We start from the raw sequence: 57,671 nt of genomic DNA, 5'->3' as shown, positions 1-57,671 counted from the left end.
CTTTTTGGCCGATACGCACAATCGGATGATCGTCAGCAATTATTACGCGAAGCATGAGACCCACCATGATGGCAACTTGACCTACGCAAAATAGCGCCGGATGTGGCCGGCAACAACCGCCAAGAAAAGCAGCCAGGGCAGCCCGTGCAGCATTCTTGGCTACCGAGATTTATACCTACAAAACAAACAGAGCAGGCCGTCAGAAAGGAGCTACAGCTCAGGGCGAAATCTTCCTTCACCCCAGATGAAAGCCTGCGTCTTCACAGTGCCGACAAGTACGCCAGGTAACGCATCAGGTCCTGGCGCAACCGGATCAAGTCGCGCGCATGCGTGGCTACGCCGTCGCCACTTACCCGTGTCATCAGTTGCAGGCCGCGTTTTTCCAGCGAGGTGACGCCCAGAAATGCCACGCTGCCAATCAACCGGTGCAGGTGTTGAACGGTGTCGGCGCCATCGAGGCGCACCACCGCGCCCGAGAGCGCGCGCAGGTCTTGGCGGGCTTCATGGATCAGGCTGCCAAGCATGCTGTCCACCACTTCGCTGCGGCCAAACATCTGCACCAGCGTCGTGCGGGTTGGCCAGCCTTTTTGCCCGACCAATGCCTGTGCCTTTGTGCCCTGCTCGAATGCGCCCACGTGGGCTTGGTCCAGCCAATAAACCAGGACGTGGTGCAGCTGCAAAAAAGTCAGCGGTTTGATCAGCCACGCGTCCATGCCGGCTTCCAGGCATAGGCGGACTTCGTCAGGGCCCAGGTTTGAGGTCAGGCCGATGATGGGCAATCGCGTCGACAGCGCCTCACGTTCGCGGCGGCGGATTTCGCGCGTCATGGCATAGCCGTCCATGAGCGGCATCTGGCAGTCGGTCAGGATCAGATCAAAGTGCTGCACGTCCATCGCAGCCAGTGCGGCACGCCCATCCCTGCACGCTTTGTGGCCCAGGCCGAGGCGGTCGAGAATTCCGCTCATCAGCAGGCAGTAGGCCGGATGGTCGTCAACCACCAACACCTTGAGCCGTTGCCAGCAGGCAGGCGCGGAAGTCAACGCCCGCGGCTCATCCCCACCCATGCTGCCTGGGGGAGTGCCTGATGACATGACTACCTCAACTTACCGTATCGACGGACGATGATGGCACGCCATGCGTGCAGGAAACGGCCGCGCTCTGGCCGATCGGGCGCGGCATTCTGAAGCATCTTTTTGATGTTTTTATGACGGTTCAGCGGCGCAAAACGTATTCGAATGACTGCGCCTGGACGATACAAAAACTACGAAACTTCACAATTCCTACGTAAACAAAAGCCGGTTCTGACATGAGCGAATACTCCTTTGCCCTATCCGCTTACTCTCGTATTTGTTGTATTTCCCCGACTCGCCCCCCTCTATAAATTCGCCGCACCCCAACAAGGGGCGCGGCCTGTCCTCCATGGGTCGCAACACACATGGCTGTTTGCCCCAAGGCACAGTCAGCAATCCTTGCACCGGAACCTCACGACATGAATAAGTCCCTAGCAGCACTCGCCCTCTTTTTAGTGGCCGCTCATCAAGGCCAGGCTGTTGCCGCAAGCTCGGTGGAGTTGATCGTCAAAGGCCTGATCACCCCGAGTGCCTGCACACCGACCTTGTCCGCCAACGGCATCGTCGATCACGGCAAGCTTTCCGCCAAGGACCTCAATCAAGGCACCCCCACTGATCTGCCAGCCGTGACCTTGCAGATGAATGTGAACTGCGATGCCCAGACCTTGTTTGGCTTGAACGGCAACGACAACCGGGCGTCCTCAGCCATCGTCGCGACGGGCTATGGGCTGGGCTTGATCGATAACACGCAGAAAATCGGCACCTACCACCTTGAGCTTGTGAACCCGGTTGCGGACAACGTCGCCGTCATACCCCTGGAGTCCAACAACGGCGGGCAAACCTGGAGCGCGATTGATGGTGAATATTGGTACAGCGGCAACCTGGCCGGTTTCGGCGGTGTTTCCGGTGGCCTGTATGTACCCGTGCCGATTCAGGACCTGACCACTGACTTGGCCGTGATGACCCAGATCGCGCCCGCGCAAGACTTGAACCTGAGCAATGAAGTGTCCCTCGACGGCTCCGCCACGATCGAAGTGAAGTACCTGTAAACAAGGCTCGCTGACCCGGTGCCACGACGCATCGGATCAGCCTCGCGCGTATCGCCCTACTTGGAGGTTTTACATGATCCATCGCACCCTCGCCCCAGTGTTCATGGCGCTGATGGCCGTCATTCCCCAGGCATTTGCCTCCAGCGCCACTGACCTTAGGATCACCGGCCTGATCACGCCCAGCGCCTGCATGCCCAACCTGTCCAGTGGCGGTGTGGTCGATCATGGCAAGTTGACGGTGAAGGACCTCGATCCCCAACTGCCTACTCGCCTGGAGACCGTCAACCTGCAATTGGAGGTCACCTGCGAGGCAGAAACCCTGTTCACCCTGACCACCGTCGACAACCGCTCCGGCACCTCGGCCATCCACCCGGCGAGCCATGGCCTGGGCCGGGTCAATGACGACCAGATGCTGGGCAGCGTGGCGTTCAACGTACTGGATGCGGTTGCCGACAATGTGCCGGTGCGCACCCTCTTATCCAGCAACGGCGGTGCCGACTGGCGTCCTTCGACGTACCTGGGCCATGCCGGGCTGACCGCTTTCGCCGCCGCCGACAACCTCAACGTCCCGATTGCGGTGAAGGTGTTGACCGCCCGACTCAGCGCCTTCACCACCCTGGTAAAAGCCACCGACCTGACCCTGGTGGACGAAATGCCCATCGATGGTCATGCCACGCTGCAAGTGAAGTACTGGTAAGCCCGACCTTGCTCTTTTACCTGCCAAATCAGGAGTGGCCCGCACGATGAACAGCCTGCGCAATGCCCTTGCTATCGCCCTGCTGCTGGGCACCAGCACCAGTACCTTCGCCGCCTCCACAATCGACCTGACGGTCAAGGGCCTGATCACCCCCAGCGCCTGCACACCCGCTCTGTCGGCCGGAGGAACCGTCGATTACGGAAAACTCTCGGTCAACGATCTGCACCCGACCTACAGCACTGACCTGCCGCAGGTCACCCTCAACCTGCAGATTGCCTGCGAAGCCACCACGCCAATGGCCTTCAAACTCATCGATAACCGCCCTGGCACCCATACCATCGGCGCCAACATGGGGCTTGGCCTGACGGACGCGGGGGAAAAGATCGGCTCTGCCTGGCTTTACTTCCAGAACCCGGTGGCCGACGGCACCCCCGCCGACGTGAGCGTTTCGCTCACCAATGGCAGCAGCTGGATCAGGGCCATCAACCTGGATACGCGTGGCCTGTATGCCCCCAGCGCTGCCGCCGATTTCAGCGTGCCGATCGCCATCAAGCACTTCGCCACTGAACTGCAAGTGGGCGGCGTCATTGCGCCCACCAGCAGCATGACGTTAACCCGCGAAGTGGTCATCGATGGCAATGCCACCGTTGAAGTGCTGTACCTGTAACTGGCGCCACCCAACCCCCACGGTGATAACGACGCAATGAACCCATCGACCATCACCCGGGCGCTCACGCTGTTCGCCTTGCACCTGACGCCGGCCTTCGCCGCGTCAACCGTGGACCTGAGCGTTACCGGCCGGATCACGCCCCAGGCCTGCACTGTGTCGCTGTCCGACAGCGGCCTGATCGATTACGGCAAGATCCCGGCGCGCACCTTGAGACCGAGTGAGTTCACGCCACTGCCCAGCCGGCAAATGGGCCTGGGCATCAACTGTGAAGGGCCGACGCTGTTTGCACTGGTGGGTATCGACAATCAGCCGGATTCCTCTGTGAACCCCGAGGTTCTGTACGGCTTGGGCATGAACATTCACGCGCCGAGCGAACGCCTGGGCTCGGTAGGTTTGTCATTGCGCGGGCCGGTGGGCGACGGCAGCGCCCTGCAGGTGATCAGTTCCGCGGACGGCGGAAGCACCTGGCACCCAGAGCCCAATGCACATCCCAGGCACTACATGGGTTTCGCCCGCCTCGACACGCTGGTGCCCATTCCCATCAGACAACTGGTCGCCAGCCTGCGGGTGGACACCGCCATCAGCCCGGCCAATAGCCTGACGCTGAAACAAGAAGTGCCTTTGCAAGGTTCGATCACCCTGGACCTCAAGTACCTGTAACCCTTAGTGAATGAGTCCTCAGATGACGATGCATGTTTCCTGGATACGCGCCGGTTGTGCCGGCCTCGCTGTATGGTGCTCCGCCGCGGCGCTGGCCGATGGAATGGTGCCAGACACCTCGGTGGTGATCGTGCACGAGGCGGACGGCGAAGCGGCCGTGTCTGTGACCAATACCGACAGCAAGCTGGCCCTGTTGCACGTGACCCTCGAAGACGTCCCCGAAGACCGGGCCACCTTGCTGTTCGTCACTCCGCCGCTGTCACGGGTGGAGCCCGGCAAGCGTCAGCTGGTGCGGTTCATCCTGCAATCGGACGAGCCGCTTAAAACCCAACGGCTCAAACGGGTGGTCTTCGAAGGCATGCCCCAGCAACGCACCGGCGCCGAAGCCGGGCGTGCCCAAGTGGGCGTCACGGTGCGCCAGAACCTGCCGGTGATCCTGCACCCCAAGGGTCTGGCACCCAACCGTGAGCCGTGGCTGGGCCTGACCTGGCACCTGGACGGCGACCGGCTCAGCGTGCGCAACCCCACACCGTACGTGGTGCGCCTTGCGCAGGCGTTGCGGCTGTTGCCCGGCAACGGCTCGACCTTGCTGCCGCGCACGTATGTGTTGCCGGGAGAAACCCTGACGGTCGCGGCCCAGGGGACGGGGGCGACGTCAGTGCGCCTGCAGCCGGCCACGGTGTATGGCTTTGCTGTCGCGCCCTACGAGGCCCCCATCACGCCTTGATCCAACCGCGTCGAACCCTGCCGACGCCTCTATAAAACGAAGTGACCCCTGCGAAGGTCACCGGGAAGGCCGCCTGGCGCGTCCGCAAACCTTGCCTCGGGCTTCCCTCAAAAGAGTGTAATTGTGTGAACACAGTCATGAATTACCGTGACGGCGAAGCCCTGTCCGGCGTTATGCCGCGCCCGTCACTCGTGCAACTGGGCGGCATCGCCTGGGCGCTCAGCCATCTGCTGCTGGCCGAAAAGGCCTGGGCAGACGACGCGCCGTCAACCGGTTCGTTCGACCACCAGACCCTGCACCAGCGTGGCATCGACCCGCAACTGGCCAGCCTGCTGCTGGAAACGCCACGCTTTACCCGCGGCCGCCACGCCGTCAACCTGGAGGTCAATGGCCAACGGCGCGGTCGGGTCGACGTCAGCTTCGATGACCACGGCGCGGTGTGCTTTGACGCTGCTTTATTGCAAGCCGGTCAGCTGGTCGCACCGCCACGCCGCGTCGACGCCTGCCACGCCTTTGTCGAGCACTACCCGCAAACGGTGATCGAACCCGACCCGGCCAGCCTGGCCCTGTCACTGGTAGTGCCTACGCAGGCGTTGCGCATTGCGCCGCAGGACGTTTCCGGCTACAGCACCGGCGGTTTCGCAGCCTTGCTCAACTACGATGTGACCGGCCTGCACAACGAATACGGCGACAGCAGCAGTCGGTTCGGCTCGGCCAACACCGAAGTCGGCTTTAACGCCGGCGACTGGATCGTGCGCAGCCGCCAGGTACAGACCTGGCAGGACGGCGTCTCGCGCAGCAACCACCTGGATGCCTACGCCCAACGGACCTTTGCCAGCCAGCAGGCGGTGTTGCAGGCCGGGCAGATCAACCTCTACAACCCGGTGCTGGCGGGAGCCCCGATCACCGGCGTGCAAGTGCTCACCGAGCAGGCTCTGCAAGACCAGGATCAGGGCGCGACGATCGATGGCATCGCCAACGGCCCGGCCCAGGTGGAGGTGCGGCAAAACGGTGCGTTGGTTCACTCCACAGTGGTCCCCGCGGGGCCGTTTTCCCTCAGCCAAGTGCCGCGCTTGAACGGGCGCTCCGATGTCGAAGTGACGGTCAAGGAAGCGTCCGGCGAAGAACGGCGCTTCAGCGTGCCGGCGGCGATGCTGGGGCTGGGTCTGCCGGCGCCGGGTTACGCCGTGGCCGCCGGCACAGTGCGCAACATCGGCGACAGCAATGGCGCCGACCCCTGGGTGGTCAGCGCCGGGTGGACGGCTGCAGTCCACCCACTGATCACGCTGGGCAGCGGCCTGCTGATGGCCCAAGACTATCGCTCGGCCGGGGCCAACCTGGGTGTGCTGCCCTGGCAGGACAGCCAGTTGCAATGGGCGGTGGTCGCCGCCGAGGCAACTCGCCAGGCGCAAGCGCGCGGCGTGCAGGTGGACCTCTCGTGGTCCCAGCAAATAGGTGAACGCTGGGCCATCAGCGCCGCCAACACATGGCGCAGCGAAGGCTATCGCGACCTCACCGAATCGACCTACGCCGCCCATACCCGCGAGCAGCAGCGCTCACGCTACCGCGACCAGCAAAGCGCCACGGTCTCCTGGGCGCATCCATGGCTGGGAGCCTTCAGCGCCGGCATGTCGCGCGCCGCCTCCTTTGCCGGCGACAGCAGCCGTCGCGCACTGGCGTCGTGGGGCACGCAAGTGGGCGGCGTATCGCTGTCCGCCACCGCCGAATGGCAAATGGGCGGCCGCCGTTACAACGATGACAGCCTGTACCTGAACCTCAGCCTGCCCTTGGGCGAAAACCGTCGAGGCCGCGCCTGGGTGCGAAACTCCGGGGGCGAGCACCGCATCGGCATCGGCGTCAACGAAGCGCTCAACGATCAACTCGCCTATCGGGTGGGCGTTGAACATGACAGCCGCGACCGCGAGGTGGAGTCATCCCTCGGGGTTTCGGCCCTGCCGTTCTACAGTCAGCTGGACTTCAACTACAGCCGCTCCAGCGACGCGCGTTCCAGCTACCAGGGCGGCGCGCGCGGCGGTGTGGTGGTGCATGGCGACGGTGTGACCTTGTCGCCCTACCCGGTGCGCGACACCTTTGCGCTGCTGTCGGTGGGCCAGATGCCCGGCGTCAAGGTCAGTACGCCAAGCGGCCCGGTGTGGACCGACTGGCAAGGCCAGGCCGTGGTGCCGCAGGTCAGCGCCTATGGCCGTAGCCCGGTGGAAGTGCAGACGCGCTCGTTGCCGCGCAATGCCGACATCAGCAATGGCCTGGCCGTGGTTTCGGCAGGGCGCGGCGCCGTCGACCGGCTGGCGTTCGGCGTGGCCCTGACGCGTCGGGCCTTGCTGACCCTTGACCGGCCGGTGCCGCGCGGCGCGACGGTCACCACCGACGACGGCGAGTTCGTCACGCTGGTGCAGGAAGGCAACCAGGTATTCCTGCCCAACGTGCTCGACCCTCGGCCGCTCTGGATCCAGGGCCCCGGGCAGCCGCGTTGCGCCCTGCGCTTTGACCTGCCGCAAAAGGCCGACCCCGACGTGTATTTCGAAACCGCACCCGCCCGTTGCGTGACTCTGTGAGGACTCTCTTGAAACGTCATTACTGCCTCGCCGCCCTGCTACTGACGGGCACCGCCCACGCCCAGGACGATTGCCGACTGGACGTGAGTGAGTCGCTGCTGGACTTTGGCTCGATCCGCCGCGTCATTGACCCGGCACCCGGCCCTGAACGGCTGCTGGGTGAGCGGCGCCTGAGCATGACCTTGGACTGCCCGCAGAGCAGCGACCTGAGCGTGTTCTACCGCGGCCTGGCCGCCAGCGCCGAGCGTTTGCGCTTCACCCAGGGCGGCAGCTACCGCGTGCACGTACACGCTGGCCTGCTGGACGGCCGCGCTGTAGCGCTGGGGTTGCTGGCGGCCAGCGGCCAGCCGCCGATTGCCAGCGCCCAGGCCCTGGACTGGCGCCCCGAGCATGGCATCGTACCGATGCTCAACGGCCTGCCCGCGTATGGCCGCAGTTTCTCATTGCAACTGGCAGTCAGTGCCTATGCCGAGGAGCGCGCCACGCCTGTGCGCGATGCCGTTACCTGGGACACCACCGGGCGGATCGAGGCTGCCGGTTCCGGGCGCTCGCGGGCGCTGCGCCTGCAAGCGCATTTTGCGCCGGCGGCCTGCACGCCCGGGCTGTCCAACGGTGGGACGGTGAGCTTTGGCAAGCTGTCGATCAACGACTTGAGCCGCGATCAGGACACACGCCTGCCAGCCCGGCCGCTGACGCTCACGGTGGCCTGTGACGGGCCGACGCCGTTTGCCCTGGTCATGAAGGACAACCGCGACGGCTCCGCCACCGGCGGCCTGGATGAAACCGCCTATGGCTTGGGCGTGGATGCACGCGGGCAGAAAATCGGGCGCTACTACCTGACGGTCGACCCTGCCCAGGTCAGCGCCGACAACTTCTCCCAGGTGTATCGCACCGACTCCACCACGGGCGGCTCGGCCTGGAGCATTGCCAACAGCAGTCCCATCGACGTCGGCGCGCGCAGCCTTCTGGGGTTTACCCCGGCGGCCGGCAGCACCCAGGGCCCCGAGGCCCTGCAAAACCTCAGCGCTTTACTGAGCCTGAAAGCATTTATTGCACCACTCGACAGCCTGGACCTGAGCACTGAGGTTCGGCTCGACGGTTCGGCCACGCTCGAAATCACCTACCTGTAAGCGCTCCCGGAGCCCTCATGACCCTTCGATATCTGATTCTCGCGCCCTTGATCTTCTTCAACCCGCTGAGCCTCGCCGCTTCCAGCGTAGAGCTGAGCGTCGATGGGCTGATTACGCCGATGGCCTGCACGCCAACCCTGTCAGCCGCAGGGCTGGTCGACTTCGGCAAAATCTCCCAGCAAGACCTTAACCTCACAACCGGCACACGGCTGCCGCTCAAGTCCCTGAACCTGACCGTCACGTGCAACGGCGCCGCGCGCTACGCCTTGCGCATGCGCGACAACCGCGACGGCACGGCGCACGTCAACAGCGAGATTTACTACGGGTTGGGCCTGGACGGCAGCGGCAACAAGGTCGGTGTGTATTCGGTCAAGTTCGACCCCAAGCAGACCGTGGCCGATGCCGTGCCTTATCTGTACGGCACCGAGTCCACCACCGGCGGCGTGGCCTGGCGCACCTCCAACCGCAACCCGATCGACATCGGCGCCAACAGCCTGTTGGGCTTTACCGATCTGGAAGGCAGCACCGCGGGCCCCTCCGGCATCCAGACCCTGAACAGCACACTGACCCTGGAAGCGGTGATCAACGCCAAGCAGAACCTGGACTTGAGCAGCGACATTCGCATGGATGGCTCCGCCACCCTGGAAGTGACTTATCTGTAGCACCGACGTTTTCCAACCCAAGGAGTACCCGCTAAATGAACAAGCTTTTCCCTGTCTTGACCACCGCGCTATTACTGGCCGCCTCCACAGGTGCCTGGGCGGCATCCACTGCCGAGTTGACCGTCAAAGGCCTGATCACGCCCAGCGCGTGTACGCCGAGCCTGTCCAATGGTGGGGTGATCGACCACGGCAAGATTTCCGCCAAGGACCTGAACCCGACCCAATACACCATCATCGGCAACCATACGCTGAGCCTGACCGTCACCTGTGAGGCCGCAACGGCATTCGCCCTGTATGGCGTGGATAACCGCGTCGGCTCGACCGACAACCCCAGCGACTACGGCCTGGGGTTGATCAATGGCGATCAGAAGCTTGGGCATTACGTTTTGATGCTGAGTAACCCGCTCGCCGACAATGTGCCGGTGCAGACTATCGGCTCCACTGACCAGGGAAGTTCGTGGAACAAGGAAAGGTTCCTCGATCCGGGTCTGTACATGTCCATCGCCGCCATGAGCGACGCCAGCCAACCGCTGCCAACCAAAGACCTGGTCGCCGACCTGGAGGTGCAAACCCTCATCAACCGCACCGACGGGATGGACCTGAGTAACGAAGTGCTCATCGACGGTTCGGCCACCCTGGAAATGCGCTACCTGTAACGCCTGAAAAGCGCAGGGCTTGGGGTGACGCCCAAGCTTGCCTGGCACGGGAGCAGGTTTACTGCCCCTCACAGGCTATCTCGCTATACCTTCTCGCTGCGCACGCCCACGTACAACGCACGGCCCGCGCCCAACCCGGCGACGATGGCGCCCAGGCCGATCACGGCAAAAATCCAGCCTACGGCCGTCCAGCCGCCCGTCCAGTCATGCACCAGCCCGACCGCAAACGGCCCGAGGGACGCCAGGGTGTAGCCAAAGCCCTGGGCCATGCTCGACAGGTTGGCCGCGACATGTGAGTCGCGCGAGCGCAGCACGATCAAGGTCAGCGCCAGGCTGAAAGTGCCGCCCTGGCCTAGGCCCAGCAGGATCGCCCAGCCCCACAGACCATCGATGGGCGCGTACAGGCAGCCGAACAAGCCGCCGAGGGTCAACACCATCACCACTACAATCGCCAGCCGCTGGTCCTTGCCGCGCGTGGCCAGCCAAGGTGCGGCGAGGGAACTGGCCAACTGCACGATGACCGAGCCGGACAGCACCAGGCCCGCCTGGGTCGCCGTAAGGCCGCGACCGATCAGAATCGACGGCAACCAACCGAACACGATATAGGCCAGCGACGATTGCAGGCCCATGTACAGCGTTACCTGCCAGGCCAGCGGATCACGCAGCAACCCCCTCACGCGATACGCAACTTGATGGGCGCCGTGTTTTTGCCCCACCTGTGGCAACCAGAACGCCGCCGCCACCAGCGCTGGTAGAATCCAGAAGCCCAGGCCGATGCTCCAGCTATCCCCGAAATGCTTGCTCAGCGGCACCGTCGAGCCGGCAGCCAGGGCGGCGCCCAGGCACAGCGCCATGGTGTACACGCCGGTCATGGCGCCGGCCTGTTTGGCGAAATCACGCTTGACGATGCCCGGCAGCAACACGCCGATGATGCCGATACTTGCACCGGCAATCAGGCTACCGGCGAACAGCCCGACCTCGCCGAAAGCACTGCGCAAAATGATCCCGGCAGCCAACGTCAACAGAATCCCCAGCACCACGCGCTCAGCACCGAAGCGCCGCGCCAGGATCGGCGCCATCGGTGCGAACAGGCCCAGGCACAGCACCGGCAAGGTGGTCAGCAAACCGGCCTTGGCTGCCGACAACCCCAGGCTCTGGGAGACTTCAGCCAGCAGCGGCGACATGCTCGACAATGCCGGGCGCAGGTTCAGCGCCACCAGAATCAGGCCCAGCAGTAACAGCCACGGCCGCGCAACGACGGGCGGGGTGTGCTGCACCAGGTCGTCATCGGCTTCGGCGTCGATTAATAACTCTTCGAGTTCAGTGGGGCGTTTGGTTTCAAGGTTCATTGATCAACTGCCGGCAGAGGGATTTGGCGCGTTCCGGATCTTGCTGTTCCACCGCGTCGAGCAGAGCGATGTGCAGATCAAACACGGCCTGGCGACGCGGTGAAATGTTCAGGGTCTGGCGCAACTGGGCGGCGACGATGGCAGAGAAGTATTGGTACAGCTCGCTCAATGCCGGGTTGTGCGCCGCGTCCACCAAGTGCTTGTGGAACACCAGGTCGGCGCTGATATAAGCCTCCAGGTCGCCGTGATACAGCTCGGCGCTGGCCTTGAGTGCGTCACGCATTGCACTCAGATCAGCCTCGGTACGGCGCACCGCCGCAAGCCCGATGGCCTCCACTTCGAGAATCTGCCGGGTCTCCTGCGCCTGCTCCAGAGTGCAATGGGACAACGCCCGCATTGCGCCCAGCGGATCGGTCATCGAGCGCAAATAACTGCCGTCGCCCTGACGAATGTCGATCAAGCCGGAAAACGCCAATACGCGCATGGCCTCGCGCACGGTATTGCGGCTGATGCCCAGCTCGGCAGACAGCTCGGGCTCGGTGGGCAGGCGCTCGCCGATGGCCCATTTGCCTTCAGTGATGCGCCGACGCAACTGCTCCAGGGCCTGATCGACCAGCGAGCGTTTGATCAAGGGGGCGATGTCTGTCATGGATTTTGCGCTTTCGTCCAATCATAGGATGAATTTTCCTACAGCCTATTCGGACTTGCCTACAAAGGCAACGCACTAGGGTTTTGAGGCAGCAGAAGGAACTGAATTTTCGATTGGTAAAATTACCCTTAGAGGGTAATTATTGAACTTGGGTGTCTTATGGAAAAGTACACACCTCATTACGATCTGGCGGTGATAAAAGCGGATGTCATCAGGTTGGGCGAGAGAGCATTTACGGCCAGCGCGCGCGAGGGGGCACGACAACTTGAATTGAGCATCGGCCAGATGCGGCTTGTGATCTGCGCTCTTGAGCATCGTATGTTGTACAAATCGATGACGACCTATTCAGACCACCGGGTGTGGCAGGACGTCTATTTGATCAAAATTTTCGGTACGGAGATTTACATCAAAGTGACTTACCGCCCTAGCGGTGGGGCTCCCGTAATCTCCTTCAAGGAGAACACCTTATGAAAACCCAGCAATGTATGAGCTGCGGATCTCATGACGCAATGCAGCATTTCGAAGGACGTACCTTCACGATCAACACTCGCGGCATGACCCGCGATATTCCAGGCATTGCGGGCTGGGAATGCCAGGCCTGCAAGGAAATCGAATTCGATCACGACGACGACAGCGCAGAGCGTTATTCCGACGCCAGTGACCAATTGTTGATCGACGCGAGGAAAATCATTGCCGCCGAAATGAAGCGGATCCGCCGAAAACTGCACCTGACGCAAAAGGAAGCGGTGAAAACATTGATCGGCCGCGGGCACAATGCATTTTCCCGCTATGAAAGGGCTGAGATTTTTCCGCCCGAGCCGCTGCTCACACTGATGCGCCTGCTGGATAAACATCCGCACCTGCTGGCCGAGATAGAAACCCTCAATGTCGGCGAAGACCTGAACCAATTGCTTATTGCACAAGACGCGCAACAGCTCGCAACTAAAGCCTCCGCATAAAACCAGCAGGCAAAAATAAACCCGGCACCAGGCCGGGTTTATCGTTTCAAACATCGATCAATGCAAAATCTGGCTCAAGAACAACTTGGTCCGATCATTCTGCGGGTTGTCGAAGAAGTCATTCGGCGCCGCCTGTTCGACGATCTCGCCCTTGTCCATGAAGATCACGCGGTTGGCCACGGTGCGGGCAAAGCCCATTTCGTGGGTCACGCACAACATGGTCATGCCGTCTTCGGCCAGGCCGATCATGGTGTCCAGCACCTCTTTCACCATTTCCGGATCGAGTGCCGACGTCGGCTCATCGAACAGCATGATCTTGGGCTTCATGCACAGCGCACGGGCAATCGCCACGCGCTGTTGTTGGCCGCCGGAGAGTTGGCCCGGAAACTTGTGGGCCTGCTCCGGAATGCGCACGCGCTCCAGGTAATGCATGGCAATTTCTTCAGCCTTGCGCTTGGGCATCTTGCGCACCCACATCGGCGCCAGCGTGCAGTTCTGCAGGATGGTCAGGTGCGGGAACAGGTTGAAGTGCTGGAACACCATGCCGACTTCGCGGCGGATCGCTTCGATCTGCTTGAGGTCGTTGGTCAGTTCCACACCATCGACCACGATGCGGCCTTGCTGGTGTTCTTCCAGACGGTTGAGGCAGCGGATGGTGGTGGACTTGCCCGAACCCGACGGGCCGCACAGCACAATACGCTCGCCCTGCTTGACGTTGAGGTTGATGTCTTTCAACACGTGGAACTGGCCGTACCACTTGTTGACGCCCTGCATCTGGATAATGCCTTCAGGGCTCACAGGCTGTTTGATCGCTTCGCTCATAACAACAACTCCTAACGCTTGTGGCCTGTGTCGAGCTTGTGTTCCAAATGAATGGAATAGCGCGACATACCAAAACAGAAAATCCAGAACACCAGGGCCGCGAACACGTAGCCTTCAGTGGCCATGCCCAACCATTTCGGGTCGGCCGCGGCTTGCTTGACGCTGTTGAGCAGGTCGAACAGGCCGATGATGATCACCAGGCTGGTGTCCTTGAACAGCGCAATAAACGTGTTGACGATGCCGGGAATCACCAGCTTCAGGGCTTGCGGCAGAATCACCAGGCCCATGCTGCGCCAGTAACCCAGGCCCATCGCCGCAGCGGCTTCGTACTGCCCCTTGGGAATCGCCTGCAAACCACCACGCACCACTTCCGCCACGTAGGCCGACTGGAACAGGATCACGCCGATCAGCGCCCGCAGCAGTTTGTCGATGCCCATGCCCTCGGGCAGGAACAGCGGCAGCATCACCGAGGACATGAACAGCACGGTGATCAACGGCACGCCGCGCCAGAACTCGATGAAGGTCACGCACACCACTCGAATCGCCGGCATGTTCGAACGCCGCCCCAACGCCAGCACAATGCCCAGCGGCAACGCACCGGCAATACCGACGGTGGCGATGACCAGGGTCAGCATCAGGCCGCCCCACTGGCTGGTGGCTACGTTGGTCAGGCCAAAGATGCCGCCGTGCAGCAGGAAGTACGCAATGATCGGGTACAGCACCAGAAAGCTCAGGCCGTAGACCGCCTTGCGTTGAAAACGCGAGATGAACAACGGCGCCACGCCGACGATGGCCAGCCACACGGTCAGGTCCACACGCCAGCGCAGGTCGCCGGGGTAGTAGCCGTACATGAACTGCCCGAAACGCTGTTGGATAAACACCCAGCAGGCGCCCTCTTTGGTGCAGTCTGCGCGCGTGGTCCCGACCCAGTTCGCGTCCAGAATCGCCCAGTGCAGGATTGGCGGCACGATCAGGTAGATCAGGTAAAACGCCAACAAGGTCAGCAAGGTATTCAGCCAGCTGGAAAACAGGTTGGCGCGCATCCATGCCATCGGTCCGAAGACTTTGTTCGGCGGCGGCATATCAGGTTTGAAAGTATGCGAAGTCATGTGCGTTTCCTCACCGCTCGATCAGCGCAATGCGCTTGTTGTACCAGTTCATCAGCAGGGAAATGCTGATGCTGATCGCCAGGTACACGCTCATGGTGATGGCAATAACCTCGATGGCCTGGCCGGTCTGGTTGAGCACCGTACCGGCAAACAGCGACACCATTTCCGGGTAGCCGATACCGGCGGCCAACGACGAGTTCTTCGCCAGGTTCAGGTATTGGCTGGTCAGCGGCGGAATGATCACCCGCAGGGCTTGCGGAATGATGACCTTGCGCAGCGTCGGCCCAGGGCGCAGGCCCAGGGAGCGCGCGGCTTCGGTCTGGCCGTGGCTGACGGACTTGATGCCCGAACGCACGATCTCGGCAATAAACGCCGCCGTGTAGACGGTAAGCGCCAGGGTCAATGCCAGCAGTTCGGGGATCAGTACCCAGCCGCCCACGAAGTTGAAGCCTTGCAGCTTGGGCATTTCCCAATGCAGTGGCGCGCCGAAAATCAGGGCGCACAGCGCCGGGATCAGAATGAACAACGCCAGACCCGCCCAGAACTTATGGAAGGGTACGCCGGTGGCTTCAAAGCGCTTGTTGGCCCAGCGAGCCATCAGCACGATTGCCACGATGGCGACCACGACGCTGACCACAAACGGCCAGAAACCGTCGGCGGCAATCGCTGCCGGCATGTTCAGGCCACGGCTGCTGACAAAGAACGTGTCACCAAAGTTATGGCTGTTGCGCGGCCCCGGCATGGTCAGGAACACCGCAAAGTACCAGAACAGGATCTGCAACAGCGGTGGGATGTTGCGGAAGACTTCCACATACACCGTCGCCAGTTTGTTGATCATCCAGTTGGGCGACAAACGCGCCACGCCGATGATGAAGCCGAGCAGGGTCGCCAGGACCACACCGATCACGGTCACCAGCAAGGTGTTGAGCAGACCGATCACAAAGACGCGGGCATAGCTGTCCGATTCGGTGTAGTCGATCAAGTGCTGAGCGATGCCGAAGCCGGCACTGCGCTCAAGAAAGTCGAACCCCGAGGTAATGCCCCGGTGTTGAAGGTTGGTCTGTGTATTGTTGAAGAGGTACCAGCCCAGCGCGACGACCGCCACAATCGTGATGATCTGGAAGAGCCACGCACGCACTTTAGGGTCGCTGAAGCTGAGCTTCTGCTTGGGTGCGCCGATTTGATTTTGCATGAAGTGCCCCGCAAATAATGGAACAGAACATCACCCGGTGGTTGGCCCACCGGGTGATAGAACCATCAGCGATCAGCGCACAGGGGGTGCGTATTGAATGCCACCGTTGGTCCACAGTGCGTTCAAGCCACGGTCGATTTCCAGTGGTGTGCTTTTGCCGAGGTTTTTCTCGAACACTTCACCGTAGTTACCGACCTGCTTGACGATCTGGACAACCCAATCTTTCTTCACTTTCAGGTCTTTGCCGTATTCGCCGTCAGCACCCAGCAGACGCGCAACGTCCGGGTTCTTGGTGGACTTGGCTTCAGCTTCGACGTTTTTCGAAGTGATACCGGCTTCTTCAGCGTTGAGCATGGCGTAGCCAACCCAGCGCACGATGGCCAGCCACTCGTCGTCGCCGTTACGCACGACCGGGCCCAGAGGTTCTTTGGAAATGGTTTCCGGCAGCACCACGTAGTCTTTCGGCGAGGCCAGCTTGCTGCGCTGTGCGTAGAGCTGGGACTTGTCGGAGGTCAGCACGTCGCAACGACCGGATTCCAGCGACTTGGCGCTTTCATCGGAGGTGTCGAAGGTGATCGGGGTGTATTTGAGGTTGTTGGCGCGGAAGTAGTCCGACACGTTCAGCTCAGTGGTGGTACCGGCCTGGATGCAGATGGTTGCACCGTCCAGTTCCTTGGCACTTTTCACGCCGAGCTTGTTGTTAACCAGGAAGCCAACACCGTCGTAGTAGGTGATGAAGCCCGGGAATTTCAGGCCCATGCCGGCATCGCGAGAGCTGGTCATGGTGGTGTTGCGCGACAGGATGTCGACTTCGCCGGACTGAAGCGCGGTGAAACGCTCCTTGGCGTTCAACTGGCTGAATTTGACCTTGGTCGCATCACCGAAAACGGCAGCGGCCACAGCGCGGCAAACGTCAGCGTCGATCCCCAGGATCTTGCCGCTGGCATCCGGCACCGAGAAACCCGGCAGGCCGTCACTCACGCCACATTGCACGAAGCCTTTCTTCTGCACAGCGTCCAGGGTTGCGCCGGCTTGGGCGAAACCACTGACACCCAATACGGCGGCCGCGCACACGATGGCCAGGGTGGATTTCAATACCTTCATTCAAACCTCCAGTTTTGCTCTTGTTGTGTCGGAGCTCGAACCTCAGCGCACCCTTATGAGGCGATATCGACCCGTGTTGGCTTTTTTTAGGGTCAAGCGGCATGAAGTTGTCGCAGTAATTCCAGTTGCTATCCCCCAAGCGGCAGTCACTGATAGTGTTACCGTCGTGAGTTAGTCCTGACATCGACCTACACATAGCAAGGCCCGTACCAGAGTGATGGCTGAGTCGTTTCAGCCCATGGTCAATAGGAAAAGATTCAACCTTGCGACATTCTCTTAACAGATCAACCCGTCACGCACCGTTCCGACGCACCCAATCGGAGCGCACGCACATTAATGGAGCAGACATGACCGAACCCTTGATTCTTCAGCCCGCCAAGCCCGCAGACGCCTGCGTAATCTGGTTGCATGGCCTGGGTGCCGATCGCTACGACTTCCTGCCGGTGGCCGAGGCGCTGCAGGAAAAATTGTTGACCACCCGCTTTGTGTTGCCTCAGGCGCCGACGCGTGCGGTGACCATCAATGGCGGCTACGAGATGCCCAGTTGGTACGACATCAAGGCCATGAGCCCGGCCCGTTCGATCAGCCTGGAAGAGCTGGAAGCCTCCACCACCATGGTCACGGACTTGATCGAGGAGCAGAAGAGAACCGGAATAGACGCCTCGCGTATTTTCCTTGCCGGTTTTTCCCAGGGTGGCGCCGTGGTATTCCACACCGCCTTCCTGAAATGGCAGGGCCCGCTGGGCGGCGTCATTGCCCTCTCCACCTACGCGCCCACCTTTGGCGATGAGTTGCAATTGTCCGCCAGCCAACAACGCATTCCCGCGCTGTGCCTGCACGGCCAGTACGATGATGTGGTGCAGAACGCCATGGGCCGCAGCGCCTACGAGCATTTGAAGAGCCGTGGTGTCACCGTGACATGGCAGGAATACCCAATGGGGCACGAAGTGTTACCCCAGGAGATACACGACATCGGAACCTGGCTGACCGCTCGCCTGGGCTGAAAACCGCACATTATGTAGCCGTGTGACCAACGCACTACGCCGCGCCCGATTCTTGCATTACACTGGCCGGCGTACATTCCTTAACCAATTAATGAGATGACCGTGCTCAAAGCACTTAAGAAGATGTTCGGCAAAAGCGAGGCTGAGCCGCTCGCGCCTGTTCCCAGTGCTCCTGTCCCCTCATCCGGCAGCCGCAATGACGGTAAACAGCCAGACCGGACCGCACCTGTTGCCTCACCGAAGAAGCCACCGGTGATCGCGCCTGAACCGGCAAAATCCGCCGAGGCCGAGCCTGCACCTGCGCCCAAGGCACCCCGCCGCGAACGCGCCCCTAAAGCGCCCGTGATTGCGTGGAAACTTGAAGACTTCGTCGTCGAGCCACAGGAAGGCAAAACCCGCTTCCACGATTTCAAACTGGCGCCGGAACTGATGCACGCCATTCAGGACCTGGGGTTCCCGTACTGCACGCCGATCCAGGCGCAGGTGCTGGGTTTCACCCTCGCCGGCAAAGACGCCATCGGCCGCGCGCAGACCGGCACCGGCAAGACCGCCGCGTTCCTGATCTCGATCATCACCCAACTGCTGCAAACGCCGCCGCCCAAAGAACGCTACATGGGTGAACCGCGCGCACTGATCATCGCGCCGACCCGCGAGCTGGTGGTACAGATCGCCAAGGACGCCGCCGACCTGACCAAGTACACCGGCCTCAACGTCATGACGTTCGTGGGCGGCATGGACTTCGACAAGCAGCTCAAGCACCTCGAAGCTCGCCATTGCGACATCCTGGTTGCCACCCCGGGCCGCCTGCTCGACTTCAACCAGCGTGGCGATGTGCATCTGGACATGGTCGAAGTGATGGTGCTGGACGAAGCCGACCGCATGCTCGACATGGGCTTCATCCCGCAAGTGCGTCAGATCATTCGCCAGACCCCGCCGAAAAACGAGCGCCAGACGCTGCTGTTCTCCGCGACCTTCACCGAAGACGTGATGAACCTCGCCAAGCAGTGGACCACCGACCCGTCCATCGTCGAGATCGAGGCACTGAACGTTGCCAGCGAAAACGTCGAACAGCACATCTACGCCGTGGCCGGCGCCGATAAGTACAAGCTGCTTTACAACCTGATCAATGACAACGGTTGGGAGCGCGTGATGGTGTTTGCCAACCGCAAGGACGAGGTGCGCCGCATCGAAGAACGCCTGGTACGCGATGGCGTCAACGCCGCGCAACTGTCGGGCGACGTGCCGCAGCACAAGCGCATCAAGACCCTGGAAGGCTTTCGCGAAGGCAAGATTCGCGTGCTGGTGGCCACCGACGTGGCCGGGCGCGGGATTCACATCGACGGCATCAGCCACGTGATCAACTTCACCCTGCCGGAAGTGCCGGACGACTACGTCCACCGCATTGGCCGTACCGGGCGTGCCGGCGCTGCGGGCGTGTCGATCAGTTTTGCAGGCGAGGATGACTCGTATCAGTTGCCTTCGATCGAGACGTTGCTGGGCCGCAAGATCAGCTGCGAGACGCCGCCAACGCATTTGCTGCGCGCTGTGGAGCGTAAACGCCCGTAAGCTGAATGCGATTAAACATGTGGGAGCTGGCTTGCCTGCGATGCAGACACCTCGGTGAGTCAGTCCCACCGTGGTGATGCTTTCGCAGGCAAGCCAGCTCCCACATTGGGTTTTGCATCAACCTTACTTCCAACGATCCGCCGCCGCGTGATCGCTGCCCCGCCCTTCCACCCAGCGCGGCCCTTCAGGCGTGTTTTCCTTTTTCCAGAACGGCGCCCGCGTCTTCAGGTAGTCCATCACAAACGCACAGGCCTCAAACGCGGCCTGGCGATGCGCGCTGGCGGCAGCCACAAACACAATCGGCTCGCCCGGTTCAAGCGCGCCGATCCGGTGCAGCACTTCCAGCTTGAGCAATGGCCAACGCTGTTCGGCCTCGGCCGTTATCTTGGCCAGGGCTTTTTCGGTCATGCCCGGATAGTGCTCAAGAAACATCCCCGACACGTCGCGACCATCATTGAAGTCGCGCACATAGCCGACAAAACTCACCACCGCGCCGACGCCGACATTGGCTGCGTGCATCGCATTGACCTCGAAGCCCGGATCAAACGCCTCGGCCTGTACGCGAATGGCCATGCTCAGCCTCCCGTCACGGGCGGGAAAAACGCCACTTCGTCGCCGGCCTGCACCGGCTCATCAAGGCCGCACAGTTCTTCGTTACGCGCGCACATCAAGCTGGACTCATTGAGCACGGCAAACTCCGGGTCATTGGCCAACGCGAGGCGCACCGCATCGACGGTGGCGAAATCGCCTTCCATCTCCAGTGAATCAAAGCCCACCGCTTCGGCGTAGCGGGCAAAAAACAATACGTTGATGCTCATGCCTGGTCCGCCTTGAAATGCCCGCTTTTGCCGCCAAGCTTTTCCAGCAGACGGATACTTTCGATGGTCATGCCGCGGTCCACGGCCTTGCACATGTCGTAGATCGTCAGCGCCGCGACGCTGGCGGCGGTCAGCGCCTCCATCTCTACGCCGGTCTGGCCGCTGAGCTTGCAGCGCGCAAGGATATGCACGGCGTCTACGCCGTCGGCGCGCAGCTCAACCTTTACACCGGTCAGCATCAGCGGGTGGCACAGCGGAATCAGATCACTGGTTTTTTTCGCCGCCTGGATCCCGGCAATACGGGCCACGGCAAACACGTCGCCCTTGGGGTGGGCGCCGTCGACAATCATTTTCAGGGTGTCGGGCAGCATGCGCACCCGCGCTTCGGCCACGGCCTCGCGGAACGTCACGGCTTTGTCAGTGACGTCGACCATGTGGGCGCGACCTTGGGAATCGAGATGAGTCAGCACAGGGATACTCCTGATCAGGAGCGGCAATTGTAAACCCGTGAGTCAAATTTGCGCAGGGCTGTTTATCCCATGAATAAAGGGGCGCAATGCGCCCCTTTATGCAGGACAACACCAGGTTAGAAGCGGAAGGTGAATCCGGCATTGATCCCGTTGTTGTTACCGCGGTTGGACAGCAAACCGCTGTAGTTCAAGGACACCAGCGTGTCCTTGGTCAAGGCCATTTCCGCGCTGGCCTTGATCACCGCGCCATCACGCGCCACGGGCACGCTGTTGACAGCGAAGGCGGTGTCGCTGCCGGCAAACTTAAGCGAGGCGTCACGATCGGTGTCGCCAAACTGATGCTCCCAACCCAGCTCGCCGCGCAAGGTGACGGCCGAGGTCGAGCTGACCGGCAATTGGGTATGCGCGCGCAGGCCCAGGGTGGACAGCGTGGCGTCCTGGCTTTGCTTGCTGGCATGCAAAGCGGCGGCGCCGCCCTTTTCCTTGAACGAATCACTCTGGTAGTTCAGGTACGTCAGGTTGGCGAAGGGTTCGAACAGGTTCCATTGGGTGTAGCCGATCTCGGCAAACACCTGGTCGGTCCGCGCGTTGTAGTCGGCCTTGTCGTAGTCCGACTGGTTGGCGTAAGCCACGCGGCGCGAAGTGTCCAGGCGATGCCAGGTGGTGGCGCCACCCAAGCGCAGGGCAATCGCCTCGAAGCGTTTGCCGCCATAGACCGACAGGTGATAGTTGTCGCTGTCCGCCGAAGCCGACTCACCATTGAGATGGCTCTGGGTGTAGCCGGTCGCTGCGCCCACACGCCAGCCGTCGCCAACCTCGGTGTCCAGCCCCAGCAGCACACCACTGGTGGACGAGGAATAACCGCTGGCATTGTTGTCGCCGCTGACGTTGTTGCGACCACCCAACAGTTGCACCCAGCCGCCGTTGTCGCGGGCGTCGATCTGCGCGCTGGAGTCCAATGACTGAGCCTGTTGCAGCCGGCCGTTGACCGCCTCACGAAGGTAGCGGCTGTCAGCCATTTGCGCTGCCGCCACATCCGAATGCAGTTGCCCTGACAGCTGCTTGAACGCCGCCTGCGCCTGGGCTGCCGAGTCTGAAGCGAGCAGGCTTTCATACACTGGGCTACCCGCGCCTAACGCCTCGGCCGCGGTCGCCACGGCGCGCTCGTTACGGGTTTGCGCAACGCTGGCAAAGGTCGTCTGGTTGCGTTCTACGGCCAGGGTCAGCGCATTAGGCTGGTAATTGAGTTGAGTCCCGATGAACAGATAATTAGGCGAGATCGCCGCAAACTGTCCGTTGATACCCTGGGTGGCGGTGAGGATGTTGAACGGCTGGCCCAACAAGCTACGCGCCTCGGTGGCGGACAACAGGTTAGGGCTGTTCTCCAGAGACACGGTCACCACACCGCCATTGAGGGTGGCGACGCCGCTGCTCTGGATCTGGTCGCTTCGCCCGTTGGGGTCGACTTCGACGGCATACACCGAGCCCGGGTTGAAGGTCACGTCGCCCGTGTGCAGCGTGCCAATCGAGTGACCCGGTGCCACGCGGCCACCGCTGTTGACGGTCAAGGCACCCACCGTGCCGTTGCCGGCCAGCGTGCCGCCCAGCGTGGTTATCACGCCGTTATCGGCATTGCGCGTGCCCACAGCGCTGTCATCCACGGTTACGGCGGACGTCAATGAACCGTCCACCGACAGCTTGCCGCCGCGCACCCACGTGCTGCCGGAGTAGGTGTTCTGGCCTTCCAGCACCAGTTCGCCATCGCCGGACTTGGCCAGACTGCCGACATAGGTCGTGCCGGTGAGCAAGTCTTTGCCACGGGCCAGCGTTGCCTGTTCGCGCGCATGGCCGATTTCGTATTCAAACTGATCATCGTCAGAGGCATTCGCCGGCAAACCGTTGAGCCAACCTTTTTGTTGCTGGGTGGCCGCCCAGGTCGCCTGCTCGGTGGCGTCCTCTACACGGCGGGCGCGAATGGCTTCATCGGAAATCGGGTTAGCCCAGATATCGCGCGTGCCGGTAGGCAATGCCACCGCCACCGAACCCAGGAACTGCCCCGGCCCCTGCATGGCTTTTTGCAGGTTGGGCAAGCCCCAACCGCTGACCACGCCGGGCACTTGCGGAGTGCCTGGCGCGGCATCGTGCACCGGTTGCAGGTTGTCGTAGGTACGGCCGCCAGTCAGGGTGCCCACAGGCGTGTCCGGACCGTCCGGCGCTTGCAGGCTGGAGGTGGTCAGCAACACATCACGGGCCTGGCTGGCGGTCATGTAAGGGAAGCGCTGAATCACCAGCGCCAACGCCCCGGAGACGCTCGGCGCTGCGGCCGATGTACCGTTGGCATTCGGGATGATTTCACCTTCAGGCCCGGTGGACGGAATCCCCGAGACGCCCATCACGCACCACCACTTGGAGGTGCCGCAACGGTTGTAGACCTGCGCGCTGGTCTCGTCGTAACCGGTGATCGAGAGGAATTTGCCTTCGATGTCCGGCTTGAAAAACGGCAGGTTGGCGTTGGTGTCCGGGTTGGCACCGTGGCTGTCGTTACCCGCCGAGATGATCTGGATAAAGGTGTTTTGCCGCGCCGCGTCGGCCATGGCGTCCATCCAGGTTTTCTGCCCGGCGTGGGCCTTGTCCCAGAACGGGCGATAGGCAGCCTTCATGTCGCGCAAGTTGTCCGCCGCACTGTCGCCGACATCGCCGAAGTGGTTTTCTACGTCGTTGCGCGAGTTCTGCCCCCAGCTCTGGTTGACGATCGACACATTCTTCGCGGCGAGCGCGTTGTAGCTGGCCATGAACGCGTTGTAGTCCAGATCGTTGGAGCCCTGGAAGCGGTTGTCGTCGGTGCCGCCGGTATTGGCGACAAAAATATTCGCGTCAAACGCGATGCCGTGCATGCCGGTGCCATTGCGGCTGGCGCCGAGTACACCGGACATTTCCGTACCGTGGCCGTCGTTGATGGTGGGGTCGTACTCACCGGAAATACTGAAGTGCTCGCCTTTTTGAAACTCGCCGTCCGGGGTGTCGTGAAGATAGCGCGGGTGGGTGGCGTAGTACTCGCCGGTGGACGTCACCGCCTGCACGCGGTCCTGGCCCTGGGCATTCTTGCCCTGGAACTCGAAGTGCTCGGTGAGAATGCCCGAGTCCAGCACGCCCACGTTCACACCTTTGCCGGTCATGCCCAAGGCATAGGCGTAGTACGCGTTGGTGCGGTCCAGGCCGGAGTTGACCTGGGCTTCGGGGGTTTTCCAGGTTTGCGCGTTGGCGCTCCAGTCACGGGTAGCCGCGGCCCAGGATTGGCCGGCGTTCAGCTGCGCGCTGAGGTTGCTGCTGACGCCCGGCTCTACGTAGGTGTAGGGCTTGGCAGCCGGCAGGTTGGCGAGGATGGCCTTGGAAAAATCGAGAATATTGGTGGTGTAACGTCCGCTGTTGCTGAAGAGCCGGCTGCGGTAGTAATCCAACCGCGAGGCGTAATCCAGCGGGCGCTTGGTGTCGCCGAGCATGGCGCCGATGGTCAGGTTTTCGGGTTGCAGCTCGTAGTTTTGCTTGAGGGCTGAATCGAACTTGCCGGACTGTGCGGCGAAGTCCTTGGCGGCCAGATCGACGATGTCTGCGTAACCAAAGCGCAGGTTCTTGTAGACATCGGTGTTGGGGCCAAACGATGCCACGGCTTTCCTGAAGGCCGACTCCAACACCTGGGCGGTGTAGGGGTTGCTGTCATCTGCCCAGGCTATTGGGCCCTGACCCAGCCATAAGGCCAGGCCGAGTGCGATGGGCGTGAGAGGTATCGACCTGAAACCTGAGGCGCGCTTACGTTGAGACAAAGTGGAGCCATTACCTGCTACTTCCATGTTCCTTTCCCTTTGGATATGTGCGTCGTCAATGAGCGATGTATCGGGCTTTTTGTAATAGGCAGGGTCACGCAGAAAACCCACATGGGTCTTCGAAACGTCGTCGAATCAATGAGGTGGATTTCCGACGGGGGTCACGCAATGTTCTTATGGTTTTTGAGGCGAGAAAAAATGTAACAAAATAATTACAAAGTCCACAAGCACCCACGGCGCTAAATCGCAGGCAAATGTCGCACATAACAAAAACCCCGGACTTCGTGAGAAATCCGGGGTGGTTCGTGGCATTTAGCCACCAAGTACGACAGGGTCATGTTTTTACAGGTGGGACTCGGCGTACTCGGCCAGGATCGAACGAGGCACCCCTTGCAGCGCGATATGCACGCCGTTCGGGAAGTCCTTGAAGCGTTCCGTCAGGTAAGTCAGCCCGGAGCTGGTCGCGGACAGGTAAGGCGTGTCGATCTGTGCCAGGTTGCCCAGGCACACCACTTTGGAACCGGCGCCGGCCCGCGTGATGATGGTTTTCATCTGGTGCGGCGTGAGGTTCTGGCATTCATCGATCAAAATCAGGCTTTGCTGGAAGCTGCGACCTCGGATGTAGTTGAGGGATTTGAACTGCAACGGCACTTTGCTGAGGATGTAATCGACGCTGCCATGGGTGTTTTCGTCATCCATGTGCAAGGCTTCGAGGTTGTCGGTGATCGCGCCCAGCCACGGTTCCATTTTTTCTGCTTCGGTGCCGGGCAGGAAGCCAATTTCCTGGTCCAGGCCCTGCACACTGCGGGTGGCGATGATGCGGCGATAACGCTTGGTCACCATGGTCTGCTCGATGGCGGCGGCCAGGGCGAGGATGGTTTTCCCCGAACCTGCGGCGCCGGTCAGGTTGACCAGGTGGATGTCCGGGTCGAGCAGCGCATACAGCGCCAGGCTCTGGTAGATGTCACGCGGTTTCAGGCCCCAGGCTTCCTGGTGCAACAGGGGTTCCTGATGCAGGTCGAGGATCAGCAGTTTGTCGACCTGGATTTCTTTGATCCAGCCCACAAACCCCTGTTCGTCGATGATGAATTCATTGATATGCACGGCCGGCAGGTTGTCGGTCAGCTGTACCTGGTGCCAGGTGCGGCCGTGGTCCTGACGGGTTTCAACTTTGCTGACGCGGTCCCAGAACGAGCCGGTCATGGTGTGATAACCGCGCGACAACATCGACACGTCGTCAACGAGTTGGTCGGTACTGTAGTCCTCGGCAGCGATCCCACACGCTCGTGCCTTGAGGCGCATATTGATGTCTTTGGTCACCAGCACCAGGCGCAAGTCCTTGTCACGCGCGTGCAGGTCGATCAATTGGTTGATGATTTTATTGTCGTTCAGGTTTTCCGGCAGCAGGCTGTTGGGCTCGCTGCGCTTGTTCATCAGGATCGACAACAAGCCCTTGGGCCCGCTTTTGCCACGCTGGATCGGCACGCCGACTTCAACGTCCTCGGGCGAGGCCTCGCCCAGGGTCTTGTCGATCAGGCGAATGGCCTGGCGGCATTCAGCGGCAACGCTGTGGTGGCCACTTTTGAGTTTGTCGAGCTCCTCAAGCACGATCATGGGGATGGCGACGTGGTGTTCTTCGAAGTTAAGCAGTGCGTTTGGATCGTGAATCAATACGTTGGTATCAAGCACATAAAGGATTGGCTGGTCGGAAGAAGGGTTACGTCCATGATCATCCATACTCGGTCACCTTTGTGGGAGCCAGTCGACGCAATACCGCAACAGTGCTGCGCCTCGATTCGACCACCGACTGCACCGTAGTGACGTCAAGTGCAGTGCCCACATGAGGAGTCTTGGAAGACGCCACCTATGTTGCAGGTTTCGGCGATCTGACTTCGTAATACCGCAAAAGCGATGACAGGAAAAAGCACTTTGACGCTTTTTTGAAGTTTATTTTTCAGGATGACGAATAGCACTAGCCGAGTGCCAGCCACCCCGTTAAAGTCGGAAGTCCGCCTGCATCGAAATGTCGCACAAAATCACCCCAAAAACGCCTCATCCCCAACAGGGCCGGGCACTTGCGCTTTTTCAGCGAAACGCCTCCCGGCAGTCCTGCCAACCCAGCCCACTTTGCGCCGTTGCCTGCAGCAACATCGGCAACGCGACCCGTGCCTTTTCCTGGGTGTCGTGAAACACAATCACGCCTTTGCGCCACAGCAACATCAATGTCAGCACCCGCTGCGCGGACTCATCAGCCTTGAGTTTGCCCGGTTCGTCCTGGGAATCGATGTCCCACAGCGCCACCTGTAAACCTTGCGCCTGGAAAAAGCCCTGGCTGTCGGCGCGACGCTGGCCATAGGGCGGGCGAAACAGCGGCACGTAGTTTTCCGGCATCAGGTTCTGCGCCAGCGCAGCACTGCGGGTGATCGAGCTTTGCCAGTCGACCCAATGGCTGTGGGACCGGTACTGCCAACCCTGGGTGCCTACGCACTGGCCTTGGTACAGCGCCTGCACATCGGCGGCGGAACTGCGCTCCACACGGGTTTGCAGGCTGCTGCCGAGGGCGAAGAAAGTGGCGTTCATCTTTTGCTTGCGCAGGTAGTCGGTGAGCCAGTCGGTATTGCCGCTGACCGGCGCAGGGCCGCCGTCGAAGGTCAGCAGGAACAGGCGGTCGTTGAGTTCATCGCCATTGCGTTCGTGGTCGCCGAAACGCAGGACTTCACTGCTGATTTGTGGGAACAGTGCGGCTTTGCGCAGCAGTTCGTCGAGGTAGCGTTCGTGGAAATTGTGGCTGGGGTTGGCCCAGCCTATATAGAAGGAGTTGTCGCTGACCTGGAATTTGCCGGCTTGCTCGCGCAGGTCGTCCATGCTTTCGACCAGGTAGCAGAATGAGGCGTCTTCTTCGCAGCTTTGTTGGGCGAAGGTGTAGTTTTCCAGCAGGCGCTGCCAGAGCTGGCGGCGCAGGTCGTCGATGGCGGCCAGGTTGATGATCTTCAGCCCCAGGCGTTGTTTGAGCGCTGCTTCGTCCTGGGCTTCGCTGGCGATTAAGCTGTGGGCGAACATCAGGATCTCGGCGCGAGAAGCGACATCGAACAGCGCAGGGCTGCTGAGCTTTTCGGGCCAGGTGGTGCGGTCCAGGCTGGCTACGTCAACCGGCGCCGCCTGGGCGCCCAGGCACAGCAAACAAGCTGACAGTAAAAACGCAATTCGCACACGGGGTCTCCCTTTCCAGAGTTGTCGGGCACTATAGCCGATCGTCCGGGCTGGGTTATTGGGTTGGTGGGCATATCCGTTATTTGGGTGATGGCCGAAATGGAAGCCGAACTCAATCGAATGTGGGAGCGGGCTTGCCTGCGAGGGCATCAACCCGGTGTACCTGATTGACCGAGTTGTCTGCATCGCAGGCAAGCCAGCTCCCACAGAAAAGCCAAGCACTGCGGTGCTGGCAGTTGAACTCGGTCAACGTGTGGGAGCGGGCTTGCTCGCGAAGGGGGTGGATCCGTCAGCTCATGGGTAGCTGGCACACTGCCTTCGCGAGCAAGCCCGCTCCCACATTTGGAGCTCAGCGCATCAGATAGAGGTGTGTTGCTGTGCGCTTGATCCGCTTCTACCACTCAGGTCGCCGTGCTCTGCTTTTGATCTGACAGGCCCCGTCAACCACGCTGGCCGAACGCAGGCGAGGCGCCGGGTGGTGAGTGGTTACTTTTGGCTGGGCCGGCATTCCGGGCGTTTGCCAAAAGCGACCCGCTGTAAGCGCGCAACCACCAGCCGCCGTTACCGCGGCAACGGATATACACACGCCCACAGCAGCCCCCTATCACCATCATAGGTGGAGTCAAACCCCGCGACCCCCTAGAATCCCCCCCACGATTACAGGAGCCAACTTCATGCTGATGGTGATTTCCCCCGCCAAAACCCTCGACTTCGAGTCCAAGCCGGTCACCCCGCGCTTCACCCAGCCGCAATACCTGGACCACTCCCAGGCGCTGATCGAACAACTGCGTGAACTGAGCCCTGCCCAAATCAGCGACCTGATGCACGTCTCCGACAAGATCGGCGGCCTCAACGCCGCGCGCTTCGGCAGCTGGACCCCAGCCTTCACGCCGGAAAACGCCAAGCAGGCCTTGCTGGCCTTCAAGGGCGACGTCTACACCGGCCTCAACGCCGAAACCTTCAGCGACGCCGATTTCACCTACGCCCAGGACCACCTGCGCATGCTCTCGGGCCTGTACGGCCTGCTGCGCCCGCTGGACCTGATGATGCCGTACCGCCTCGAGATGGGCACCAAGCTGGCCAACGCCCGCGGCAAGGACCTCTACGCCTTCTGGGGCACCCGCATCAGCGAGTGGCTCAACGAAGCGCTTGCCGAACAAGGCGATGACGTGCTGCTCAACCTGGCCTCCAACGAGTACTTCTCGGCGGTCAAACGCACGGCCCTGAACGCGCGGATCATCAACACCGAGTTCAAGGACCTGAAAAACGGCCAGTACAAGATCATCAGCTTCTATGCCAAAAAAGCCCGCGGCATGATGAGCCGCTTTGTGATCCAAGAGCGCATCAACGATCCGGCCAAGCTCAAGCAGTTCGATCTGCAGGGCTATCGCTTCAACGCCGAGCAGTCCAAGCCGGACAACCTGGTGTTCCTGCGCGATCACGCACCGGAATAAAGCCGTACCCGCTCTAAAAAACACTGAAATCCAACTGTGGGAGCGGGCTCGCTCGCGAAGGCTGGTCGAGTCAGAACATCGGTTACTGACAGACCGCCTTCGCGAGCAAGCCCGCTCCCACATTTTTTTGTGCGCATTTCAGGTCTACAATCGTCATTAATCTGGCGCCAAAAAATATCCTGTCGCATTCCTAACGAATCTTTCACTCGACATTTCTGAATTTTTTTCGTAGTGGCACCACTTTTTTAAAACACTAGTGGCACAAAACTATCCCTTCGTGCCAACTACCTGTAACTACTGGCCCAAATAGCAAGTGCTATCAATATAGTACCAGTGCCATCTTTTCTAATATTTCAAGAAATTTCCGAAAACAGGATGAGTGGCCAGGAACTTCACCCTAAAGCACCGCTCATACCACCGGTAACGAAATTCTCTGTTGCTGTAAGAGATGACTTACATGGCGACCAACGGAAGTAGCAAAGTTGTCACATTTAACTTTGACTCAGGGGTCATATTGCAAACCGATTAGTTAAGCGCGGCGATAAGGATGCATTGCCACCCACTATAAGGCCAAGGCTCAGCTTCCCCTAATGGGTCAGTGAGACAACCCAAGGCATTGATACTTAAAGGCTTACAGCCTCTATCAAGGCTCTGCGGCACTGGCGCCAGGCCCTTCTCCCAGGAAGGCCGGCTGCATTACAGGGCAAGCCCCAATAACAAGGCCACGTTTCGCACAACTTGAGTGCAATAGTTAGTCACTCGTTATTCAACATGCCTGTACGCGGCAAGTCGGCGTCTATTCGCCCAACTTTCGCGGCATCAGTGACGCTTGCAAACATGAACTCCGGCCATCTAATTGGCATGATTAATATCGTCTTCAATGACAAAGAGGTAAATGCGATGCGCATCAGCATATTTGGTTTGGGTTACGTTGGCGCAGTGTGTGCCGGTTGCCTGTCTGCCCGTGGCCACGAAGTGGTCGGCGTGGACATCTCCAAGGAAAAGATTGACCTGATCAATGCGGGCAAATCGCCAATCGTTGAACCGGGTCTGGGCGAACTGCTGAGCCAGGGTATCGAGACCGGGCGGCTGCGCGGCACGACCAATTTCGCCGAGGCCATCCGCGATACCGACTTGTCGATGATCTGCGTGGGCACGCCCAGCAAGAAAAACGGCGACCTGGAACTCAACTACATCGAATCGGTATGCCGCGAGATCGGTTTTGTCCTGCGTGACAAAACCACCCGCCACACCATCGTGGTCCGCAGCACCGTATTGCCGGGCACCGTGGCCAATGTGGTGATCCCGATCCTCGAAGACTGCTCCGGCAAGAAAGCCGGCGTCGACTTCGGTGTTGCGGTCAACCCGGAATTCCTGCGTGAATCCACCGCCATCGCCGACTACGACCTGCCACCGATGACCGTCATCGGCGAATTCGACAAAGCCTCCGGCGATGTCCTGCAGTCGCTGTACGAGGAACTCGACGCGCCGATCATCCGCAAGGACATCGCCGTTGCCGAAATGATCAAGTACACCTGCAACGTGTGGCACGCCACCAAGGTGACCTTCGCCAACGAAATCGGCAACATCGCCAAGGCCGTCGGCGTCGATGGTCGCGAAGTGATGGAAGTGGTCTGCCAGGACAAAACCCTCAACCTGTCCCAGTACTACATGCGCCCGGGCTTCGCGTTCGGCGGTTCGTGCCTGCCCAAAGACGTACGCGCCCTGACCTACCGTGCAGGCTCCCTGGACGTGGAAGCGCCGCTGCTCAACTCGCTGATGCGCAGCAACGAATCCCAGGTGCAGAACGCCTTCGACATCGTCGAAAGCCACGACAAGCGCAAAGTCGCCCTGCTGGGCCTGAGCTTCAAGGCCGGCACCGATGACCTGCGTGAAAGCCCACTGGTGGAACTGGCAGAAATGCTGATCGGCAAGGGCTACGACCTGAGCATCTACGACAGCAACGTCGAATACGCCCGTGTTCACGGCGCGAACAAAGACTACATCGAAGGCAAGATCCCGCACGTGTCGTCCCTGCTCAACTCGGACTTCGACGCGGTGATCAACAACTCCGACGTGATCATCCTTGGCAACCGCGACGAGAAATTCCGTGCCCTGGCGCATAACGCACCACACGGCAAGCAAGTGGTCGACCTGGTGGGCTTCATGTCCAAGGCCACCAGCGTGAGCGGCCGCACCGAAGGCATTTGCTGGTAACAGCAACAGCAAGTTCCGGGCTGCAAGCGTACCAATCCCCAGCGCTTGCAGCCTGGAGCCTTCTTCACCTTCGGATGACGCTTATGTCCAAGTTAAAACACGTACTGCTCCAATCCGCCGGCTGGCTGTTGTTTTTGAGCCTGCTGATGGGACTCGCCCTGCTGTTACCGGCGAGTACGTTCGACTCCGAGTCGAAGAATTTTATTTTCCTGATTGGCGCCGTCGGCATCTGGCGCTACTCGATGGGTGCTACGCATTTCTTTCGCGGCATGCTGTTCCTGTACGTGGTCTACCCACACCTGCGCCGCAAAGTGCGCAAGCTGGGCAAAGCCGCTGACCCCTCCCATGTATTCCTGATGGTCACAAGCTTTCGTATCGACGCGCTGACCACCGCCCAGGTGTACAGCTCGGTGATTCGCGAGGCCATCGAATGCGGCTTCCCGACCACCGTGGTCTGCTCGCTGGTGGAAATGAGCGATGAGCTGCTGGTGAAAAGCCTGTGGGAACGCATGAACCCGCCGGACCACGTGAAGCTTGATTTTGTGCGCATCGCCGGCACCGGCAAGCGCGACGGTCTGGCCTTTGGCTTTCGCGCCATCTCCCGCCACCTGCCGGATGACCGCGCCGTGGTTGCGGTGATCGATGGCGACACCGTGCTCGCCGAAGGTGTGGTTCGCAAGACCGTGCCGTGGTTCCAGCTGTTCGGCAATGTCGGCGGCCTGACCACCAACGAGTTCTGCGAAGTGCGCGGCGGCTACATCATGAGCGAATGGCACAAGCTGCGCTTCGCCCAACGCCACATCAACATGTGCTCCATGGCCCTGTCCAAGCGCGTGCTGACCATGACCGGGCGCATGTCGGTGTTCCGTGCCAGCGTGGTCACCGACCCGGGCTTTATCGCCGACGTTGAAAGCGACTCGCTGCAACACTGGCGCCTAGGCCGTTTCAAGTTTTTGACCGGCGATGACAAGTCCAGCTGGTTCAGCCTGATGCGCCTGGGCTACGACACGTTCTACGTGCCGGACGCCGCGATCAACACCGTGGAACACCCGCCGGAAAAGAGCTTTATCAAAGCCAGCCGCAAGCTGATGTTCCGCTGGTACGGCAACAACCTGCGCCAGAACTCCCGTGCCCTGGGCCTGGGTGTACGCCGACTCGGCCTGTTCACCAGCGTGGTGCTGTTCGACCAGCGTGTGTCGATGTGGACCTCCCTGCTTGGCCTGACGGTGGCCTTTATCGCCACCTTCAAATACGGCGGCGCATTCATCCTCGCGTACCTGCTGTGGATCGGCATCACCCGCCTGATCCTGACCCTGCTGCTGTCGTGCTCCGGCCACAAGATCGGCCCGGCCTACCCGGTGATTCTCTATTACAACCAGATCATGGGCGCGCTGGTGAAGATCTACGTGTTCTTCCGCCTTGATCAACAGTCCTGGACCCGCCAGGACACCAAACTGACCCGCGATTTGGCCAGCTTTCAACGTTGGTTCAACACCTGGTCGTCTCGGACCATGACCTTCTCCGCCGGCAGCATTTTCGTCGCCGTGTTGCTGATGATGGTCTGACCCTGCCAAGCCTGAATTAACTAGGAACTACACACCATGAATAGCCAAGTAAACGCCAACGTTGTCCACGAATCCGAAGCCCAGCGCCAACATGCCCGGGTGAAAATTCCGGCCAAGCTGCGCTTCTTCAACACCGACCGCACCCAGACCGAAGCACGGGTGATCGACCTGTCCGCCGGCGGCCTGGCGTTCACCGCCACTCAGCCGTTGACCGTCGGTGAAGTGCACAAGGGCCGCCTGCAATTTGTCATCGATAACCTCGGCCTGGCGATGGACGTAGAGCTGCAGATTCGCTCCTATGACCGCCAGACCGGCCGCACCGGTTGCCAGTTCCAGAACCTGGACGCCCAGGATATTTCCACCCTGCGCCACCTGATCACCTCGCACTTGTCCGGTGACATCGTGACCATGGGCGACGTGCTGGCGACCCTGCAGCGCGACAACTTCACCAAGGCGCGCAAGGTCAAGGACGGCGGCAGCAACATGAGCGCCGCGGGCCGCCTGCGCGCCGTGGTGTTCAGCGCAGGTATCTTCATCGTCGGCCTGGCAGCGTTCGGTTTCATCTTTAAATCGGTGTACGGCATGTACTTCGTCAGCCACGCTCAGGCTGGCCTCGTCAGCGTGCCGGGCATGAACGTGACCATGCCGCGTGACGGCACCGTGCAAAGCCTGCTCAAAGGTGACGCGGTCGCCGCCAAAGGCGCGCCACTGGCGACCTTCAGCACCAGCATGCTCGATGTGCTCAAGGGCCATCTGGACGAAGACCAACTGCAACCGGCCAAGGTTGAGGAGCTGTTCGGCAAGCAAATGACCGGCACCCTGACCTCGCCTTGCGATTGCGTGGTTGCCCAGCAACTGGTCGCCGACGGTCAGTACGCCAGCAAAGGCGATGTGATCTTCCAACTGGTGCCACGCGGCAGCCTGGCCAATGTGGAAGCGCGCTTCACCTACCGCCAGTTCGCCGACGTTCGCCCAGGCACACCGGTGAGCTTCCAGGTGGCCGACGAAGAACAGATCCGCACCGGCACCATCGTCAGCAGCACCAGCCTGAACAGCGCCGACCTGTCTTCCGACATCCGCGTGCAGATCAAGCCGGATGCGCCGCTGGACAGCACCTACGCCGGTCGCCCGGTAGAAGTGACCAGCGACCGCGGCCCATCGCTGAACTGGCTGATCGATAAAGCCACGGCTCACGGTCTGTAAGCGAGGACATGCCTGTGACGACTCCTATTCCGACTACTCCACAATCCTTGTGGGAGCGGGCTTGCTCGCGAAGGGATCAGCGCGGTATGCCTGATGTACCGCGTCGCCTGCTTCGCGAGCAAGCCCGCTCCCACATTGGATCTCTGTGCACACTGGCATTGGCGATCTCTTTGACTGGTTGCGCCGGCCTGCCCGACCAGCGCTTGGCCAACGAAGCCCTCAAGCGTGGCGACACGGTCACCGCCCAGCAAAATTACCAGCAGTTGGCAGACCTGGGTTACAGCGAGGCCCAAGTAGGCCTGGCCGATATCCAGGTGACCACCCGTGACCCCGAGCAAATCCGCCAGGCCGAAGCCACCTACCGCGCGGCCGCCGATACCTCGCCACGCGCCCAGGCCCGTCTGGGTCGCCTGCTGGTCGCCAAGCCCGGTGCCACCGAGGCCGAGCAGCACGAGGCTGAAGGCCTGCTGAAAAAAGCCTTTGCCAATGGCGAAGGCAATACCCTGATTCCGCTGGCGATGCTGTACCTGCAATACCCGCACAGCTTCCCCAACGTGAATGCCCAACAGCAGATCAGCAAATGGCAGGCCGCGGGTTACCCGGAAGCGGGCCTGGCTCAGGTGCTGCTGTACCGCACCCAGGACACCTACGACCAGCATCTGGATGACGTGGAGCGCATCTGCAAGGCCGCGCTGAACACCACCGACATCTGCTACGTCGAGCTGGCCACGGTCTACCAGAAAAAAGCCGAGCCGGAAAAACAGGCCGAGCTGCTCAAGCAAATGGAAGCCGGCTACAGCCGTGGCACCGTCACCGCACAGCGTGTCGACAGCGTGGCCCGCGTGTTGGGCGATGCAACCCTGGGCAAGACCGACGAGAAAACCGCGCAAGCCCTGCTGGAAAAAATCGCCCCCGGCTACCCCGCTTCCTGGGTCAGCCTGGCGCAACTGCTCTACGACTTCCCGGAACTGGGCGACGTCAATCAAATGATGAAGTACCTGGACAACGGCCGCGCCGCCGACCAGCCGCGCGCCGAGCTGTTGCTGGGCAAGCTCTATTACGAAGGCAAGTGGGTCCCGGCAGATGCCAAGGCCGCCGAAGCACATTTCGAGAAAGCCGTGGGCAAGGAAGTGGCCGCCGATTACTACCTCGGCCAGATCTACCGCCGTGGCTACCTGGGCAAGGTCTATTCGCAAAAAGCCCTCGACCATTTGCTCACTGCTGCGCGCAACGGCCAGAACAGCGCCGACTTCGCCATCGCGCAATTGTTTTCCCAAGGCAAGGGCACCAAGCCCGACCCATTGAACGCCTACGTCTTCAGCCAGTTGGCTAAAGCCCAGGACACGCCAGAGGCCAATGACTTGGCCACGCAGCTCGAAGCCCCGCTCACGCCAGAGCAACGCGCCGAAGGCCAACGCCTGGTGCAACAGGAACTGGCCGCGCGCGGCACCCTGGCCCAGAGCACGCTGCAACTGCACGCCCTGCAAGAAGAAGACGGCGAGGAATCCCTATGAAGCTCAACCCATTCGTCAAGGCCGGCATCGGCCTGACCTTCGCCCTGCTGTGGTCGTGCCCGACCCTGGCCGCGCTGACCGAAGCCAAGAACTTCGGCCTGGAAGTCAAAGCCACCGCGCAATCGGAAGATGACCGCGACCTCGGCACGCAGAAAGGCGGCGACGTCAACGGCATCGGCCTTGACCTGCGCCCGTGGGTCTACGGCGAAAGCGGCGCGTGGAGCGCCTACGCCATGGGCCAGGCGGTCGTGTCGAGCGACATCATCGAGACCGACACGCTGCAACAGTCCTCCGATGACACCACCGAACAATCGAGCAACGACGACCGTAAAGCCAAAAAGAACTACCTGGCCCTGCGCGAGTTCTGGGTCGGCTACAGCGGCTTTACGCCCTACCCTGGCGAGATCCTCAAGTTCGGCCGCCAGCGCCTGCGCAATGACGACGGCCAATGGCGCGATACCAACATCGAGGCGCTGAACTGGACCTTCGACACCACCTTGCTCAAGGCCAACGTCGGCGCTGCCGAACGCTTCAGCGAATACCGCACCGACCTCAAGGAACTGTCGCCCAAGGACAAGGACCGCCAGCACTTCTACGCTGACGCCGCCTACCAGTGGACGCCGGGGCAGTGGATCGGCCTGCGCGGTCATCACACCCATGATGACGGCAAGCTCGACTACGCCGAACCGGGCGTGGCCACCGACCCGTTGGACAAGCGCGAAAACGGCGACCTGACCTGGCTCGGCATCGAAGCCAACAGCGACGCCTACAACTGGCGCAACACCAACACCGTCAACTACTGGGCCAGCGTCACCGGCATGAAAGGTGACCGCGACACGGTCAACGCACTCAACGCCGACGGCACCCGCCCCACCCAGGCCAAGCGCAGCGATGACGTGAGTGGCTGGGCGACTGACCTGGGTGTACGCCTGCGCCTGGACCCGCAATGGCAAGTCGGCGCGGCGTACTCCCGCGCAAGTGCCAACTACGAGCAGAACGGCCTGCAAAGCAACCGTTCGAACTGGACCGGTACCCAGTCGCGCGTGCACCGCTTCGGCGAGGCGTTTCGTGGCGAGATGAACAACATGCAGTCGATGAGCCTGTTCGGTTCCTGGCAGCTGCGTGAGGACTACGACGCCAGCCTGGTGTACCACAAGTTCTGGCGTGTCGACGGCAACAAACCGGTGGGCAGCAACGGCATCGATGCCGTGCAGAACAACACCGATGACGTGACCGGCGCGATCCTGTCCAGCACTTCCCTGCCGCTTGAAGACGGCAAGAAAGACCTGGGCCAGGAGATGGACCTGGTGGTCACCAAGTACTTCAAGAAAGGCCTGTTGCCGGCGGCGCTGAGCCAGTCGATCGACGAACCGTCGGCCCTGGTGCGCTTGCGTGCCGGTGTGTTCAAGCCAGGTGACGCGTATGGCAGCCAGGTCGACTCGTACATGCATCGCGCCTTTGTCGACGTGATCTGGAAGTTCTGATGGGAGCCTGCGCAATGATTCCTCAAAAAATGCTGGTTGCCGCGATGCTGATGGCCAGTGCCACAGCCTTCGCCGACACCCCGCAGCAGGGCAAGGCGCCGACCATCGCCAAAGAACTGCAACAGGCCAAGACCTACACCATCTCCAGCCCGCCGACCGCGCCGCTGGAAATGGCCAAGCCTGCGCTGCCGGACCTGTCGGGCTACACCGCCGCGGCAATGGAAAAGAAGATCGTCAGAAGCAAACCCGGCAAGGTCAGCATCCGCCGCATGATGCAGGAGGACGCGCTGAAGGACTTTATCGGCGGCGATAACAAGATGGCCGAATGGGTGGTGCGCCAGCACGGCATTCCTCAGGCGATCTTTGTCGACGACGGCTACCTGAACCTCAAGGACCTGCTCGGCAAAGTGCCCAAGCAATACCTGAGCGAAACCTCACCGGGTGTGTTTCTGGCCAAGCTGCCGATCGTGGTCGGGCGCAAGGGCATTCTGGAAATCGACAAGAAGACCCAGGAGCTGCGCCTGTCCCAGCAAGCCGGTTCGTTCCTGATCAACGATGGCCAGTTGTTTGTGCGTGACACAAAGATCACCGGCTGGAATGAAAAGACCAATGGCCCGGCGCTGTTTCAGTCGCCCAAGGAGTTTCGCCCGTTCCTGCTGGCCTGGGGCGGCACCGAGACTTACGTCGCCAACAGCAAAATGGCCAGCTTCGGCTACGCCAACAGTAAGTCGTACGGGGTGAGTATTTCCCAGTACACGCCGAACATGGCCAAGGTGCTCAAGCGTCCTGAGCCGACCGGCTGGATCGTCGATTCCGAGTTCTCGGACATGTGGTACGGCTTCTACTGCTACGAAACCACCGGCTTTGTGCTCAAGGGCAATACCTACAAAGACAACATCGTCTACGGCATTGACCCGCACGACCGTTCCCACGGCCTGATCATTGCGGACAACACCGTCTACGGCACCAAGAAGAAGCACGGCATCATCATTTCCCGGGAAGTGAACGACAGCTTCATCTTCAACAACCGCAGCTACGACAACAAGTTGTCGGGCCTGGTGATCGACCGTAACAGCGTGAACAACCTGATTGCCGACAACGAGATCTACCGCAACCACACCGACGGCATCACGCTCTATGAGAGCGGCGACAACCTGCTGTGGGGCAACAAGGTGATCAGCAATCGTCGCCACGGCATTCGCATCCGTAACAGCGTGAACATTCGCCTGTACGAAAACACCTCGATGGCCAACGGCCTGACCGGCGTGTACGGCCACATCAAGGACTTGACCGACACCGACCGCGACATCGCGCTCGACCCGTTCGACGCCAAGGTTTCGCTGATCGTGGTCGGCGGTGAACTGGCCGGTAACGGCAGCGGGCCGCTGTCGATCGACTCGCCCTTGAGTGTCGAGCTGTATCGCGTGTCGATGCTGGCGCCGACCAAATCCAGCGGCATCAGCTTCAACGGCGTGCTGGGTGATCGGCAGGAAGAAATTCTCGACCTGTTGGTGCGCCAACAGAAAGCCGTGCTGATCGACCCTCTCGAACGCCAGACCGAAATGCAGGACTGAGGATGACCCTTATGCACCCACACATGATCAAATTGCTGAGCCTCTCGGGTCTGACCCTCGGCCTGCTGGCGGCCAGCCAAGGCGTGCGCGCCGATGACGTCAAAGCGCCGACCTTTACCGCCGAACCGTGCTGCAGCCTGTGCCCCGCAGCCCATGACGCGAAGAACTACACCACGCGTTATCAGCAGAACTTCACCACCCTGGTGCAAGCCCAGGGCGATTGGCTGTTCCGTACCCAGGAAGACCTGCGCACCGAATTTGACACCAGCCCCGCCGGCTACAAACGCATGCAACAGCTGCACGATGCGTTCAAGGCCAAGGGCGTGGAACTGGTGGTGGTTTACCAGCCGACCCGTGGCCTGGTGAACCGCAACAAACTCAACCCCGAAGAGAAAGCCAAGTTCGATTTCGACAAGGCACTGGGTAACTACAAAACCATGCTGGGCCGTTTCGCCAAGATGGGTTATGTGGTGCCGGACCTGTCGCCGCTGACCAACGAGCAACTCCCGGATGAATTGCCGGCCCACGATTTCTATTTCCGCGGCGACCAACACTGGACGCCCTACGGTGCCCAGCGCACCGCGAAAATCGTCGGTGCCAAAGTGCGTGCGATGCCTGAGTTTGCGGACATTCCCAAGCGCGAATTCGAAACCAAGCGCTCCGGACGCATGGGCAAGACCGGCACCCTGCACAACATGGCCGGGCAACTGTGCGGCACCAGCTACGCGATCCAGTACATGGACCAGTTCACCACCGAGCCCAAGGGCGAAGCGGGCGACGGCGACTTGTTCAGCGATTCGGGCAACCCGCAGATCACCCTGGTCGGCACCAGCCACAGCGGCAAGAACTACAACTTCGCCGGCTTCCTGGAACAGGAAATCGGCGCCGACATCCTCAACGTCGCCTTCCCCGGCGGTGGCCTCGAAGGCTCGATGATCCAGTACCTGGGCAGCGACGAATTCCAGAAAACCCCGCCGAAAATTCTGATCTGGGAATTTTCGCCGCTGTACCGCCTCGACCAGGAGACCATCTACCGCCAGATGATGTCGCTGCTCGACAACGGCTGCGAAGGCAAGACCGCGCAGATGAGCGCCAGCACCACGCTCAAACCCGGCAAGAACGAATTGCTGGTCAACAGTTCGAACAAAGACCTGCGTAACAGCAGTCACCAGGTCGACATCCGCTTCGCCGACCCGTCGGTGAAAACCCTGCAAGCCACCCTCTGGTACATGAACGGGCGCCACGAGGACATCAAGATCGAGAAACCCGAAACATCCGATACAGACGGGCGTTTCGCCTTTGAACTGCGCACCGATGAAGACTGGGCCTCGCAGAACTTGCTGGCCGTGGAAGTGCAGGGTCCCGAAGCGGGCGCTGCCGCGCAGAAAGTCGAAGCGAAAATTTGCACACGCAACGTATTCCCTGCCGGTGGTCAACAGACCGCATCGGCCGGGCAATGAGGTTACCTATGCAGAAGTTATTGATTCCAACGCTGCTGGGCCTGGCGATGTTCGCCGGTTCAGTCAACGCCGCCGCGCCACTGCGTCCACCTCAGGGCTATTTCGCCCCGGTGGAAGCGTTCAAGACCGGCGACTTCAAGAATGACTGCGACGCCATGCCGGCGCCGTACACCGGCTCGCTGCAATTTCGCAGCAAGTACGAGGGTTCGGACAAAGCCCGTTCCACCCTGAATGTGCAATCCGAAAAAGCCTTTCGCGACAGCACTGCCGACATCACCAAGCTGGAAAAAGACACCAGCAAGCGCGTGATGCAGTTCATGCGCGACGGCCGTCCGCAGCAGCTCGAATGCACGCTCAACTGGCTGACCAGCTGGGCCAAGGCAGATGCGTTGATGTCCAAGGACTTCAACCACACCGGCAAGTCCATGCGCAAATGGGCGCTGGGCAGCATGGCCTCGGCCTATGTGCGCCTGAAGTTCTCCGACTCCCACCCGTTGGCCAACCACCAGCAGGAGTCGCAGGTGATCGAAGCCTGGTTCAGCAAAATGGCCGACCAGGTCGTCAGTGATTGGGACAACCTGCCGCTGGAAAAAACCAACAACCACTCCTACTGGGCCGCCTGGTCGGTGATGGCGACGTCCGTCGCCGTCAACCGTCGCGACCTGTTTGATTGGGCGGTGAAGGAATACAAGGTCGGCGCCAACCAGGTCGATGACCAAGGCTTCCTGCCTAACGAATTGAAGCGTCAGCAACGGGCGTTGTCGTATCACAACTACGCATTGCCGCCGCTGTCGATGATCGCAAGCTTTGCCTTAGTCAACGGCGTGGATCTGCGCCAGGAAAACAACGGCGCCTTGAAACGCTTGGGCGACAAGGTGCTGGCCGGGGTCAAAGACCCGGAGATCTTCGAGAAGAAGAACGGCAAAGAGCAGGACATGAAGGACCTCAAGGAAGACATGAAATTTGCCTGGCTTGAACCCTTCTGCACCCTCTACACCTGCGCCCCGGATGTGCTCGAACGCAAGCATGGCATGCAGCCGTTCAAGACCTTCCGGCTCGGCGGTGACCTGACCAAGGTCTACGACCCGACGCATGAAAAGGGCAACAAAGGAATCTGACGGAACACGGTTGCAAATGTGGGAGGGGGCTTGCCCCCGATAGCAGTGTGTCATTGAACACAGATGGCGGCTGTTACACCGCCATCGGGGACAAGCCCCCTCCCACCGTTTGAGCCGGTTTCGTCAGTAGCAATGTTGTACGGCCTCCCCCGAAATCGTGGGGGGGTTTGGGGGGGCTCTGGCCCTTGACTGTCTGTTAAACATGGAGAGATCGGGATGGTTTTCTCGTCCAATGTGTTCCTGTTTCTGTTCTTGCCGATCTTTCTCGGCTTGTACTACTTGAGCGGGCAACGCTATCGCAACCTGCTGCTGCTGATTGCCAGCTACGTGTTCTACGCCTGGTGGCGAGTGGACTTCCTGGCGCTGTTCGCCGCTGTAACGCTGTGGAATTACTGGATCGGCCTCAAGGTCGGTGCAGCAGGCGTGCGCACCAAGCCGGCCCAGCGCTGGCTGCTGTTGGGCGTGGCGGTCGACCTGTGCATCCTCGGCTACTTCAAGTACGCCAACTTCGGCGTCGACAGCATCAACGTGATGATGAAGTCGGTGGGTCTGGAGCCGTTCATTCTCACCCACGTGTTGTTGCCGATCGGGATCTCGTTCTACATCTTCGAGTCCATCAGCTACATCATCGACGTGTACCGCGGCGACACCCCGGCCACCCGCAACCTCATCGACTTTGCGGCGTTCGTGGCGATCTTCCCGCACTTGATTGCCGGCCCCGTGTTGCGCTTTCGCGACCTGGCCGACCAGTTCAACAACCGCACGCACACCCTCGACAAGTTCTCCGAGGGCTGCACACGGTTCATGCAAGGTTTCATCAAGAAGGTGTTCATCGCCGACACCCTAGCGGTGGTTGCCGACCATTGCTTCGCCCTGCAAAACCCCACCACGGGCGATGCCTGGCTGGGTGCGCTGGCGTACACCGCGCAGCTGTACTTCGACTTCTCCGGCTACAGCGACATGGCCATCGGCCTGGGCTTGATGATGGGTTTTCGCTTCATGGAAAACTTCAAGCAACCGTACATCAGCCAGTCGATCACCGAGTTCTGGCGGCGCTGGCACATCAGCCTGTCCACCTGGCTGCGTGACTACCTGTACATCACCCTGGGCGGCAACCGCAAAGGCACGCTGATCACCTACCGCAACCTGTTCCTGACCATGCTGCTCGGTGGTCTGTGGCACGGTGCGAACATCACCTACATCGTGTGGGGTGCCTGGCACGGCATGTGGCTGGCGATTGAAAAAGCCATCGGCCTCAACACCGCGCCGCGCAGCTTCAACGTGGTGCGCTGGGCCTTCACCTTCCTGCTGGTGGTGATGGGCTGGGTGATCTTCCGCTCCGAGAACCTGCACGTCGCCGGCCGTATGTACGGCGCAATGTTCAGCTTTGGCGAATGGTCGCTGTCGGAACTCAACCGCGCCAGCCTCACCGGCCTGCAAGTGGCAACCCTGGTGGTGGCGTACGCAACGTTGGCGTTCTTCGGCCTGCGCGATTTCTACACCAACCGCCCTGCCGAGAAAGCCAAGCCGGCCGACCCGAGCCTGATCAAGGCCGTGCCGGGCGACAACCCGGACAGCATCCACCAGCCAGGTTTCACCGTCGGCCAGGACGCCGCCGTGCAGCCGGCCTACTGGACCGCTGACTGGCCACGCTACGCCATGCGCGGCGCTGTACTGCTGCTGTTCGTGGCGTCGATTCTGAAACTGTCGGCGCAGAGTTTCTCGCCGTTCCTTTACTTCCAATTCTGAGGGGAGCCGACCATGACCCGTTCATTCCGCGTCCTCTATATCGCGCTGTTCCTGCTGGTGCTGCTGGCCCTCGGCGCCTGGTCGATGCGCAGCTTCTTCGGCTTCAGCACCAATGCCGACGCGACCGTGCTGAACGGCCGCTGGACCAAAGCCGTCGAGACGCACTACGACGACCAGTTCCCGATCAAGCGCATCGGCACCAACCTGTGGGCCGCGCTGGACTACAAGCTGTTCAACGAAGGCCGCCCTGGCGTGGTGCTGGGCCGCGATCACTGGTTGTACAGCGACGAGGAATTCAACCCGATCGTCAACGAAGACCAGAACCTGCAAGGCAACTACGCGCTGGTCGAAGGCGTGCGCCAGAAGCTCAAGGCTCAGGGCATTGAGTTGGTCATGGCGATTGTGCCGGCCAAGGTGCGCCTGTACCCGGAACACCTGGGCGAAGTGAAACCGGCGAGCATCCACGCCAACCTGTATGAGGACTTCCACGCCCGTGTCGCCGCCGACAAGATCATCGCGCCCGACCTGCTTGGCCCGCTGCAACAGGCCAAGCTGGGCGGCACGCAAGTGTTCCTGCGCACCGACACCCACTGGACCCCGGACGGCGCCGAAATTGCCGCCAAGCAACTGGCCAAGGTGATCACCGAAAAGGCCCCGCTCAGCGGTGAGCCGCAGCGCTTTGTCACCGAAGCCGAAAAAACCGAGCCGCATAAAGGCGACCTGCGTCTGTTCCTGCCGCTGGACCCGCTGTTCGAAAACCTGATGCCGCCCAAAGAGCCGCTGCAAAAACGCGTCACCCACCTGGCTGAAAACAAGGGCGACGATGGCCTGTTCAGCGACAGCGAAACCCCGGTGGCACTGGTCGGCACCAGCTACAGCGCCAACCCTAACTGGAACTTCGTCGGCGCCCTCAAGCAAGCCTTGCACAGCGACGTCATCAACTACTCCGAAGACGGCCACGGCCCGATTCTGCCGATGCTCAGCTACCTCAAAAGCGACGACTTCAAGAACAGCCCGCCACAGGTGCTGATCTGGGAGTTCCCTGAACGTTATCTGCCCGTCAACAACGAAATCGGTGATGCCGACCCGCAGTGGGTTGCGCAGCTTAAACAAGCCGGTTCGCGCCAACAGAACATGGCACTGAACACCCCAGCTAAAACCCAAAAACCCGAGACGCCCGACCGGGCGCAAAACTGAAAGAGAGGTAACTCACATGACTTTCACTACTACTCCGCGTCGTCTCGCCAAGACCCTGGCCATTGCTGCCGGCTTGAGCTTCGTATCGATGTCCGCCTTCGCCGGGGGCGACGCCGCCCTTTACGGCCCAACCGCGCCGAAAGGCTCAAGCTTTGTACGTGTGTACAACGCCAGCAACCAGGAAGTCAGCGCCACCGTCGGCGCCACCAACCTGAGCGACGTTGCGCCACTGGCCAGCAGCGATTTCAGCTTCATGCCCGGCGGTGACTACAGCGCCAAGGTCGGCAGCCAGACCGTGCCGGTCAAACTCGCCGCCGACCACTACTACACCCTGGTCAACAGCGGCAGCGGCCAGCCCCAACTGATCGAAGAACCGCCGTTCAAGAACAAGCAGAAATCCCTGGTACGCGTGCAGAACCTCAGCGACAAGGCCCTGACCCTGAAAACTGCCGACGGCAAGACCGATGTGGTCAAGTCGGTGGCCGCCAAGGGCCGTGGCGAGCGCGAAATCAACCCGGTGAAGGTGAGCCTGGCGTTGTATGACGGTGACAAGAAAGTCGGCGATGTGAAGCCGGTGGCGTTGGAACGTGGTGAAGCGGCGGTGCTGTATGTCACCGGTTCCGGTTCGAGCATTTCGCCAGTCTGGGTGAAACGCCCAGTGTCGACCCGCTAATGATTTCTCTGTGGGAGCCGGGCTTGCCCGCGATGGCATCACCTCGGTGTCACTGACAGACCGAGTTGCCTGCATCGCAGGCAAGCCAGCTCCCACAGAGACCGAGACAAAAACAAGAGTGGAACGACAAACCTTCGTAGCTCTGACCCAAATCGATTCAAGGAGAAACCCCCATGATTCCAGTAATCCTTTCCGGTGGTAGCGGCTCACGTCTTTGGCCGCTTTCGCGTAAACAGTTCCCTAAGCAATTCCTGGCCCTGACCGGCGAGCACACCCTGTTCCAGCAAACCCTGGAGCGTCTGGTGTTCGAAGGCATGGATTCCCCTATCGTGGTCTGCAACAAGGACCACCGTTTCATCGTCAACGAGCAACTGAGCACGCGTAAGCTCGAATGCCAGCGCATCCTGATGGAGCCGTTCGGTCGCAACACTGCGCCGGCCGTGGCCCTGACGGCGATGATGCTGGTCAACGAAGGCCGCGACGAGCTGATGCTGGTGCTGCCGGCCGACCACGTGATCGACGACCAGAAAGCCCTGCAACGCGCCCTGGCCCTGGCCACCGTGGCCGCCGAGCGTGGCGAGATGGTGCTGTTCGGCGTACCGGCCACCCGTCCGGAAACCGGTTATGGCTACATCAAGTCCACCAACGATTCGCTGCTGCCCGAAGGCGTGAGCCGCGTTGAACAGTTCGTCGAAAAGCCCAATGAAAAACGCGCCGTCGAGTTTGTCAAAAGCGGCGGTTACTTCTGGAACAGCGGCATGTTCCTGTTCCGCGCCAGCCGCTTCCTCGAAGAGCTGAAAAAACACGATCCGGACATCTACGACACCTGCCTGTTGACCCTGGAACGCAGCGAGCAGACCGCCGACACCGTGACCTTCGACGAAGCCACCTTCGCCTGCTGCCCGGACAATTCCATCGACTACGCCGTGATGGAAAAAACCCAGCGCGCCTGCGTGGTACCGCTGAGCGCCGGCTGGAGCGATGTGGGTTGCTGGGCCTCGCTGTGGGCGGTCAACGACAAAGACATCCACGGTAACGTCAGCAAAGGCGACGTGGTGATCCAGGACAGCCGCAATTGCATGATTCACGGCAACGGCAAGCTGGTGTCGGTGATCGGCCTGGACAACATCGTGGTGGTGGAAACCAAGGACGCGATGATGATTGCCCACAAGGACAAGGTCCAGGGCGTCAAGCAGATGGTCAGCACCCTGAACGACCAGGGCCGCAGCGAAACCCAGAACCACTGCGAAGTCTATCGTCCGTGGGGCTCTTACGACTCGGTGGACATGGGCGGCCGCTTCCAGGTCAAGCACATCTCGGTCAAGCCGGGCGCGTGCCTGTCCCTGCAAATGCACCACCACCGCGCCGAGCACTGGATCGTGGTCAGCGGCACGGCCGAAGTCACGTGTGACGAGAACGTGTTCCTGCTCTGCGAGAACCAGTCCACCTACATCCCGATCGCCTCGGTGCACCGCCTGCGCAACCCGGGCAAGATCCCGTTGGAAATCATCGAAGTGCAATCGGGCAGCTACCTGGGCGAAGACGATATCGAGCGGTTCGAAGATATCTACGGACGCTCCACCCCGGTAGAACGTGGCGTGTCGGTGAAAACTATCGCGCAGTAAAACAGTCGTAGAAAGAAGCCCTCATCCAGCCCATTGCGTCCCCTATCCGCAGTGGGTTGGGTGGGGGCTTTTTTTTGGTTTTTGGGGGGAATGTGCGGGCCTCATCGCAGGCAAGCCAGCTCCCACAGTTAACCGCATTCCAGCGGGTGTACCCGGTCAACTGTGGGAGCTGGCTTGCCTGCGATGGCGTCCGAAAGCACAAAAACACTCATGCACTGAGCACCCGAGCTACCTGAACGGGACCAGCCTGCAATTGGCCGAAACCGGTTTGACCTTGGTTGAGGCGTGCACCGAAGGATTGCACGCGGATTCTTCTGCTCAGCCAGTCAGTCATCGGGGGCGAGCCCCCTCCCACCTTTTGATTGGTGAATGCAGTCCAAGGTGGGCGCTGGCTTGCCTGCGATGGCGGCCGCCCAGCCAACACACCGCTCAAGCTCGCCAATCCCACCTACGCTTAAGTTAGGATGCTCGTTCCCTATTCGAGGTGGTCTCCATGTTCTTCGGCGTTCTCCTGATCATCACCTGGCTGATCCTGCTGCTGCGCTACCCGGCCAAGGCGTTGCCGGTGTCGCTGGCGGCCGCCGTCGGCCTGGGCTGTGTGGCGATTTGGGTGGTGTGGCTGGACAGCCGCGAAGCCTCGCAACTGTCGCGCCTGGAACTGCGCATCAGCTATGCGCCGCAGGAATGCCCGCCAGACCGGCCGCTCAAACTGGTCCTGAGCAACGGCAACGACGTACCGCTGACCGAACTGCGCTGGCGCGTTGCAGCCTATGCGCCGGGCGACTCCGTCAACCTGGCCGACAATGTCTACGCCGCCCCACGCTATCGCGGCCCCGGCGAGTTGCAGGCCGGCGCCACCTGGGACGACTGCCTGCCCACACCACCGCTGCGCCCCGGCTACCGCCCGCAAACCCTGGAATTTCGCGCCGAGCATCTGCAAGGCAGTTTCTCGGACTGACAAAGGATTGATTCATGCCCACTGTACTGATCACCGGCTGCTCCAGCGGCATCGGCCGCGCCCTGGCCGATGCCTTCAAAACCGCAGGCTATGAAGTGTGGGCCAGCGCCCGCCAGCCTGATGATGTCAGCGCCCTGGCTGCCGCCGGTTTCAAGGCCGTGCAACTGGACGTCAACGACGCCATGGCGCTCAAGGCGCTCGCCGAACAGATCGGCGGGCTGGACGTGCTGATCAACAACGCCGGTTATGGCGCCATGGGCCCGCTGCTCGACGGCGGCACCGAGGCCATGCAACGCCAGTTCGAAACCAATGTGTTTTCCATCGTCGGCGTGACCCAGGCGCTGTTTCCTGCGCTGCGTCGCGCCAAAGGCCTGGTGGTGAACATCGGCAGTGTCTCCGGCGTCTTGGTGACACCGTTTGCCGGTGCCTACTGCGCCTCGAAAGCGGCAGTGCACGCGCTGAGCGACGCACTGCGCATGGAGCTGGCACCCTTTGGTGTGCGCGTGATGGAAGTGCAGCCGGGCGCTATCGACACGCACTTTGCGAAAAACGCCGGCGCCCAGGCCGAGCTGTTGATCAACGAAAAATCGCCATGGTGGCCGTTGCGCGAAGGCATTCGTGCGCGCTCCCAGGCCTCGCAGAACAACCCGACCTCAGCCGAGCAATTCGCGGCGCAGGTGTTAAAGGCGGTGCAACAGTCAACGCCGCCAAGGCTGCTGCGCGCGGGCAATGGCTGTCGGGCGCTGCCACTGATGGCGGCCTTGGTGCCCAAGGCCCTGTTGGAAAAAGTGTTGAAGAAGCGCTTCGGCCTGTCGGGCTCGCTCTAGCCTTTCATGAAATCGATAAACGCCCGCACCTTGAGCGGCAAATGCCGGGTGTCCGGGTACATCGCGTAGATCCCCTGTGGCGCAAAGCGATGGTCCGCCAACAAGCGCACCAAGCGCCCCGCCGCCAGGTCATCCTGCACCAACCATTGGGGCAGCACCGCCACGCCGTGGCCGCGCACGGCAAACGCCTGAAGCACGGCCGCACTGTCGGCCACCAGCGCAGTCGGCCCGGCACGGTATTGACGCTCGCCGCCGGCCGGGTCGGTCAGGCTCAGTTCGGTCAAACGGCCATGGCCCAGCCTGGGCACCTGTTCCAACGCATCCAGCGTTTGCACCTCGGCAAACTCGGGCGCCGCCACTGCAAACACCTCAAAGGTCGACAACTGCACCGCACGGTGGTTGGAGTCGAGCAGGCGACCCAGCCGAATCGCCACATCAAAGCGTTCGGAGATCAAATCGGCGTGGGTCGAGGAAGTGGATAAGTGAATGTTCAGGTCCGGGTGCAAGCGGCGAAAGGCTTCCACCGCCGGAGCAACCACTGCCAGCGCATATTCCACCGTGGTGGTGATGCGCAACGTGCCTTTGAGCTGGGCATGCTCGGAGCGCGCCTCCTCCACCGCCAGGCGCGCTTCTTCAAGCATGCGTGTGCAGCGCAGGTAAAAGCGCTCGCCGGCATCGGTCAGCGCCAGTTGGCAGGTGTTGCGGGTCAGCAGGGTCACGCCCAGCTCCGCCTCCAGGCGCTTGAGGTTGAAGCTGACCACGGCGCGGGTCTGGCCCAGCAAATCGGCCGCTGCGGTAAGCGAACCGGCCTCTACTACAGCCTTGAAGGTGTCGAATCGGTCCAGGCTGACCATCGGCCACGCCCTCCTTTGTCAAAATATTTTTGACAAACTAACAGGCAAACCGGCGTAGCCCAAACCCTGCCGGCGGCCTACCCTGCGCGCTTCATTCGCAGGATCGCGTCCATGACCTACCGCTCGAAAGTCGCCTGGATCTTTTTATTCGGCTTTGCCCTGGACCTGGTGAACATGTTTGTCGCCACGGTCGCCTACCCGGACATCGCCCGCGAACTGCACGCCTCGGTCACGCAATTGGCCTGGATCAGCAACGCCTACATGCTTGGGTTGACCGTGATCATTCCCCTGAGCGTGTGGCTGGCGGCACTGATGGGCGAGCGAACGCTGATCGCGGCGAGCCTGCTGTTATTCGCGGGGGCTTCACTGATGGTCGGCCAGGCGAGTTCAATCCAAACCCTGATTGGCTGGCGGACGCTGCAAGGCTTGGGCGGCGGACTGCTGATTCCCGTGGGCCAGGCCATGGCCTACCGGCACTTTCCAGCGGCAGAGCGCAGCCAGTTGACGGCGCGGGTGATGTCGGTGGCGCTGCTGGTGCCGGCGCTGTCGCCGGCCCTGGGCGGGTTGATTGTCGACAGCCTGTCGTGGCGCTGGATCTTCTATGCCAACCTGCCGCTGGCGTTGATCACTTTGTTGCTGGCACTGCTGTGGATAAAACCTGACGCGCTTGCCACGGAGCGCCCGGCCCTGGACGTGGGCAGCATCTTCAAGCAGATCCGTAGCCCGATGCTGCGCGTGGCGATGTTGGTCTATCTGTTCATCCCCGGCGTCTTTATCGGTACCAGCCTGATCGCCATCCTCTACCTGCGCGGCCTCGGCTATGACGCCACGCAGACCGGCGCGCTGATGCTGCCGTGGGCACTGGCGTCAGCGCTGGCGATTTTCCTGAGCAAAACACTGTTTAACCGCTGCGGCCCCAAACCCTTGCTGCTGGCGGGCATGGCGTTGCAATGCATCGGCATCCTGTTGCTCAACCAACCCGCCTGGGTGATTGCGGCCTATGCCTTGATGGGCCTGGGTGGCAGCTTGTGCAGCAGCACCGCGCAGACGCTGGCGTTTCTCGACATACCCGCAGAACGCATGGGCCATGCCAGCGCCCTGTGGAATATCAATCGGCAAGTGAGCTTTTGCCTCGGCGCGGCGGCGCTCAGTGCGCTGTTGTCGGCCTTGGATTCCTTCGCCATAACCTTCACGATAGCGGCAGCCCTGACACTGCTGCCCCTTTTTGCAGTGCTGCGCCTGGACGCTTCCAGAGTACGGACACTGCTTCACCCAGCCAACGAGCCCAGCCATGATTGATTACAGCGATTTTTTTGAAGAAGTGATCCAGACCCATGTCGAGATCGAGCAATGGTTTGCCGGCGTTGCGCCTGAAGGCACACTGCAAACGTTGCTGGCGCGCTTCTCACCCGACTTCAGCATGATCGCGCCCGCCACCGGTACGCGGGTAAATGCGGCCGGGGTGAAGGCACTGTTTACCCGCCTTGGCGGTATGCGCCCGGGCTTGAAAATCACCTTGAGCGAAATGACCGGGATCGACCGCCATGCACGCGGCGCCACGGTGACCTACCGCGAACACCAGATCGATGACAGCGGCACGCAGACTGATCGACGCGCCACCGTGGTGTTCGAGAAGCAGGCCAGTGGAGCCTTGCTGTGGCGCCATCTGCACGAAACCTTTATCAAGGCTTAACAGGGTCAAAACTGTGGGAGCGGGCTTGCTCGCGAAGGCGGCGGATCAGTCAACACTTGCTTCAACTGACACTCCGTCTTCGCGAGCAAGCCCGCTCCCACATAAGCCTGCTCCGGCCGTTAGTGTTGCGTTGGGTTGACGATGACGGTGCAAGTAATGCCCGCCGCCAACAGCACGCCGTCGGGCACTTCATCAATGTGAATGCGCACCGGCACGCGCTGGGCCAGGCGCACCCAGTTGAAGGTCGGGTTCACATCGGCGATCAGTTCGCGGCTCTCGGGGTTATCGCGGTCGTAGATGCCGCGCGAGATGCTTTCCACGTGGCCCTTGAGCGTCTCGCCACTCATCAATTGCATATCGGCCTCATCACCAACTTTGACGTGGGGCAGCTTGGTTTCTTCAAAGAAGCCATACACCCAGAACGAATTCATATCGACCACGGCCATTTTTGCTTCGCCAATACGCGCGTAGTCGCCACGGTGCACGTTGAGGTTGGTGACGTAGCCGTCCACCGCCGCCACCACTTGAGTGCGTTTCAAATTCAGCTCAGCCGCCTCTAACTGCGCCAACGCGTGTTGGTAATCGGCCAACGCCGAGTCGGCGATGTTGCTCGCGTCGTCGCGGTTTTCCTTGGAGATCACCAGGGCGTCGAGGTCGGCGCGGCGGTGCGCGTTGACCTTGCGCATCTCCCACGTGGCCTTGCGCGAGGCCACCAGCGACTGCGCCTGCTTGACCGCGATGCGGTAGTGCTCGGGGTCGATCTGCATCAGCAGGTCGCCCTTCTTCACCAACTGGTTGTCACGCACCGGCACCTCCACCACTTCACCGGTGACGTCGGCCGCCACGTTGATGATGTCGGCGCGCACACGACCGTCGCGGGTCCACGGGGTCTCCATGTAGTGCACCCACAGCGTGCGGCCAATCCAGATCGCCAAAGCCAGTACCAGCAACGTCGCGAGCAGGCTGAAAAACTTTTTCATCGGGGCATTCTCAACGGTAGACGGTCAGCGCCAGGGCGCCGAACAAGCAGACGAACAGGCTCAGGCGCAGCAACGCCGGGTGCCAGAAAAAACGGTACAGGTCGAACCCGGCCAGGAAGCGGTCCAAGGCCCAGGCCAGCCCTGCGGCGATAAAAAACATCAGGGTCATGGTCGGCATGTAGACGCCGTGGAATGCGATTTCACGAGGCATTCGGGGATCCTTTGAGGGCGGCCAGGGGCGATTGCGGGTCCAGCAACGACGTGCGGATAAAGTGCAGGTAGCTTTTCACCCGGCGCAACGCCGAGGTGTCGAAGTGCGGGGCGAAGGGTTCATCGGTGGCTTGCACGCGGCTGATCGCATGGTCGACGGCAATCAACCCGCGCTCCAGGTTGCTGGCGCTCGGTTGCAGGAACAGCCGCACCAGCGAGCGGCCCATCACGCGGATCGCCTGACGCCAGGGTTGCGACTCGGCATACGCCGGGTGCACCGGCAATATCGCCTGCTCCTTGCGCAACTCGATGATCGCGTGGCCGACTTCCAGCACCACGAACATCCAGCGCAGCAAGTCGCGTTGCACGTGCGGCTGGCCGACGGCGAGGCCGTAGGCCTGGTGCAGCAGGTCGCGGGTGCGGCTTTCAAAACTCGACGCCAGACCCTTGAGCTTGCCGCTGATGGCGTACACCACCTGCTCGCGCAGATCCTGTTCCAGGCGGCGCCATAACCAGCGGCTGTTCGGCGGCAGGATAATCGCGCCAGCTGCCGCGCACACCAGCATGCCAATGACCATGGCGATGTAGTCATTGATAAAGCTGTAAGGGTTGTAGACCGTGAGGTTGTCCGGCACCGAGCCGGTGCTGAAAAAGATCAGCAAGCCTACGCCGACGCCGGCGTATCGCGGGCGGGAGGCGAGGAACGAGCCGAAGATAATCACCGGCGCAAGCATCATGCACAGCAGCGGGAAGCCGTCGATCCACGGGAACACAAAGAACATTTCGACGAAGCCCACCAACGCGCCGATCAAGGTGCCGCAAGCCATCTGGAAGGCCATGCGTTTCGGGTTGGGCGTGGCGGCGGACAGGCCGACGGTGGCGGCGGCGATCAGGGTCATGGTCGCGCCGCTGGGCCAGGCGGTGGCCACCCAGTAACTGCCCAGCACGATCAGGATAAAGGACGCGCGAATCCCTGAAGCGGCGCAGGCCAGCCAGTTGGTTTTCGGCGTGTAGGCTTCGCTCCATCGCTCGCGCTCATGGCTGTGATCGGCCAGCGATGCGTGGGTCTGCGCGTAGTTGTGCAGGTCATCGACAAAGCGGTAAAGCAACTCGTAGGCGGTATGAAAATCCAGCTGCTCGGCTTCGCTCGGATTGCCCTGCTGAAAATTCGCACGCAGGCTGCGCACCTTGGCGGGCAGTCCATCCTTATAGGCGCTCAATTGATTGACCAGGCGCGCCGCGTCGGGGCTGGTGAGCGCACGGCCGGAGAAACCGTCAAGGACTTCGGCCAGGTCTTGCAGGCCGGGCTTGATGGCCGCGGCAACGTGATCGGCTGCATCCGTGCGCAGCCGCTCAAGCAACTGGTGCAAGGCGTTGAAGCGCGTGGTGATGCTCATGAATTCACTGTTGAGGCGACTCAACCGGCCATTGCGCCGCCGCATGTGCGGGTCTTCAAATACGGTAACGCTGCGCAGCCCTTCCAGGCCCACGGCCTCGGCGATAAAGCGCACATTGCTGGCCTCGAACCCTTCACGCTGGCTGCGCCCACGCAGGCCGTCGGTGACAAACAGCGCGAACACGCCGAAGCGCTGGTACAAGGCGTTGCGCATCGCGGCGCTGCTGGTTTGCGGCAGGATCGCGGCGCTGACCAACGTCGAGCACAGTATTCCCAAAGAGATTTCCAGCACCCGCCACACCGCCGCCATAAAGGCCCCGTCCGGATGCGCCAGCGCGGGCAAACCCACCATCGCCGCGGTGTAACCCGCCAGCACAAACCCATAGGCGCGAAAGTTGCGATTACGCGTCGCACCGGCCGTGCAAATGCCCACCCAGATCGCCAACGCGCCGAGGAATAATTCGGTGTTCTGCGCAAACAGAGCGATCAACAAGACCATTACCGCCGACCCCGCCAGGGTGCCAAGGAAGCGGTAAAAACTCTTGGCGAAGACCTGGCCGCTCTGCGGTTGCATCACGATAAACACAGTGATCATCGCGGTGCGCGGTTGCGGCAGTTCCAGGCGCATCGCCAGCCACAGCGTGAGGAACGCGGCGATCAGCACCTTGAAGATATAGACCCAGGTCACGCCATCGCTGCGTGCCCAGTCGAAAAAACCACGGCGCCACTCCAGGGAGTGCAACCAGCGCAGCGGTGCAGGCAAGGGCGTCATCAAATCCTACTCAGTGATCAAATACGGCAAGCGCCGCCGGGGTCTTGCTCGGGAGGGTCTTGGTGTCTGGCGGCGCATCGTTGCCGGCGCCGAGCCCGCCGCCCAGGGCGGTGACCAGTTCGGCGTGGGCACTCAGGCGTGCGGCTTGCACCTGTTGCTCGATTTGCTGCTGGTGAAACAGCAAGGTCTGGGCGTTCAGCACGTTGAGGTAATCGGTGAGGCCGCGCTGGTAGGCGATCATCGCGATGTCGTAGGTTTTCTGCGCAGAGGCCACGGACTGCGCGGCGAAGGACGCCTGCTTGTCCATCGATTCGCGGCGGATCAACTGGTCGCTGATGCCCTTGAGCGCGTTGACCAGCGTCTGGTTGTACTTGGCCACGGCCAGGTCATAACCGGCGCTGGCTTCGCCCAGTTGCCCACGCAAACGACCGCCGTCGAAGATCGGCAAGGTGATCGCCGGGCCGACGTTGTAGTTGAGTTTCTCGCCACTGAGAAACCCCAGCATGGCGCCGCCGGTCGCCATGTAGCCGAGGCTGCCGACCAAGTCGACGTTGGGATAGAACCCGGCATGCGCCACATCGATGCCACGCGCTTGCGCGGCGACTTGCCAGCGGCTGGCAACCACGTCCGGGCGCTGACCGAGCAATTGCGCCGGCAAGCTCGACGGCAATTTCAGCGGCGCGGCGAGGGACAAACTCGGGCGTTGCAGTTGCGCGCCCTCGCCCGGACCTTTGCCCGCCAAGGCAGCCAACTGGTTACGGCTCAGGGCGATTTCCTCGTCCAGCGCGTCGAGCTGGCGATGGGTCTCCGGCAACGGCGTTTCGGCCTGGCTGACGTCGAAGTGCGTGCCGATCCCGGCGTTCAGGCGTTTATTGGCCAAGTCGAGAATCTGCTGTTGCTGGGCCAGGGTGGCGGCGACGATGTCGCGGTTGGCGTAATGCAACGACAACTGGATGTAGGCGCGCACCACGTTGTTCTGCAATTCGAGCTGGGCCTGGCGCGCTTCGGCGGCGCTCATATGCGCCAGGTCGACGGCGCGTTCGCTGGCGTTGCTTTCGCGGCCCCACAGGTCAAGGGCATAGCTCAGGCCCAGGGACGAATTGTTGTCCCAGGTGGTTGTTCCGCTCAACTCGCCGGGGCCGTAGAACTGATCCTTCGGCCAGTTGTGGCGTTTGAGGGTGGTGTCGCTGTTGATCTGCAACGACTCAGCCGACTCGGCAATGCCGGCCATGGCCCGCGCCTCACGCACCCGCGCGGCGGCCATGGCCAGGCTCGGGCTGTTTTGCGTGGCACGTTGCACCCACTGATTGAGTTGCGGATCGCCATAGGCTTGCCACCATTGCGTGGTGGGCCAGTGGGCGTCGTGGGCGGCACTCTGGATGGCTTGGTCGGTGGCCAGGTTATTGGCGTTGAGGGCTTGGCCTTGGGGGGCGATTCCTCCGGTTCCGATGCAGCCGCTGATTGCTAACGATAAGGCCCAAACACTGAGAGTCTTCAGCTCTCTGATGATGTGACGCGGCACGGCAAGCGTATTCCTGAGGTGGTGTTGCGCAAGAGGTGGCGCAATTCTAGGGGGCGGCATGGGGAACGATAAGCTGGCATTCCTGTGAATCTTTGTTACCGTTCAGGCGATAATCCGTTGGTAGGGATCACTGGACGGCGTAACTTTCTGTCACAATTTGCTATCTCCCCTGAGAACACTCCATGGACACTTTGCAAAACATGCGCGCTTTCAGTTGCGTGGCCGAAGCCGGCAGCTTCACCGCCGCCGCCGTGCAACTGGACACCACCACGGCCAACGTCTCGCGCGCGGTCTCCAACCTGGAAGCCCATCTGCAAACCCGCTTGCTCAACCGCACCACCCGCCGCATCGCGCTGACCGAAGCCGGTAAACGCTATTTGCTGCGTTGCGAGCAGATCCTGGCCTACGTGGAAGAAGCCGAAGCCGAAGCCAGCGACGCGCACGCGCGGCCGGCCGGGCAGTTGAAAGTGCACACCATGACCGGTATCGGCCAGCATTTCGTGATTGACGCCATTGCCCGCTACCGCCGTACGCATCCCGACGTGACCTTCGACCTGACCCTGGCCAACCGCGTGCCGGACTTGCTCGATGAGGGTTACGACGTGTCGATCGTGCTGGCCAGTGAATTGCCGGACTCGGGGTTTGTGTCCCAGCGACTGGGCATTACCTACAGCATCGCGTGTGCGTCGCCGGATTACGTCAAGGCCAAGGGCTGTGCGCAACGGCCGCAGGATTTGCTCAACCATGCGTGCCTGCGGTTGGTGAGCCCGGTGATCCAGCTGGATAAATGGACCTTCAACGGGCCGGAAGGTCAGGAAAGTGTGGCGATCAATACGTCGCCGTTTCTGGTTAATTCGGCGGACGCGATGAAAACGGCGATCACCAGTGGCATGGGCGTGGGGTTGTTGCCGGTGTATGCGGCTATCGAGGGGTTGCGTAACGGCACGCTGGTGCGGGTGATGCCTAACTACCGTTCGCAAGAGCTGAACTTGTATGCGATCTACCCGTCGCGCCAGTACCTGGATGCGAAGATCAAGACGTGGGTTGAATACCTGCGCGGGTCGTTGCCCGAGATTTTGGCGGCGCATCAGGCGGAGTTGGTGGCGTATGAGTTGAGTGGGAGTCTTAGCGGGGCGCGGTTGGCTAACTGACTGGGCTTTTGGGTTGGGTTTTGGGGGCATATCCGGTATTTGCGTGATGGCCTCTTTGGGTTCCGCCCTTACGGCGGGTCACTTTGGAAAAGCCCCAAAGTAACCAAAGGGCTCTTGCCCCACCACTCGGCACCTCGCTCACGCTTCGGTGTGCCCGAACGAAGGCTTGAATCCGTGGGCCGCCGTGACGGGCCATCCATGGCCCAACACGGCTAACCCGGCGTCCTGCCGGGTTGCCCACGGATTCAAGCCTGCGTTCGGCCAGCGTGGTTTAACGGGGCGCCCAAGATCAAAGTCAAAAGCAGATCAAGATCAAAAGCAGAGCACGGCGGCCTGGTAGCCGACCTGAGTGGTTAGATCAAAAGCGGACGCGAGGCGGCCTGACAGCCGACCTGATCTTGAAGGCTGAACTCAATCGAATGTGGGAGCTGGCTTGCCTGCGATGGCATCAACTGGTTGTGCCTGATAGACCGAGGTGCCTGCATCGCAGGCAAGCCAGCTCCCACAG

At 61.2% G+C, this 57,671-nt stretch carries 50 protein-coding genes (1 of these 50 running past the window's edge); 31 read left to right on the top strand and 19 right to left on the bottom strand.

The window, feature by feature from the left end:
* Together AACV02_RS06700 and AACV02_RS06695 are read right to left on the bottom strand one after the other, a co-directional pair.
* Positions 1 to 55 carry the 5' end (the start) of a response regulator transcription factor gene (locus AACV02_RS06700; RefSeq protein ID WP_106579504.1) on the bottom strand. Its footprint begins 581 nt before the window's first position, so 55 of the gene's 636 nt are visible here — the first part of the coding sequence; its start codon is at positions 53 to 55; its stop codon lies off the left edge, out of view.
* 205 nt (positions 56 to 260) lie between these two features.
* Positions 261 to 1,091, bottom strand: a complete 831-nt coding sequence (locus AACV02_RS06695; RefSeq protein WP_256680484.1) for a response regulator — start codon at positions 1,089 to 1,091, stop codon at positions 261 to 263.
* Between the two features lie 398 nt (positions 1,092 to 1,489).
* Here AACV02_RS06695 and AACV02_RS06690 point away from each other — a divergent pair, with 398 nt between their 5' ends.
* The 9 genes from AACV02_RS06690 to AACV02_RS06650 all read left to right on the top strand — a co-directional run bounded on the left by AACV02_RS06690 (position 1,490) and on the right by AACV02_RS06650 (position 9,894).
* Positions 1,490 to 2,119 carry a DUF1120 domain-containing protein gene (locus AACV02_RS06690; protein ID WP_106579505.1) on the top strand — a complete coding sequence of 210 codons (630 nt, stop codon included), beginning with the start codon at positions 1,490 to 1,492 and terminating at the stop codon, positions 2,117 to 2,119.
* Between the two features lie 73 nt (positions 2,120 to 2,192).
* Positions 2,193 to 2,816, top strand: a complete 624-nt coding sequence (locus AACV02_RS06685; RefSeq protein ID WP_119738468.1) for a DUF1120 domain-containing protein — start codon at positions 2,193 to 2,195, stop codon at positions 2,814 to 2,816.
* Positions 2,817 to 2,862: 46 nt separating this feature from the next.
* Positions 2,863 to 3,483, top strand: coding sequence for a DUF1120 domain-containing protein (locus AACV02_RS06680; protein ID WP_119738466.1), 621 nt, complete (start codon positions 2,863 to 2,865; stop codon positions 3,481 to 3,483).
* A gap of 36 nt (positions 3,484 to 3,519) precedes the next feature.
* Positions 3,520 to 4,146 carry a DUF1120 domain-containing protein gene (locus AACV02_RS06675; RefSeq protein WP_119738464.1) on the top strand — a complete coding sequence of 209 codons (627 nt, stop codon included), beginning with the start codon at positions 3,520 to 3,522 and terminating at the stop codon, positions 4,144 to 4,146.
* A 28-nt stretch (positions 4,147 to 4,174) separates the two neighbouring features.
* Positions 4,175 to 4,873, top strand: a complete 699-nt coding sequence (locus tag AACV02_RS06670) for a fimbria/pilus chaperone family protein (protein ID WP_371924193.1) — start codon at positions 4,175 to 4,177, stop codon at positions 4,871 to 4,873.
* Positions 4,874 to 4,998: 125 nt separating this feature from the next.
* Positions 4,999 to 7,446 (top strand): fimbria/pilus outer membrane usher protein, encoded by a 2,448-nt coding sequence (locus AACV02_RS06665; protein ID WP_256680483.1) that lies wholly within the window; start codon positions 4,999 to 5,001, stop codon positions 7,444 to 7,446.
* Between the two features lie 8 nt (positions 7,447 to 7,454).
* Positions 7,455 to 8,576 (top strand): DUF1120 domain-containing protein, encoded by a 1,122-nt coding sequence (locus AACV02_RS06660; protein WP_119738460.1) that lies wholly within the window; start codon positions 7,455 to 7,457, stop codon positions 8,574 to 8,576.
* Positions 8,577 to 8,593: 17 nt separating this feature from the next.
* The gene (locus AACV02_RS06655; RefSeq protein WP_119738458.1) at positions 8,594 to 9,238 is read left to right on the top strand and encodes a DUF1120 domain-containing protein; all 645 of its coding nucleotides are present in this window, start codon (positions 8,594 to 8,596) and stop codon (positions 9,236 to 9,238) included.
* A 35-nt stretch (positions 9,239 to 9,273) separates the two neighbouring features.
* Positions 9,274 to 9,894 carry a DUF1120 domain-containing protein gene (locus AACV02_RS06650; protein ID WP_119738456.1) on the top strand — a complete coding sequence of 207 codons (621 nt, stop codon included), beginning with the start codon at positions 9,274 to 9,276 and terminating at the stop codon, positions 9,892 to 9,894.
* 83 nt (positions 9,895 to 9,977) lie between these two features.
* On the opposite strand, the gene AACV02_RS06645 is transcribed toward AACV02_RS06650, so the two are convergent.
* Positions 9,978 to 11,243 (bottom strand): CynX/NimT family MFS transporter, encoded by a 1,266-nt coding sequence (locus AACV02_RS06645; protein WP_119738454.1) that lies wholly within the window; start codon positions 11,241 to 11,243, stop codon positions 9,978 to 9,980.
* On the bottom strand, positions 11,233 to 11,892 hold the full coding sequence (locus AACV02_RS06640) for a FadR/GntR family transcriptional regulator (protein WP_119738452.1): 660 nt from the start codon (positions 11,890 to 11,892) through the stop codon (positions 11,233 to 11,235). The genes AACV02_RS06645 and AACV02_RS06640 overlap by 11 nt, the downstream gene beginning before the upstream one ends.
* A 159-nt stretch (positions 11,893 to 12,051) precedes the next feature.
* On the opposite strand from AACV02_RS06640, the gene AACV02_RS06635 reads away from it, so the two are divergent.
* Both AACV02_RS06635 and AACV02_RS06630 read left to right on the top strand, forming a co-directional pair.
* Complete coding sequence (locus tag AACV02_RS06635; protein WP_119738450.1) at positions 12,052 to 12,363, top strand: type II toxin-antitoxin system MqsR family toxin; 312 nt, start codon at positions 12,052 to 12,054, stop codon at positions 12,361 to 12,363.
* Entirely contained in the window at positions 12,360 to 12,851 is a 492-nt protein-coding gene (locus AACV02_RS06630) for a type II toxin-antitoxin system MqsA family antitoxin (protein ID WP_119738448.1), read from the top strand. The genes AACV02_RS06635 and AACV02_RS06630 overlap by 4 nt, the downstream gene beginning before the upstream one ends.
* A gap of 57 nt (positions 12,852 to 12,908) precedes the next feature.
* On the opposite strand, the gene AACV02_RS06625 is transcribed toward AACV02_RS06630, so the two are convergent.
* From AACV02_RS06625 to AACV02_RS06610, 4 genes are all read right to left on the bottom strand, one after another.
* Positions 12,909 to 13,673: an amino acid ABC transporter ATP-binding protein gene (locus tag AACV02_RS06625; protein WP_003171943.1), complete on the bottom strand. Its 765-nt coding sequence runs from the start codon at positions 13,671 to 13,673 to the stop codon at positions 12,909 to 12,911.
* A gap of 11 nt (positions 13,674 to 13,684) precedes the next feature.
* Entirely contained in the window at positions 13,685 to 14,782 is a 1,098-nt protein-coding gene (locus tag AACV02_RS06620) for an amino acid ABC transporter permease (protein ID WP_106579517.1), read from the bottom strand.
* 10 nt (positions 14,783 to 14,792) lie between these two features.
* Positions 14,793 to 15,974 (bottom strand): amino acid ABC transporter permease, encoded by a 1,182-nt coding sequence (locus tag AACV02_RS06615; protein WP_106579518.1) that lies wholly within the window; start codon positions 15,972 to 15,974, stop codon positions 14,793 to 14,795.
* Positions 15,975 to 16,046: 72 nt separating this feature from the next.
* Positions 16,047 to 17,078, bottom strand: coding sequence for an amino acid ABC transporter substrate-binding protein (locus AACV02_RS06610; protein ID WP_106579519.1), 1,032 nt, complete (start codon positions 17,076 to 17,078; stop codon positions 16,047 to 16,049).
* Between the two features lie 347 nt (positions 17,079 to 17,425).
* Between AACV02_RS06610 and AACV02_RS06605 the strand changes: the two genes are divergently transcribed.
* Positions 17,426 to 18,082 carry an alpha/beta hydrolase gene (locus AACV02_RS06605; protein ID WP_106579520.1) on the top strand — a complete coding sequence of 219 codons (657 nt, stop codon included), beginning with the start codon at positions 17,426 to 17,428 and terminating at the stop codon, positions 18,080 to 18,082.
* Positions 18,083 to 18,178: 96 nt separating this feature from the next.
* Positions 18,179 to 19,648 carry an ATP-dependent RNA helicase RhlB gene (gene rhlB / locus AACV02_RS06600; RefSeq protein WP_119738446.1) on the top strand — a complete coding sequence of 490 codons (1,470 nt, stop codon included), beginning with the start codon at positions 18,179 to 18,181 and terminating at the stop codon, positions 19,646 to 19,648.
* A gap of 123 nt (positions 19,649 to 19,771) precedes the next feature.
* Here rhlB and moaE read toward each other — a convergent pair whose 3' ends face one another.
* From moaE to AACV02_RS06570, 6 genes are all read right to left on the bottom strand, one after another.
* A complete protein-coding gene (gene moaE / locus AACV02_RS06595; RefSeq protein WP_119738444.1) occupies positions 19,772 to 20,221 on the bottom strand; it encodes a molybdopterin synthase catalytic subunit MoaE in 450 nt (149 codons plus the stop codon).
* A gap of 2 nt (positions 20,222 to 20,223) precedes the next feature.
* A complete protein-coding gene (gene moaD / locus AACV02_RS06590; protein ID WP_106579523.1) occupies positions 20,224 to 20,466 on the bottom strand; it encodes a molybdopterin converting factor subunit 1 in 243 nt (80 codons plus the stop codon).
* Positions 20,463 to 20,936, bottom strand: a complete 474-nt coding sequence (moaC, locus tag AACV02_RS06585) for a cyclic pyranopterin monophosphate synthase MoaC (protein WP_056858942.1) — start codon at positions 20,934 to 20,936, stop codon at positions 20,463 to 20,465. The genes moaD and moaC overlap by 4 nt, the downstream gene beginning before the upstream one ends.
* 116 nt (positions 20,937 to 21,052) lie before the next feature.
* Positions 21,053 to 24,784, bottom strand: a complete 3,732-nt coding sequence (locus tag AACV02_RS06580) for an autotransporter domain-containing protein (RefSeq protein WP_119738442.1) — start codon at positions 24,782 to 24,784, stop codon at positions 21,053 to 21,055.
* Between the two features lie 315 nt (positions 24,785 to 25,099).
* Positions 25,100 to 26,494 carry a PhoH family protein gene (locus AACV02_RS06575; RefSeq protein ID WP_053254513.1) on the bottom strand — a complete coding sequence of 465 codons (1,395 nt, stop codon included), beginning with the start codon at positions 26,492 to 26,494 and terminating at the stop codon, positions 25,100 to 25,102.
* 348 nt (positions 26,495 to 26,842) lie between these two features.
* Complete coding sequence (locus AACV02_RS06570; protein WP_119738440.1) at positions 26,843 to 27,967, bottom strand: polysaccharide deacetylase family protein; 1,125 nt, start codon at positions 27,965 to 27,967, stop codon at positions 26,843 to 26,845.
* Between the two features lie 674 nt (positions 27,968 to 28,641).
* On the opposite strand from AACV02_RS06570, the gene yaaA reads away from it, so the two are divergent.
* From yaaA to AACV02_RS06495, 15 genes are all read left to right on the top strand, one after another.
* Positions 28,642 to 29,421, top strand: a complete 780-nt coding sequence (yaaA, locus tag AACV02_RS06565; RefSeq protein ID WP_106579528.1) for a peroxide stress protein YaaA — start codon at positions 28,642 to 28,644, stop codon at positions 29,419 to 29,421.
* A gap of 900 nt (positions 29,422 to 30,321) precedes the next feature.
* Positions 30,322 to 31,638 (top strand): nucleotide sugar dehydrogenase, encoded by a 1,317-nt coding sequence (locus tag AACV02_RS06560; protein WP_106579580.1) that lies wholly within the window; start codon positions 30,322 to 30,324, stop codon positions 31,636 to 31,638.
* 83 nt (positions 31,639 to 31,721) lie between these two features.
* On the top strand, positions 31,722 to 33,203 hold the full coding sequence (gene alg8, locus AACV02_RS06555) for a mannuronan synthase (protein ID WP_164487910.1): 1,482 nt from the start codon (positions 31,722 to 31,724) through the stop codon (positions 33,201 to 33,203).
* 36 nt (positions 33,204 to 33,239) lie between these two features.
* A complete protein-coding gene (locus AACV02_RS06550) occupies positions 33,240 to 34,406 on the top strand; it encodes an alginate biosynthesis protein Alg44 (RefSeq protein ID WP_106579530.1) in 1,167 nt (388 codons plus the stop codon).
* 86 nt (positions 34,407 to 34,492) lie between these two features.
* Positions 34,493 to 35,920: an alginate biosynthesis TPR repeat lipoprotein AlgK gene (gene algK / locus AACV02_RS06545; RefSeq protein WP_256680482.1), complete on the top strand. Its 1,428-nt coding sequence runs from the start codon at positions 34,493 to 34,495 to the stop codon at positions 35,918 to 35,920.
* Positions 35,917 to 37,404 carry an alginate export family protein gene (locus tag AACV02_RS06540; RefSeq protein ID WP_119738436.1) on the top strand — a complete coding sequence of 496 codons (1,488 nt, stop codon included), beginning with the start codon at positions 35,917 to 35,919 and terminating at the stop codon, positions 37,402 to 37,404. The genes algK and AACV02_RS06540 overlap by 4 nt, the downstream gene beginning before the upstream one ends.
* Positions 37,404 to 38,978 carry a mannuronan 5-epimerase AlgG gene (algG, locus tag AACV02_RS06535; RefSeq protein ID WP_119738434.1) on the top strand — a complete coding sequence of 525 codons (1,575 nt, stop codon included), beginning with the start codon at positions 37,404 to 37,406 and terminating at the stop codon, positions 38,976 to 38,978. The genes AACV02_RS06540 and algG overlap by 1 nt, the downstream gene beginning before the upstream one ends.
* A gap of 11 nt (positions 38,979 to 38,989) precedes the next feature.
* Positions 38,990 to 40,438 (top strand): alginate O-acetyltransferase, encoded by a 1,449-nt coding sequence (locus AACV02_RS06530; RefSeq protein WP_106579582.1) that lies wholly within the window; start codon positions 38,990 to 38,992, stop codon positions 40,436 to 40,438.
* Positions 40,439 to 40,446: 8 nt separating this feature from the next.
* A complete protein-coding gene (locus tag AACV02_RS06525) occupies positions 40,447 to 41,556 on the top strand; it encodes a mannuronate-specific alginate lyase (protein ID WP_119738432.1) in 1,110 nt (369 codons plus the stop codon).
* A 216-nt stretch (positions 41,557 to 41,772) separates the two neighbouring features.
* Positions 41,773 to 43,305: an MBOAT family O-acyltransferase gene (locus AACV02_RS06520; protein WP_106579534.1), complete on the top strand. Its 1,533-nt coding sequence runs from the start codon at positions 41,773 to 41,775 to the stop codon at positions 43,303 to 43,305.
* A gap of 12 nt (positions 43,306 to 43,317) precedes the next feature.
* Positions 43,318 to 44,502, top strand: a complete 1,185-nt coding sequence (locus AACV02_RS06515) for an alginate O-acetyltransferase (RefSeq protein ID WP_119738430.1) — start codon at positions 43,318 to 43,320, stop codon at positions 44,500 to 44,502.
* Positions 44,503 to 44,518: 16 nt separating this feature from the next.
* The gene (locus AACV02_RS06510; RefSeq protein WP_053254501.1) at positions 44,519 to 45,175 is read left to right on the top strand and encodes an alginate O-acetyltransferase AlgF; all 657 of its coding nucleotides are present in this window, start codon (positions 44,519 to 44,521) and stop codon (positions 45,173 to 45,175) included.
* A 173-nt stretch (positions 45,176 to 45,348) separates the two neighbouring features.
* The gene (locus tag AACV02_RS06505) at positions 45,349 to 46,800 is read left to right on the top strand and encodes a mannose-1-phosphate guanylyltransferase/mannose-6-phosphate isomerase (protein WP_119738428.1); all 1,452 of its coding nucleotides are present in this window, start codon (positions 45,349 to 45,351) and stop codon (positions 46,798 to 46,800) included.
* Positions 46,801 to 47,293: 493 nt separating this feature from the next.
* Positions 47,294 to 47,758, top strand: coding sequence for a multidrug transporter (locus AACV02_RS06500; protein WP_106579538.1), 465 nt, complete (start codon positions 47,294 to 47,296; stop codon positions 47,756 to 47,758).
* Positions 47,759 to 47,772: 14 nt separating this feature from the next.
* Entirely contained in the window at positions 47,773 to 48,585 is an 813-nt protein-coding gene (locus AACV02_RS06495) for an SDR family oxidoreductase (protein WP_119738424.1), read from the top strand.
* Here the strand turns inward: AACV02_RS06495 and AACV02_RS06490 are convergent.
* Positions 48,582 to 49,439, bottom strand: coding sequence for a LysR family transcriptional regulator (locus AACV02_RS06490; RefSeq protein ID WP_119738422.1), 858 nt, complete (start codon positions 49,437 to 49,439; stop codon positions 48,582 to 48,584). The genes AACV02_RS06495 and AACV02_RS06490 overlap by 4 nt on opposite strands.
* Positions 49,440 to 49,550: 111 nt before the next feature.
* Here AACV02_RS06490 and AACV02_RS06485 point away from each other — a divergent pair, with 111 nt between their 5' ends.
* Positions 49,551 to 50,738, top strand: a complete 1,188-nt coding sequence (locus AACV02_RS06485) for an MFS transporter (RefSeq protein ID WP_119738419.1) — start codon at positions 49,551 to 49,553, stop codon at positions 50,736 to 50,738.
* A complete protein-coding gene (locus AACV02_RS06480; protein ID WP_119738417.1) occupies positions 50,731 to 51,132 on the top strand; it encodes a nuclear transport factor 2 family protein in 402 nt (133 codons plus the stop codon). The genes AACV02_RS06485 and AACV02_RS06480 overlap by 8 nt, the downstream gene beginning before the upstream one ends.
* Positions 51,133 to 51,251: 119 nt before the next feature.
* On the opposite strand, the gene AACV02_RS06475 is transcribed toward AACV02_RS06480, so the two are convergent.
* From AACV02_RS06475 to AACV02_RS06460, 4 genes are read right to left on the bottom strand one after another with little or no spacing between them, the layout of a single operon-like run.
* The gene (locus AACV02_RS06475) at positions 51,252 to 52,112 is read right to left on the bottom strand and encodes an efflux RND transporter periplasmic adaptor subunit (RefSeq protein ID WP_106579543.1); all 861 of its coding nucleotides are present in this window, start codon (positions 52,110 to 52,112) and stop codon (positions 51,252 to 51,254) included.
* A gap of 10 nt (positions 52,113 to 52,122) precedes the next feature.
* On the bottom strand, positions 52,123 to 52,323 hold the full coding sequence (locus AACV02_RS06470) for a DUF1656 domain-containing protein (protein WP_119738415.1): 201 nt from the start codon (positions 52,321 to 52,323) through the stop codon (positions 52,123 to 52,125).
* On the bottom strand, positions 52,313 to 54,490 hold the full coding sequence (locus AACV02_RS06465) for an FUSC family protein (RefSeq protein ID WP_119738413.1): 2,178 nt from the start codon (positions 54,488 to 54,490) through the stop codon (positions 52,313 to 52,315). Before AACV02_RS06465 ends, AACV02_RS06470 begins: the two co-directional genes overlap by 11 nt.
* 10 nt (positions 54,491 to 54,500) lie before the next feature.
* Positions 54,501 to 56,012: an efflux transporter outer membrane subunit gene (locus AACV02_RS06460; RefSeq protein WP_119738411.1), complete on the bottom strand. Its 1,512-nt coding sequence runs from the start codon at positions 56,010 to 56,012 to the stop codon at positions 54,501 to 54,503.
* A gap of 182 nt (positions 56,013 to 56,194) precedes the next feature.
* Between AACV02_RS06460 and AACV02_RS06455 the strand changes: the two genes are divergently transcribed.
* On the top strand, positions 56,195 to 57,163 hold the full coding sequence (locus tag AACV02_RS06455; protein ID WP_010213008.1) for a LysR family transcriptional regulator: 969 nt from the start codon (positions 56,195 to 56,197) through the stop codon (positions 57,161 to 57,163).
* The last annotated feature ends 508 nt before the right edge of the window (positions 57,164 to 57,671 follow it).

Source organism: Pseudomonas sp. Larv2_ips (assembly GCF_963879675.1).
Taxonomy (GTDB): Bacteria; Pseudomonadota; Gammaproteobacteria; order Pseudomonadales; family Pseudomonadaceae; genus Aquipseudomonas.
The sequence above is the reverse complement of the archived record's forward strand: the minus strand, read 5'-3'. Positions and strand labels throughout refer to the sequence as shown.

Excerpts from the sequence above, each read along its gene's own strand:
- AACV02_RS06695 (WP_256680484.1), bottom strand. The coding sequence starts at position 1,091 with ATGTCATCAGGCACTCCCCCAGGCAGCATGGGTGGGGATGAGCCGCGG.
- AACV02_RS06690 (WP_106579505.1), top strand. The coding sequence starts at position 1,490 with ATGAATAAGTCCCTAGCAGCACTCGCCCTCTTTTTAGTGGCCGCTCAT.
- AACV02_RS06685 (WP_119738468.1), top strand. The coding sequence starts at position 2,193 with ATGATCCATCGCACCCTCGCCCCAGTGTTCATGGCGCTGATGGCCGTC.
- AACV02_RS06680 (WP_119738466.1), top strand. The coding sequence starts at position 2,863 with ATGAACAGCCTGCGCAATGCCCTTGCTATCGCCCTGCTGCTGGGCACC.
- AACV02_RS06675 (WP_119738464.1), top strand. The coding sequence starts at position 3,520 with ATGAACCCATCGACCATCACCCGGGCGCTCACGCTGTTCGCCTTGCAC.
- AACV02_RS06670 (WP_371924193.1), top strand. The coding sequence starts at position 4,175 with ATGCATGTTTCCTGGATACGCGCCGGTTGTGCCGGCCTCGCTGTATGG.
- AACV02_RS06655 (WP_119738458.1), top strand. The coding sequence starts at position 8,594 with ATGACCCTTCGATATCTGATTCTCGCGCCCTTGATCTTCTTCAACCCG.
- AACV02_RS06650 (WP_119738456.1), top strand. The coding sequence starts at position 9,274 with ATGAACAAGCTTTTCCCTGTCTTGACCACCGCGCTATTACTGGCCGCC.
- AACV02_RS06645 (WP_119738454.1), bottom strand. The coding sequence starts at position 11,243 with ATGAACCTTGAAACCAAACGCCCCACTGAACTCGAAGAGTTATTAATC.
- AACV02_RS06640 (WP_119738452.1), bottom strand. The coding sequence starts at position 11,892 with ATGACAGACATCGCCCCCTTGATCAAACGCTCGCTGGTCGATCAGGCC.
- AACV02_RS06635 (WP_119738450.1), top strand. The coding sequence starts at position 12,052 with ATGGAAAAGTACACACCTCATTACGATCTGGCGGTGATAAAAGCGGAT.
- AACV02_RS06630 (WP_119738448.1), top strand. The coding sequence starts at position 12,360 with ATGAAAACCCAGCAATGTATGAGCTGCGGATCTCATGACGCAATGCAG.
- AACV02_RS06625 (WP_003171943.1), bottom strand. The coding sequence starts at position 13,673 with ATGAGCGAAGCGATCAAACAGCCTGTGAGCCCTGAAGGCATTATCCAG.
- AACV02_RS06620 (WP_106579517.1), bottom strand. The coding sequence starts at position 14,782 with ATGACTTCGCATACTTTCAAACCTGATATGCCGCCGCCGAACAAAGTC.
- AACV02_RS06615 (WP_106579518.1), bottom strand. The coding sequence starts at position 15,974 with ATGCAAAATCAAATCGGCGCACCCAAGCAGAAGCTCAGCTTCAGCGAC.
- AACV02_RS06610 (WP_106579519.1), bottom strand. The coding sequence starts at position 17,078 with ATGAAGGTATTGAAATCCACCCTGGCCATCGTGTGCGCGGCCGCCGTA.
- AACV02_RS06605 (WP_106579520.1), top strand. The coding sequence starts at position 17,426 with ATGACCGAACCCTTGATTCTTCAGCCCGCCAAGCCCGCAGACGCCTGC.
- rhlB (WP_119738446.1), top strand. The coding sequence starts at position 18,179 with ATGACCGTGCTCAAAGCACTTAAGAAGATGTTCGGCAAAAGCGAGGCT.
- moaE (WP_119738444.1), bottom strand. The coding sequence starts at position 20,221 with ATGGCCATTCGCGTACAGGCCGAGGCGTTTGATCCGGGCTTCGAGGTC.
- moaD (WP_106579523.1), bottom strand. The coding sequence starts at position 20,466 with ATGAGCATCAACGTATTGTTTTTTGCCCGCTACGCCGAAGCGGTGGGC.
- AACV02_RS06580 (WP_119738442.1), bottom strand. The coding sequence starts at position 24,784 with ATGGAAGTAGCAGGTAATGGCTCCACTTTGTCTCAACGTAAGCGCGCC.
- AACV02_RS06575 (WP_053254513.1), bottom strand. The coding sequence starts at position 26,494 with ATGGATGATCATGGACGTAACCCTTCTTCCGACCAGCCAATCCTTTAT.
- yaaA (WP_106579528.1), top strand. The coding sequence starts at position 28,642 with ATGCTGATGGTGATTTCCCCCGCCAAAACCCTCGACTTCGAGTCCAAG.
- AACV02_RS06560 (WP_106579580.1), top strand. The coding sequence starts at position 30,322 with ATGCGCATCAGCATATTTGGTTTGGGTTACGTTGGCGCAGTGTGTGCC.
- alg8 (WP_164487910.1), top strand. The coding sequence starts at position 31,722 with ATGTCCAAGTTAAAACACGTACTGCTCCAATCCGCCGGCTGGCTGTTG.
- AACV02_RS06550 (WP_106579530.1), top strand. The coding sequence starts at position 33,240 with ATGAATAGCCAAGTAAACGCCAACGTTGTCCACGAATCCGAAGCCCAG.
- algK (WP_256680482.1), top strand. The coding sequence starts at position 34,493 with ATGCCTGATGTACCGCGTCGCCTGCTTCGCGAGCAAGCCCGCTCCCAC.
- AACV02_RS06540 (WP_119738436.1), top strand. The coding sequence starts at position 35,917 with ATGAAGCTCAACCCATTCGTCAAGGCCGGCATCGGCCTGACCTTCGCC.
- algG (WP_119738434.1), top strand. The coding sequence starts at position 37,404 with ATGGGAGCCTGCGCAATGATTCCTCAAAAAATGCTGGTTGCCGCGATG.
- AACV02_RS06530 (WP_106579582.1), top strand. The coding sequence starts at position 38,990 with ATGCACCCACACATGATCAAATTGCTGAGCCTCTCGGGTCTGACCCTC.
- AACV02_RS06525 (WP_119738432.1), top strand. The coding sequence starts at position 40,447 with ATGCAGAAGTTATTGATTCCAACGCTGCTGGGCCTGGCGATGTTCGCC.
- AACV02_RS06520 (WP_106579534.1), top strand. The coding sequence starts at position 41,773 with ATGGTTTTCTCGTCCAATGTGTTCCTGTTTCTGTTCTTGCCGATCTTT.
- AACV02_RS06515 (WP_119738430.1), top strand. The coding sequence starts at position 43,318 with ATGACCCGTTCATTCCGCGTCCTCTATATCGCGCTGTTCCTGCTGGTG.
- AACV02_RS06510 (WP_053254501.1), top strand. The coding sequence starts at position 44,519 with ATGACTTTCACTACTACTCCGCGTCGTCTCGCCAAGACCCTGGCCATT.
- AACV02_RS06505 (WP_119738428.1), top strand. The coding sequence starts at position 45,349 with ATGATTCCAGTAATCCTTTCCGGTGGTAGCGGCTCACGTCTTTGGCCG.
- AACV02_RS06500 (WP_106579538.1), top strand. The coding sequence starts at position 47,294 with ATGTTCTTCGGCGTTCTCCTGATCATCACCTGGCTGATCCTGCTGCTG.
- AACV02_RS06495 (WP_119738424.1), top strand. The coding sequence starts at position 47,773 with ATGCCCACTGTACTGATCACCGGCTGCTCCAGCGGCATCGGCCGCGCC.
- AACV02_RS06490 (WP_119738422.1), bottom strand. The coding sequence starts at position 49,439 with ATGGTCAGCCTGGACCGATTCGACACCTTCAAGGCTGTAGTAGAGGCC.
- AACV02_RS06485 (WP_119738419.1), top strand. The coding sequence starts at position 49,551 with ATGACCTACCGCTCGAAAGTCGCCTGGATCTTTTTATTCGGCTTTGCC.
- AACV02_RS06480 (WP_119738417.1), top strand. The coding sequence starts at position 50,731 with ATGATTGATTACAGCGATTTTTTTGAAGAAGTGATCCAGACCCATGTC.
- AACV02_RS06475 (WP_106579543.1), bottom strand. The coding sequence starts at position 52,112 with ATGAAAAAGTTTTTCAGCCTGCTCGCGACGTTGCTGGTACTGGCTTTG.
- AACV02_RS06470 (WP_119738415.1), bottom strand. The coding sequence starts at position 52,323 with ATGCCTCGTGAAATCGCATTCCACGGCGTCTACATGCCGACCATGACC.
- AACV02_RS06465 (WP_119738413.1), bottom strand. The coding sequence starts at position 54,490 with ATGACGCCCTTGCCTGCACCGCTGCGCTGGTTGCACTCCCTGGAGTGG.
- AACV02_RS06455 (WP_010213008.1), top strand. The coding sequence starts at position 56,195 with ATGGACACTTTGCAAAACATGCGCGCTTTCAGTTGCGTGGCCGAAGCC.